The organism is Escherichia sp. XD33, from assembly GCF_019375075.1.
Taxonomy (GTDB): domain Bacteria; phylum Pseudomonadota; class Gammaproteobacteria; order Enterobacterales; family Enterobacteriaceae; genus Enterobacter; species Enterobacter flexneri_A.
In genome coordinates this window covers 1-57,671 of the sequence record NZ_JAENDM010000003.1, presented here as the reverse complement: position 1 = coordinate 57,671, position 57,671 = coordinate 1, and the positions used below count along the sequence as shown (strand labels likewise).

56 protein-coding genes, 1 pseudogene and 1 CRISPR repeat array (1 of these 58 running past the window's edge) are annotated in these 57,671 nt (G+C 48.7%); of the genes and pseudogenes, 31 read left to right on the top strand and 26 right to left on the bottom strand.

What is annotated here, in order from left to right:
* The 6 genes from potF to rlmC all read left to right on the top strand — a co-directional run.
* A protein-coding gene (potF, locus tag K0778_RS03145) for a spermidine/putrescine ABC transporter substrate-binding protein PotF (RefSeq protein ID WP_000126073.1) crosses the window boundary here: on the top strand, positions 1-856 show its 3' portion. It extends 257 nt beyond the left edge of the window; 856 of the gene's 1,113 nt are visible here — the last part of the coding sequence; its start codon lies beyond the left edge, outside the window; its stop codon occupies positions 854-856.
* 94 nt (positions 857-950) lie between these two features.
* Positions 951-2,084: a putrescine ABC transporter ATP-binding subunit PotG gene (gene potG, locus K0778_RS03140; RefSeq protein WP_000996005.1), complete on the top strand. Its 1,134-nt coding sequence runs from the start codon at positions 951-953 to the stop codon at positions 2,082-2,084.
* Between the two features lie 9 nt (positions 2,085-2,093).
* The gene (potH, locus tag K0778_RS03135; RefSeq protein ID WP_001619263.1) at positions 2,094-3,047 is read left to right on the top strand and encodes a putrescine ABC transporter permease PotH; all 954 of its coding nucleotides are present in this window, start codon (positions 2,094-2,096) and stop codon (positions 3,045-3,047) included.
* Positions 3,044-3,889: a putrescine ABC transporter permease PotI gene (gene potI, locus K0778_RS03130; protein WP_063084854.1), complete on the top strand. Its 846-nt coding sequence runs from the start codon at positions 3,044-3,046 to the stop codon at positions 3,887-3,889. Before potH ends, potI begins: the two co-directional genes overlap by 4 nt.
* A gap of 59 nt (positions 3,890-3,948) precedes the next feature.
* The gene (locus K0778_RS03125; protein WP_000389260.1) at positions 3,949-4,437 is read left to right on the top strand and encodes a YbjO family protein; all 489 of its coding nucleotides are present in this window, start codon (positions 3,949-3,951) and stop codon (positions 4,435-4,437) included.
* 40 nt (positions 4,438-4,477) lie between these two features.
* Positions 4,478-5,605: a 23S rRNA (uracil(747)-C(5))-methyltransferase RlmC gene (rlmC, locus tag K0778_RS03120; protein WP_001149756.1), complete on the top strand. Its 1,128-nt coding sequence runs from the start codon at positions 4,478-4,480 to the stop codon at positions 5,603-5,605.
* A 198-nt stretch (positions 5,606-5,803) separates the two neighbouring features.
* Here the strand turns inward: rlmC and artJ are convergent, their stop codons facing one another.
* The 6 genes from artJ to K0778_RS03090 all read right to left on the bottom strand — a co-directional run bounded on the left by artJ (position 5,804) and on the right by K0778_RS03090 (position 10,427).
* Positions 5,804-6,535: an arginine ABC transporter substrate-binding protein ArtJ gene (artJ, locus tag K0778_RS03115; protein WP_001295339.1), complete on the bottom strand. Its 732-nt coding sequence runs from the start codon at positions 6,533-6,535 to the stop codon at positions 5,804-5,806.
* Positions 6,536-6,825: 290 nt separating this feature from the next.
* Positions 6,826-7,494: an arginine ABC transporter permease ArtM gene (gene artM / locus K0778_RS03110; protein ID WP_000464491.1), complete on the bottom strand. Its 669-nt coding sequence runs from the start codon at positions 7,492-7,494 to the stop codon at positions 6,826-6,828.
* The gene (artQ, locus tag K0778_RS03105; RefSeq protein WP_063084855.1) at positions 7,494-8,210 is read right to left on the bottom strand and encodes an arginine ABC transporter permease ArtQ; all 717 of its coding nucleotides are present in this window, start codon (positions 8,208-8,210) and stop codon (positions 7,494-7,496) included. Before artQ ends, artM begins: the two co-directional genes overlap by 1 nt.
* Positions 8,211-8,216: 6 nt before the next feature.
* Entirely contained in the window at positions 8,217-8,948 is a 732-nt protein-coding gene (gene artI / locus K0778_RS03100) for an arginine ABC transporter substrate-binding protein ArtI (RefSeq protein ID WP_000756569.1), read from the bottom strand.
* A 17-nt stretch (positions 8,949-8,965) separates the two neighbouring features.
* Positions 8,966-9,694 carry an arginine ABC transporter ATP-binding protein ArtP gene (artP, locus tag K0778_RS03095; RefSeq protein WP_000027205.1) on the bottom strand — a complete coding sequence of 243 codons (729 nt, stop codon included), beginning with the start codon at positions 9,692-9,694 and terminating at the stop codon, positions 8,966-8,968.
* Between the two features lie 217 nt (positions 9,695-9,911).
* Complete coding sequence (locus K0778_RS03090) at positions 9,912-10,427, bottom strand: lipoprotein (RefSeq protein WP_001619264.1); 516 nt, start codon at positions 10,425-10,427, stop codon at positions 9,912-9,914.
* A gap of 125 nt (positions 10,428-10,552) precedes the next feature.
* On the opposite strand from K0778_RS03090, the gene K0778_RS03085 reads away from it, so the two are divergent.
* Positions 10,553-10,876, top strand: coding sequence for a heavy metal-binding domain-containing protein (locus tag K0778_RS03085; protein WP_001160737.1), 324 nt, complete (start codon positions 10,553-10,555; stop codon positions 10,874-10,876).
* Entirely contained in the window at positions 10,873-11,703 is an 831-nt protein-coding gene (amiD, locus tag K0778_RS03080) for an N-acetylmuramoyl-L-alanine amidase AmiD (RefSeq protein WP_001255167.1), read from the top strand. Before K0778_RS03085 ends, amiD begins: the two co-directional genes overlap by 4 nt.
* On the opposite strand, the gene K0778_RS03075 is transcribed toward amiD, so the two are convergent.
* From K0778_RS03075 to aqpZ, 8 genes are all read right to left on the bottom strand, one after another.
* A complete protein-coding gene (locus K0778_RS03075) occupies positions 11,700-12,713 on the bottom strand; it encodes an NAD(P)-dependent oxidoreductase (RefSeq protein WP_001338420.1) in 1,014 nt (337 codons plus the stop codon). The genes amiD and K0778_RS03075 overlap by 4 nt on opposite strands.
* 98 nt (positions 12,714-12,811) lie before the next feature.
* On the bottom strand, positions 12,812-14,242 hold the full coding sequence (locus tag K0778_RS03070) for an SDR family oxidoreductase (RefSeq protein ID WP_001136554.1): 1,431 nt from the start codon (positions 14,240-14,242) through the stop codon (positions 12,812-12,814).
* A 10-nt stretch (positions 14,243-14,252) separates the two neighbouring features.
* Positions 14,253-15,254 (bottom strand): low-specificity L-threonine aldolase, encoded by a 1,002-nt coding sequence (gene ltaE, locus K0778_RS03065; protein WP_063084856.1) that lies wholly within the window; start codon positions 15,252-15,254, stop codon positions 14,253-14,255.
* A 36-nt stretch (positions 15,255-15,290) separates the two neighbouring features.
* The gene (gene poxB / locus K0778_RS03060; protein WP_000815337.1) at positions 15,291-17,009 is read right to left on the bottom strand and encodes a ubiquinone-dependent pyruvate dehydrogenase; all 1,719 of its coding nucleotides are present in this window, start codon (positions 17,007-17,009) and stop codon (positions 15,291-15,293) included.
* Positions 17,010-17,141: 132 nt separating this feature from the next.
* Positions 17,142-18,110 carry an NADH oxidoreductase gene (gene hcr / locus K0778_RS03055; protein ID WP_000178677.1) on the bottom strand — a complete coding sequence of 323 codons (969 nt, stop codon included), beginning with the start codon at positions 18,108-18,110 and terminating at the stop codon, positions 17,142-17,144.
* Positions 18,111-18,121: 11 nt separating this feature from the next.
* The gene (gene hcp, locus K0778_RS03050; protein WP_000458809.1) at positions 18,122-19,774 is read right to left on the bottom strand and encodes a hydroxylamine reductase; all 1,653 of its coding nucleotides are present in this window, start codon (positions 19,772-19,774) and stop codon (positions 18,122-18,124) included.
* A gap of 143 nt (positions 19,775-19,917) precedes the next feature.
* Positions 19,918-20,817: an L-lysine exporter LysO gene (gene lysO / locus K0778_RS03045; RefSeq protein ID WP_000491142.1), complete on the bottom strand. Its 900-nt coding sequence runs from the start codon at positions 20,815-20,817 to the stop codon at positions 19,918-19,920.
* Positions 20,818-21,311: 494 nt separating this feature from the next.
* Positions 21,312-22,007: an aquaporin Z gene (aqpZ, locus tag K0778_RS03040; protein ID WP_001298299.1), complete on the bottom strand. Its 696-nt coding sequence runs from the start codon at positions 22,005-22,007 to the stop codon at positions 21,312-21,314.
* Positions 22,008-22,432: 425 nt separating this feature from the next.
* On the opposite strand from aqpZ, the gene K0778_RS03035 reads away from it, so the two are divergent.
* A complete protein-coding gene (locus K0778_RS03035) occupies positions 22,433-24,091 on the top strand; it encodes an ATP-dependent endonuclease (RefSeq protein ID WP_000599802.1) in 1,659 nt (552 codons plus the stop codon).
* Here K0778_RS03035 and K0778_RS03030 read toward each other — a convergent pair.
* On the bottom strand, positions 24,088-25,044 hold the full coding sequence (locus K0778_RS03030; RefSeq protein WP_001380339.1) for a VirK/YbjX family protein: 957 nt from the start codon (positions 25,042-25,044) through the stop codon (positions 24,088-24,090). The genes K0778_RS03035 and K0778_RS03030 overlap by 4 nt on opposite strands.
* Positions 25,045-25,194: 150 nt before the next feature.
* On the opposite strand from K0778_RS03030, the gene macA reads away from it, so the two are divergent.
* Positions 25,195-26,310 (top strand): macrolide transporter subunit MacA, encoded by a 1,116-nt coding sequence (macA, locus tag K0778_RS03025; protein ID WP_000746443.1) that lies wholly within the window; start codon positions 25,195-25,197, stop codon positions 26,308-26,310.
* Positions 26,307-28,253 carry a macrolide ABC transporter ATP-binding protein/permease MacB gene (gene macB / locus K0778_RS03020; protein WP_000188144.1) on the top strand — a complete coding sequence of 649 codons (1,947 nt, stop codon included), beginning with the start codon at positions 26,307-26,309 and terminating at the stop codon, positions 28,251-28,253. Before macA ends, macB begins: the two co-directional genes overlap by 4 nt.
* A gap of 72 nt (positions 28,254-28,325) precedes the next feature.
* On the opposite strand, the gene cspD is transcribed toward macB, so the two are convergent.
* Positions 28,326-28,550: a cold shock-like protein CspD gene (gene cspD / locus K0778_RS03015; RefSeq protein WP_000410785.1), complete on the bottom strand. Its 225-nt coding sequence runs from the start codon at positions 28,548-28,550 to the stop codon at positions 28,326-28,328.
* A 149-nt stretch (positions 28,551-28,699) separates the two neighbouring features.
* On the opposite strand from cspD, the gene yljB reads away from it, so the two are divergent.
* The 3 genes from yljB to K0778_RS03000 all read left to right on the top strand — a co-directional run bounded on the left by yljB (position 28,700) and on the right by K0778_RS03000 (position 30,822).
* Positions 28,700-28,774, top strand: a complete 75-nt coding sequence (yljB, locus tag K0778_RS03010) for a protein YljB (protein ID WP_001406719.1) — start codon at positions 28,700-28,702, stop codon at positions 28,772-28,774.
* A gap of 180 nt (positions 28,775-28,954) precedes the next feature.
* Complete coding sequence (locus K0778_RS03005) at positions 28,955-30,193, top strand: site-specific integrase (RefSeq protein ID WP_072652362.1); 1,239 nt, start codon at positions 28,955-28,957, stop codon at positions 30,191-30,193.
* 419 nt (positions 30,194-30,612) lie between these two features.
* Entirely contained in the window at positions 30,613-30,822 is a 210-nt protein-coding gene (locus K0778_RS03000; RefSeq protein ID WP_001206971.1) for an AlpA family transcriptional regulator, read from the top strand.
* A gap of 114 nt (positions 30,823-30,936) precedes the next feature.
* Here the strand turns inward: K0778_RS03000 and K0778_RS27640 are convergent, their stop codons facing one another.
* Positions 30,937-31,146, bottom strand: a complete 210-nt coding sequence (locus tag K0778_RS27640; RefSeq protein WP_000039771.1) for a hypothetical protein — start codon at positions 31,144-31,146, stop codon at positions 30,937-30,939.
* Positions 31,147-31,203: 57 nt separating this feature from the next.
* On the bottom strand, positions 31,204-31,383 hold the full coding sequence (locus K0778_RS27635) for a YlcI/YnfO family protein (RefSeq protein ID WP_000201462.1): 180 nt from the start codon (positions 31,381-31,383) through the stop codon (positions 31,204-31,206).
* On the opposite strand from K0778_RS27635, the gene K0778_RS28280 reads away from it, so the two are divergent.
* From K0778_RS28280 to K0778_RS02930, 14 genes are all read left to right on the top strand, one after another.
* Entirely contained in the window at positions 31,382-32,122 is a 741-nt protein-coding gene (locus tag K0778_RS28280; protein WP_369759995.1) for a host cell division inhibitor Icd-like protein, read from the top strand. The genes K0778_RS27635 and K0778_RS28280 overlap by 2 nt on opposite strands.
* A complete protein-coding gene (locus tag K0778_RS02990) occupies positions 32,115-32,435 on the top strand; it encodes a hypothetical protein (protein ID WP_085693332.1) in 321 nt (106 codons plus the stop codon). The genes K0778_RS28280 and K0778_RS02990 overlap by 8 nt, the downstream gene beginning before the upstream one ends.
* 6 nt (positions 32,436-32,441) lie before the next feature.
* Positions 32,442-32,735, top strand: a complete 294-nt coding sequence (locus K0778_RS02985; RefSeq protein WP_085693330.1) for a DUF4222 domain-containing protein — start codon at positions 32,442-32,444, stop codon at positions 32,733-32,735.
* Positions 32,732-34,549 carry a primase-like DNA-binding domain-containing protein gene (locus K0778_RS02980; RefSeq protein ID WP_085693328.1) on the top strand — a complete coding sequence of 606 codons (1,818 nt, stop codon included), beginning with the start codon at positions 32,732-32,734 and terminating at the stop codon, positions 34,547-34,549. The genes K0778_RS02985 and K0778_RS02980 overlap by 4 nt, the downstream gene beginning before the upstream one ends.
* A gap of 287 nt (positions 34,550-34,836) precedes the next feature.
* Positions 34,837-35,082 (top strand): hypothetical protein, encoded by a 246-nt coding sequence (locus K0778_RS02975; RefSeq protein ID WP_000125509.1) that lies wholly within the window; start codon positions 34,837-34,839, stop codon positions 35,080-35,082.
* Entirely contained in the window at positions 35,079-35,501 is a 423-nt protein-coding gene (locus tag K0778_RS02970; RefSeq protein WP_153449054.1) for a single-stranded DNA-binding protein, read from the top strand. The genes K0778_RS02975 and K0778_RS02970 overlap by 4 nt, the downstream gene beginning before the upstream one ends.
* 217 nt (positions 35,502-35,718) lie before the next feature.
* Positions 35,719-36,759 (top strand): major capsid protein, encoded by a 1,041-nt coding sequence (locus tag K0778_RS02965; protein WP_000228106.1) that lies wholly within the window; start codon positions 35,719-35,721, stop codon positions 36,757-36,759.
* A gap of 9 nt (positions 36,760-36,768) precedes the next feature.
* On the top strand, positions 36,769-37,110 hold the full coding sequence (locus tag K0778_RS02960; protein WP_000190771.1) for a head decoration protein: 342 nt from the start codon (positions 36,769-36,771) through the stop codon (positions 37,108-37,110).
* A gap of 11 nt (positions 37,111-37,121) precedes the next feature.
* A complete protein-coding gene (locus tag K0778_RS02955) occupies positions 37,122-37,505 on the top strand; it encodes an AlpA family transcriptional regulator (RefSeq protein ID WP_085693326.1) in 384 nt (127 codons plus the stop codon).
* A gap of 201 nt (positions 37,506-37,706) precedes the next feature.
* On the top strand, positions 37,707-38,249 hold the full coding sequence (locus K0778_RS02950; RefSeq protein WP_000835287.1) for a terminase small subunit: 543 nt from the start codon (positions 37,707-37,709) through the stop codon (positions 38,247-38,249).
* Between the two features lie 263 nt (positions 38,250-38,512).
* Positions 38,513-38,797: a hypothetical protein gene (locus tag K0778_RS02945; RefSeq protein ID WP_024187550.1), complete on the top strand. Its 285-nt coding sequence runs from the start codon at positions 38,513-38,515 to the stop codon at positions 38,795-38,797.
* Between the two features lie 786 nt (positions 38,798-39,583).
* Complete coding sequence (gene clpS / locus K0778_RS02940; protein ID WP_000520781.1) at positions 39,584-39,904, top strand: ATP-dependent Clp protease adapter ClpS; 321 nt, start codon at positions 39,584-39,586, stop codon at positions 39,902-39,904.
* Positions 39,905-39,934: 30 nt separating this feature from the next.
* Positions 39,935-42,211: an ATP-dependent Clp protease ATP-binding subunit ClpA gene (gene clpA, locus K0778_RS02935; RefSeq protein ID WP_000934040.1), complete on the top strand. Its 2,277-nt coding sequence runs from the start codon at positions 39,935-39,937 to the stop codon at positions 42,209-42,211.
* Positions 42,212-42,421: 210 nt separating this feature from the next.
* A CRISPR array of direct repeats spans positions 42,422-42,627; the repeat unit is 28 nt; unit sequence GTTCACTGCCGTACAGGCAGCTTAGAAA.
* A 217-nt stretch (positions 42,628-42,844) separates the two neighbouring features.
* On the top strand, positions 42,845-44,053 hold the full coding sequence (locus tag K0778_RS02930) for a tyrosine-type recombinase/integrase (protein WP_000279862.1): 1,209 nt from the start codon (positions 42,845-42,847) through the stop codon (positions 44,051-44,053).
* 223 nt (positions 44,054-44,276) lie between these two features.
* On the opposite strand, the gene K0778_RS02925 is transcribed toward K0778_RS02930, so the two are convergent.
* Both K0778_RS02925 and K0778_RS02920 read right to left on the bottom strand, forming a co-directional pair.
* Positions 44,277-45,842, bottom strand: a complete 1,566-nt coding sequence (locus tag K0778_RS02925; protein WP_063084857.1) for a DUF3987 domain-containing protein — start codon at positions 45,840-45,842, stop codon at positions 44,277-44,279.
* Positions 45,843-45,857: 15 nt separating this feature from the next.
* Positions 45,858-46,106 (bottom strand): AlpA family transcriptional regulator, encoded by a 249-nt coding sequence (locus K0778_RS02920; protein WP_001349431.1) that lies wholly within the window; start codon positions 46,104-46,106, stop codon positions 45,858-45,860.
* A 100-nt stretch (positions 46,107-46,206) separates the two neighbouring features.
* On the opposite strand from K0778_RS02920, the gene K0778_RS02915 reads away from it, so the two are divergent.
* The 3 genes and pseudogenes from K0778_RS02915 to K0778_RS02905 all read left to right on the top strand — a co-directional run.
* A complete protein-coding gene (locus K0778_RS02915) occupies positions 46,207-48,030 on the top strand; it encodes a hypothetical protein (RefSeq protein ID WP_001242276.1) in 1,824 nt (607 codons plus the stop codon).
* Between the two features lie 1,207 nt (positions 48,031-49,237).
* Positions 49,238-49,801, top strand: coding sequence for an inovirus-type Gp2 protein (locus K0778_RS02910; protein ID WP_063084858.1), 564 nt, complete (start codon positions 49,238-49,240; stop codon positions 49,799-49,801).
* Positions 49,802-50,040: 239 nt separating this feature from the next.
* Positions 50,041-50,207 (top strand): annotated as a pseudogene (locus tag K0778_RS02905) (transposase domain-containing protein); the annotation flags it as partial.
* Positions 50,208-50,394: 187 nt separating this feature from the next.
* On the opposite strand, the gene K0778_RS02900 reads toward K0778_RS02905, so the two are convergent.
* The 6 genes from K0778_RS02900 to K0778_RS02875 form a co-directional block, all read right to left on the bottom strand.
* The gene (locus tag K0778_RS02900) at positions 50,395-51,363 is read right to left on the bottom strand and encodes an IS5-like element IS903B family transposase (RefSeq protein WP_153520312.1); all 969 of its coding nucleotides are present in this window, start codon (positions 51,361-51,363) and stop codon (positions 50,395-50,397) included.
* 186 nt (positions 51,364-51,549) lie between these two features.
* Positions 51,550-52,974 carry a M48 family metallopeptidase gene (locus K0778_RS02895; RefSeq protein WP_023285886.1) on the bottom strand — a complete coding sequence of 475 codons (1,425 nt, stop codon included), beginning with the start codon at positions 52,972-52,974 and terminating at the stop codon, positions 51,550-51,552.
* Complete coding sequence (locus K0778_RS02890) at positions 52,971-55,910, bottom strand: AAA family ATPase (RefSeq protein ID WP_049100257.1); 2,940 nt, start codon at positions 55,908-55,910, stop codon at positions 52,971-52,973. Before K0778_RS02890 ends, K0778_RS02895 begins: the two co-directional genes overlap by 4 nt.
* A 77-nt stretch (positions 55,911-55,987) precedes the next feature.
* A complete protein-coding gene (locus K0778_RS02885; protein ID WP_000861580.1) occupies positions 55,988-56,179 on the bottom strand; it encodes a hypothetical protein in 192 nt (63 codons plus the stop codon).
* Between the two features lie 8 nt (positions 56,180-56,187).
* The gene (gene stbA / locus K0778_RS02880) at positions 56,188-56,574 is read right to left on the bottom strand and encodes a plasmid stabilization protein StbA (protein WP_001039463.1); all 387 of its coding nucleotides are present in this window, start codon (positions 56,572-56,574) and stop codon (positions 56,188-56,190) included.
* Between the two features lie 788 nt (positions 56,575-57,362).
* Positions 57,363-57,671, bottom strand: a 309-nt coding sequence (locus K0778_RS02875) for an IS1 family transposase (RefSeq protein WP_214290693.1), incomplete at its 5' end; no start/stop codon positions are given.

The following is a 57,671-nucleotide window of genomic DNA, read 5'->3' as shown; positions in this document are numbered from 1 at the left end:
CAGCTTTCTGGAGCGCCAGTTGACTGCGGGAGTTTTCCAGCCGCTGGACAAAAGCAAATTGCCGGAGTGGAAGAATCTCGACCCGGAACTGCTGAAGCTGGTCGCCAAACACGATCCCGACAATAAATTTGCTATGCCCTATATGTGGGCGACGACCGGGATTGGCTATAACGTTGATAAAGTTAAAGCGGTGCTGGGCGAAAACGCGCCCGTCGATAGCTGGGACTTGATCCTCAAACCTGAAAATCTGGAAAAACTGAAAAGCTGCGGTGTCTCTTTCCTGGATGCGCCAGAAGAAGTTTTTGCTACCGTGTTGAATTATCTCGGCAAAGATCCCAACAGCACTAAAGCGGATGATTACACCGGACCGGCAACAGATCTGCTGTTAAAGCTGCGCCCGAACATTCGTTATTTCCATTCATCTCAATACATTAACGACCTGGCAAACGGCGATATTTGCGTCGCTATCGGCTGGGCAGGTGATGTCTGGCAGGCGTCAAACCGCGCGAAGGAAGCGAAGAATGGAGTGAATGTCTCGTTCTCGATTCCAAAAGAAGGGGCGATGGCGTTCTTTGATGTATTCGCCATGCCTGCGGATGCCAAAAACAAAGACGAAGCCTATCAGTTCCTGAATTACCTGCTGCGCCCGGATGTAGTAGCGCATATTTCCGACCATGTGTTCTATGCCAACGCCAATAAAGCAGCCACGCCGCTGGTGAGTGCGGAAGTCCGTGAGAACCCGGGTATTTATCCGCCTGCGGATGTTCGTGCGAATCTGTTCACTCTGAAAGTGCAGGACCCGAAAATCGACCGTGTGCGCACCCGCGCGTGGACCAAAGTGAAGAGCGGAAAATAATCCGCAGCCTTAGATGCCGGGCGGGCGCACCACACCCGCCGGCAATTCGCACCATCATGGTGCGCTTGCACACATTCAATGCCGGAGAGCAGCCGTGAATGACGCTATCCCTCGCCCGCAGGCGAAAACCCGTAAGGCGCTGACGCCGCTATTAGAAATCCGCAACCTCACCAAATCCTACGATGGTCAACATGCGGTGGATGATGTCAGCCTGACTATCTACAAAGGTGAAATCTTCGCGCTGCTGGGCGCTTCCGGCTGTGGTAAATCCACGCTGCTGCGTATGCTGGCAGGTTTTGAACAACCCTCTGCCGGACAGATTATGCTTGATGGCGTCGATTTGTCACAGGTGCCACCTTATCTACGCCCCATCAATATGATGTTTCAGTCTTACGCATTGTTTCCCCATATGACTGTGGAGCAGAACATCGCCTTTGGCCTGAAACAGGACAAACTACCGAAAGCGGAAATTGCCAGCCGGGTCAACGAGATGCTTGGGCTGGTGCATATGCAGGAGTTCGCCAAACGCAAACCGCATCAGCTTTCCGGCGGTCAGAGACAGCGTGTGGCGCTGGCCCGAAGCCTTGCCAAGCGCCCAAAACTTCTGCTGCTCGACGAACCGATGGGCGCGCTGGATAAAAAATTGCGTGACCGGATGCAGCTTGAAGTGGTGGATATTCTGGAGCGCGTCGGTGTGACCTGCGTGATGGTTACTCACGATCAGGAAGAGGCGATGACCATGGCGGGGCGCATCGCCATTATGAATCGTGGGAAATTTGTCCAGATTGGCGAACCGGAAGAGATCTACGAGCATCCGACTACCCGCTATAGCGCCGAATTTATTGGCTCGGTAAACGTCTTTGAAGGCGTACTCAAAGAGCGTCAGGAAGATGGCCTGGTGCTTGATTCGCCGGGGCTGGTGCATCCACTGAAAGTCGACGCGGATGCCTCGGTGGTCGATAACGTGCCGGTACATGTGGCTCTGCGCCCGGAAAAAATCATGCTTTGCGAAGAGCCGCCCGCCAATGGTTGTAACTTCGCGGTGGGGGAGGTGATACATATTGCCTATCTCGGCGATCTTTCGGTGTATCACGTTCGTCTGAAAAGTGGGCAGATGATTAGCGCCCAGCTACAAAACGCCCATCGTCATCGTAAAGGGTTACCGACCTGGGGCGACGAAGTGCGTTTGTGCTGGGAAGTGGACAGCTGTGTGGTGCTGACGGTTTAAGGAGCAAAGATGAATACACTTGAACCTGCTGCCCAGTCGAAACCGCCGGGCGGATTTAAGCTGTGGTTGTCGCAGCTGCAAATGAAGCATGGGCGCAAACTGGTCATTGCGTTGCCATATATCTGGTTGATCTTGCTGTTTCTGCTGCCATTTCTGATCGTCTTTAAAATAAGTCTGGCGGAGATGGCGCGCGCCATTCCGCCTTATACCGAACTGATGGAGTGGGCTGACGGGCAACTGTCCATCACTCTTAATCTCGGTAATTTCCTGCAACTGACCGACGATCCGCTCTATTTCGATGCTTATCTCCAGTCGCTACAGGTGGCTGCGAATTCGACATTTTGCTGTTTACTGATCGGCTATCCGCTGGCGTGGGCAGTGGCGCACAGTAAGCCTTCGACCCGTAATATCTTATTACTACTGGTGATCCTGCCGTCGTGGACCTCGTTTCTGATTCGTGTCTACGCCTGGATGGGAATATTAAAAAACAACGGTGTGCTGAATAATTTTCTGCTGTGGCTGGGGGTTATCGATCAACCGCTGACCATTCTGCATACCAATCTGGCCGTTTATATCGGCATTGTTTACGCTTACGTGCCGTTTATGGTACTGCCGATTTATACCGCGTTGATTCGTATTGATTATTCGCTGGTGGAAGCAGCGCTGGATCTCGGTGCACGACCGCTGAAAACGTTCTTTAATGTGATCGTGCCGCTGACTAAAGGTGGGATTATTGCCGGATCGATGCTGGTGTTTATCCCGGCTGTGGGCGAGTTTGTGATCCCGGAACTGCTCGGTGGCCCGGACAGCATCATGATCGGGCGCGTGCTGTGGCAGGAGTTCTTTAACAACCGCGACTGGCCGGTGGCCTCGGCGGTAGCGATCATCATGTTGCTGCTGCTAATTGTGCCGATAATGTGGTTTCACAAACACCAGCAAAAAAGCGTGGGAGAACACGGATGAATAATTTACCGGTAGTTCGTTCGCCCTGGCGGATTGTGATTTTGCTGTTGGGCTTCACCTTTCTCTACGCGCCAATGCTGATGCTGGTGATCTATTCATTCAACAGCTCGAAACTGGTGACGGTGTGGGCCGGCTGGTCAACGCGCTGGTATGGTGAGTTATTGCGCGATGACGCGATGATGAGTGCGGTTGGTTTAAGCCTGACAATTGCTGCCTGTGCGGCAACGGCGGCGGCGATCCTCGGGACTATTGCGGCGGTGGTGCTGGTGCGCTTTGGCAGGTTTCGCGGATCAAATGGCTTTGCCTTTATGATCACCGCGCCGCTGGTGATGCCAGATGTCATCACGGGCTTGTCGCTGTTGTTGTTATTCGTCGCGCTTGCTCATGCCATTGGCTGGCCTGCGGACCGCGGGATGCTTACCATCTGGCTGGCGCATGTCACGTTCTGTACGGCTTATGTGGCAGTCGTTATTTCGTCGCGTCTGCGGGAACTGGATAGCTCGATAGAAGAAGCAGCGATGGATCTCGGTGCGACGCCGCTGAAAGTATTTTTCATCATTACGCTACCGATGATCATGCCCGCGATCATTTCTGGCTGGTTACTGGCTTTTACTTTGTCGCTTGATGATCTGGTGATCGCCAGCTTTGTTTCTGGGCCGGGAGCCACCACGTTACCGATGCTGGTCTTTTCCAGCGTGCGGATGGGGGTGAATCCGGAAATCAACGCCCTTGCAACGTTAATTCTCGGTGCGGTCGGAATTGTCGGATTTATCGCCTGGTATCTGATGGCTCGCGCAGAAAAACAGCGGATACGCGATATCCAGCGTGCAAGACGTGGCTGAAGACACTAAAATTTGCCAACCTGGCTACATAATGCCGCGCATGCCGCGGCATTATTTTCATGGAAGACGAAACGTTGGGATTTTTTAAGAAAACATCTTCATCTCATGCTCGCCTGAATGTGCCTGCGCTGGTGCAGGTAGCGGCGCTCGCCATTATTATGATCCGTGGCCTCGACGTGCTGATGATTTTCAATACGCTGGGCGTGCGCGGTATTGGCGAGTTCATTCATCGCAGCGTACAAACCTGGAGCTTAACGCTGGTCTTTTTAAGCAGTCTGGTGCTGGTTTTTATCGAGATCTGGTGTGCGTTTTCACTGGTGAAAGGGCGTCGCTGGGCGCGCTGGCTATATCTGCTGACACAAATCACCGCCGCAAGTTACTTGTGGGCGGCTTCGCTGGGGTATGGTTATCCGGAGCTGTTCAGCATTCCCGGTGAATCAAAACGTGAAATCTTCCATAGCCTGATGCTGCAGAAGCTGCCGGATATGCTCATCCTGATGCTGCTGTTCGTTCCCTCGACCAGTCGGCGGTTCTTCCAGTTGCAATAATGTGTATAATCGTCGGCCCTGATGATGTGAAGGTCAATGTATGCAGTGCGCACTTTACGACGCGGGTCGCTGTCGTTCCTGTCAGTGGATAACGCAGCCGATTCCAGAGCAACTCTCCGCTAAAACCGCCGATCTTAAAAATCTGCTCGCCGATTTTCCGGTCGTGGAATGGTGCGCGCCGGTGTCAGGCCCGGAACAAGGGTTTCGTAATAAAGCCAAAATGGTGGTGAGTGGTAGCGTTGAAAAACCACTGCTCGGTATGCTGCATCGCGACGGCACACCGGAAGACCTTTGTGACTGCCCGCTTTATCCTGCCTCATTTGCGCCCGTTTTTGCGGCGCTAAAACCGTTTATCGCCCGAGCGGGGCTAACGCCTTATAACGTGGCGCGTAAGCGTGGCGAACTGAAATACATTCTGCTGACTGAAAGCCAGAGTGATGGCGGCATGATGCTGCGCTTTGTACTGCGTTCTGATACCAAGCTGGCGCAACTGCGTAAGGCGCTGCCGTGGTTACACGAACAACTACCGCAGCTGAAAGTTATTACCGTCAATATTCAGCCGGTACATATGGCGATTATGGAAGGGGAGACGGAGATCTACCTGACCGAACAACAGGCACTGGCGGAGCGTTTTAATGACGTACCGCTGTGGATCCGTCCGCAAAGTTTCTTCCAGACTAATCCGGCGGTCGCCAGCCAGTTGTACGCCACCGCGCGCGACTGGGTACGACAGCTGCCGGTTAAACATATGTGGGATCTGTTCTGCGGTGTGGGGGGCTTTGGTTTACACTGCGCGACGCCTGACATGCAGTTAACCGGGATCGAAATTGCATCAGAGGCCATTGCCTGTGCAAAGCAGTCAGCCGCTGAACTGGGCTTAACGCGTTTGCAATTTCAGGCGCTGGACTCCACTCAGTTTGCCACCGCTCAGGGGGATGTGCCGGAGCTGGTGCTGGTTAACCCGCCGCGCCGCGGCATTGGTAAACCGCTGTGTGATTATCTCTCAACGATGGCACCGCGTTTTATCATCTACTCCAGCTGTAACGCCCAAACTATGGCGAAAGATATCCGCGAACTGCCTGGGTTTCGTATTGAACGGGTGCAGCTTTTCGATATGTTCCCGCATACCGCGCACTATGAAGTGCTGACGCTGCTGGTGAAGCAATAAAAAAGCCGCATGTGCGGCTTCAGATTGCTGACAAAGTGCGCGTTGTTTATGCCGGATGCGGCGTAAACGCCTTATCCGGCCTACAAAAGCGTGCAAATTCAATACATTGCATGGGCCATGTAGGCCTGATAAGCGTAGCGCATCAGGCAATTTTACCTTTGTCATCAGTCTCAAGCCGCGGTTGCGGCTTTCTGAATCTTACTGTGGGAACCACTGGTCACTGATTTTTTGATAAGTACCGTCAGCTTTAATTGCTGCCAGCGCGTTATTCAGTTTTTCCAGCAGGGCTTTGTTATCCGGACGTACAGCGATGCCCAGGCCGGTGCCAAAATATTGCGGATCGGTCACTTTCTCAGTAGCAACACCAAGTTGTGGATTGGTTTTCAGCCATTCGTTTACCACCGCTGTGTCACCAAATACCCCATCAATACGACCATTTTTCAGATCGATAAAGGCATTCTGATAACTGTCATAAGAGACAGTTTTCACTTCCGGGTGCTGATCCTGAATATATTTCTGGTGCGTAGTACCGTTTTCCATCCCAATACGTTTGCCTTTCAGATCGGCAAACGTTTTGTAGGTATCTTTTTTGGCAATCACGACGGCTGAGTTTTCATAGTAGGGCGTGGTAAACGATACCTGTTTGCTACGCTCCGGGGTGATATCCATACCGGAGATTACGGCGTCATATTTTCTGAATTTCAGGGACGGGATCAGGCTGTCGAACGCGTGATTAGTAAAAGTACATTCTGCCTGCATTTGTTTGCACAAGGCTTTTGCCAGATCGATATCAAAGCCGACAATCTCATTATTAGCACCTATAGATTCAAAGGGTGGATAGGTGGCTGAAACGCCAAAATTGATTTTCTCTGCGGCAGAAGCACCGAAAGTAAAGGAAGCAAGTAAAGCGGCAAGAACTAACTTTTTCATGATGGAACTCCCGTCTGTCAATCTTATGATTTTTGGCCGTGTCTGCGGCATGGGATAACAATGCCATCAAGTGAATTTATATGCAATAAACATGATTAAATAATTTAAATGAAATAAAAAAGACGGACAACTTAGTGGGTTGTCCGTCTTCATTATAAGAATTTATGCACTATGTAGGCCGGATAAGGCGTCCCCGCCGCATCCGGCACAGGCACCGTGCTGATGTCTGATGCGACGCTGGCGCGTCTTATCAGACCTACAAAACCCCCCGGCGAATGTACGCAGCCACATTAATTTCGCCGTTCGAATGCCAGCGCTTTGCGCTCGATCAGACGCATCATCAGCGTCAGCAGGCCGTTAACGACCAGGTAAATAATCCCTGCCGCACCGAACACCATTACATCGTAGGTGCGTCCGTACAACAACTGGCTGTATCCCATCACTTCCATCAGCGTAATGGTGTATGCCAGAGAGGTACTTTTGAATACCAGCACCACTTCGTTGGAATAAGAAGAGAGCGAGCGTTTAAAGGCATACGGCAGCAGGATCGCCAGCGTATCTTTTTTGCTCATTCCCAGGGCGCTACAGGACTGCCACTGACCTTCCGGGATCGCACGAATTGCACCGTAAAACAGCTGCGTGGTATACGCCGCACTATTCAGCGACAACGCAATCAGCGCACATAACCACGGTTCTGACAACAAATGCCACAGTGCCGGATACTCCTGCAAAGTCGGAAACTGGCCCGGCCCGTAATAAATCAGGAAGATCTGCACCAGCAGCGGCGTACCGGTAAACAGCGTGATATAACCCCGCACCAGCCACACCAGCACCGGCGTTTTCAGCGTCAGGATGATGGTAAAAATCAATGCCAGAATCAGTGCCACAATCAGCGAGGCAACGGTTAGCGTCAGGCTGGTGTGTAGCCCTTTCATCAGTTCGGGTAAATACTCAAACATTAGCTGGGCCTCCGCTCAAAACGTGTCGCGCGCAGGTCAATGCGTTTGAGAATGTACTGACTGAGCAGGGTGATCACCAGGTAAATCGCCGCCGCCACAATGTACCAGGTAAATGGTTCCTGGGTACGAGTAGCGATGCTTTTTGTTTGCAGCATTAAATCATTCACACTAATCAAACTGACCAGCGCGGTATCTTTCAGCAGCACCAGCCACTGGTTACCGAGGCCAGGCAGCGCATGACGCCACATCTGCGGCATCACCAGACGGAAAAAGATAGCCGATTTCGACAGCCCCAGCGCCTGACCAGACTCCCACTGACCCACCGGCACCGCTTTCAACGCGCCCCGAAGCGTTTGCGAGGCATAGGCGGCATACAGCAGTGACAGAGCGATGACACCACAAAGGAACGGGCTAACGTCGAAGTTCTCAATGTCCATCTGCACTGGGATCTGCACGAACCCAAGATTGATAGTGAAGCCATCCGAAAGCGTCAGCAGCAGCTGCGAGGAGCCAAAATAGATAAACAGCACCACCAGAATTTCTGGCAGGCCACGCAGAATGGTTACCAGCGCTGAACCTGCCCACGCGACAGGACGCCATTTTGCCGACTCCCATACCGCAAAGAACATCGCCAGCGCCAGCCCGACAATCAATGCACAAACGGCAAGGCCGACGGTCATCCTGGCGGCGCTTGCTAAAGGAAAAAATTCATTCATCAGGAATTACTTCTGGAACCATTTGTTGTAGATGGTTTCGTAAGTGCCATCTTTCTTCACTTTTTCCAGCGCAGTGTTGAGTTTCTGCTGCAGCTCAGTGTTGCCCTGACGTACCGCGATGCCGAGGCCAGTGCCGAAGTAATCTTTATCGGTCACTTTGTCGCCCACCGCCGCCAGTTTCGGGTTATCTTTCAGCCACTCAGTGACCACTGCGGTGTCACCGAAGACGCCGTCGATACGCCCGTTTTGCAGATCCAGTTTTGCGTTCTGGTAGCTGTCATACGGAACGGTAGTGATTTCCGGGTGCTTATCCATAATGAATTTCTGGTGTGTCGTCCCGTTCTGTACGCCGACTTTTTTGCCTTTCAGCTGATCAACACTGGTGTATTTGCCTTGCTGACCCACAAACAGGGCAGAGTTGTCATAGTACGGGGTGGTAAACAGCACCTGCTTTTCACGCTCCGGAGTGATATCCATGCCCGCCATCACGGCTTCTACGCGACGGAATTTCAGGCTTGGGATCAGGCTGTCAAACGCCTGGTTAGAGAAAGTGCAGGTTGCATCAATCTCTTTACACAGCGCTTGTGCCAGGTCGACGTCAAAACCAACGATCTGGTTGTTTGCATCAATCGATTCAAACGGAGGATAGGAGGCTTCGGTAGCAAAACGAATGGTTTCGGCAGCTGTGGCGGAAAGACTAAAACCTGCAATTAACGCGGCAATCAGAACTTTTTTCATTGTTGTTATCCCGAATCTTAGTGAGAGAGATAGTTTTTAAATGCTTCGGTTTGCGGCTCGGTAAAGCAGCTCGCGTCGCCTTGTTCTACGATATGACCATTTTCCATATACACCACTCGGCTGGCGGTTTTACGCGCCACTTCAACTTCGTGGGTGACGATCACCTGGGTAATATTCGTTTCTGCCAGCTCACGAATGATGCTGACGATTTGTGCCGTAATTTCCGGGTCCAGTGCGGCGGTCGGTTCATCGAACAGCAGTACCTGCGGTTCCATCATCAACGCACGGGCAATAGCAACACGCTGCTGCTGACCACCAGAAAGATGCAGCGGGTAACGATCGCTATAAGGTTTGAGACGCAGACGTTCCAGCAGTTTTTCTGCACGGGCCAGCGCCTGATCTTTACTCAACCCCAGTACACGGCAGGGCGCTTCAATCAGGTTTTGCTGCACGGTCAGATGCGGCCACAGGTTGTATTGCTGAAACACCATGCCAACGTTACGACGCAAATCGCGAATCGCTTTGTCAGAGGGTGTTTTGGTGAAATCGAAATGGTTGCCTGCAATGTTGAGCGTACCGGAGCGCGGCATCTCAAGCAGATTGAGTACACGCAGCAGCGAGCTTTTACCCGCGCCGCTGGGGCCAAGTAACACCAGCGTTTCGCCCTGTGGGCAATCCAGCGTGATATCGAACAGCGCCTGATGCGCGCCGTAGAAGCAATTAATGCCGTTTAATTGAATACTCATTGACACTCGTATACTGGCAGTCTGATAGCTATTGAGGTCGAAGATAGTACCTTTGACAGAATAATTATGCAATATTTCTGCTTTAAAAGTTAAAAGCAAAGCGCATTATTCAATAAACATAGCACAAAATAACGGGGGCGGTGGTCGGCGAGCATAAATGTCGGCATTCCTCACGAAATGCCGGACAATTTACGGGGTTTATTGGTTGATCAAGGCGTTAGCGATTCTCGATGGACTGACGGAGCGTACCCGCCGTGGCATGAACGCTACCGCCTAAGTAACGCACATCGTCGATGACCCAACACTGGCCTTCCTGAATCATTAACACTTCATCCTGCCAACCCTGGTCACCCTGTTTGAGATCCACGCGCAATGGAATGTTACGGGCATCACGATTAGGGATAGCCGATGCACTGGCAACGTGGGCGCTATCTGGCAAGGTGGTTCGACTGGAGAATGGATCGTTGGTCAGTAGTTCCCGATGGTTATTATCCCGGGAGGCATCGCTAAGCAGTGTCGCCAGTTTGTCGCTCAGATAAGGGCGCAAGGCGGTGATGTCGTTGCTGCGGTGCAAAATGCGGTAGTCATAAAATTGCTGGGCCACGTTATCCGGGCCTCCTTCAACGCAAGGACCACTGCGTGTGCCGTTATCTTTATAAGCTGGAGTGACTGTGGTGCAGGCACTGAGGAGCAGTGCGCAGGGGATAAGCATTGTCAATTTGCTGTAGCGCATAATGATTTCCTTATAAGCGATCGCTCTGAAAGCGTTCTACGATAATAATGATATCCTTTCAATAATAGCGTATCAGTCTGATAATGCTTTTGAGATCGAAGGCTTAGCAAACAAGGAGATCGATCATGCAATTTTCTACAACCCCAACTCTGGAAGGCCAGACCATCGTTGAATATTGCGGTGTGGTGACCGGCGAAGCGATTTTAGGTGCCAATATTTTCCGTGATTTCTTTGCCGGTATCCGCGATATCGTTGGCGGACGTTCCGGTGCGTATGAAAAAGAACTGCGTAAAGCACGGGAGATCGCCTTTGAGGAATTAGGCTCCCAGGCGCGGGCGCTGGGGGCCGATGCCGTCGTCGGTATTGATATCGACTACGAAACGGTCGGGCAAAACGGCAGTATGCTGATGGTTAGCGTCAGCGGTACGGCGGTGAAAACGCGTCGATGAGAAGAGTCTTCTGGCTGGTCGCTGCCGCTCTGTTATTGGCAGGGTGTGCAGGCGAAAAAGGCATTGTCGAGAAAGAGGGATATCAGCTTGATACCCGACGCCAGGCGCAGGCGGCGTATCCGCGCATTAAAGTGCTGGTGATCCACTACACCGCAGATGATTTTGATAGCTCGCTGGCGACACTGACCGATAAGCAGGTCAGCTCGCATTATCTGGTCCCTGCGGTACCACCGCGATACAACGGTAAACCGCGCATCTGGCAACTGGTGCCGGAACAAGAACTGGCCTGGCATGCGGGGATTAGCGCCTGGCGCGGGGCAACGCGCCTTAACGACACCTCTATTGGCATTGAGCTGGAAAACCGTGGCTGGCAAAAATCGGCCGGAGTGAAATATTTTGCCCCGTTTGAACCGGCACAGATTCAGGCGCTTATTCCACTGGCGAAAGATATTATTGCCCGTTATCACATCAAGCCGGAAAACGTAGTGGCACATGCGGATATCGCACCGCAGCGCAAAGACGATCCGGGGCCATTATTTCCCTGGCAGCAACTGGCGCAGCAGGGGATTGGTGCCTGGCCGGATGCGCAGCGGGTTAACTTTTACCTTGCCGGGCGCGCGCCGCACACACCGGTAGATACCGCGTCATTGCTGGAGCTTTTGGCGCGCTACGGTTATGACGTTAAACCTGATATGACACCGCGCGAGCAGCGGCGCGTGATTATGGCATTCCAGATGCATTTCCGCCCGACGTTATATAACGGCGAAGCGGATGCAGAAACTCAGGCGATTGCCGAAGCATTGCTGGAGAAATACGGGCAGGATTAGCGCGGCAGTTTTCCGTGGTCGCGTAGCCAGGCGGCAGTTTTCTCGATACCTTCATCCAGGGTGATGACCGGCTGATAACCTAACTCTTCCTGCGCACGCGTAATATCCAGCGTAAAGTCAAAATTCAACTTGGAGACGCCGTAGTGGGTCAGCGGCGGCTCTTTTGCTGACTTGCGGCCTAAACGCTCCATGCTGCGGGCGATCATATCCAGCATCGGGTAGGGGACGGAACGAATACGACAGTCAATATTCAACTCGTCGATCAGCTTCTGCACGATGCTGCGCAGTGTGCGATGCTCGCCGTTGGTGATGTTGTACACACGCCCGGAAGGTAGCTTATCGCAGGCTTCCTGGCTTGCCAGCCACATTGCGTGCACGGCATTTTCATAGTAGGTCATATCGACCAGCGCACTGCCGCCATGCGGTAACAGAATACTGCCGTAGTGGTGCATCATATGCGCCAGACGGGGAATAAAGACTTTATCGTGCGGTCCGAACAGACTTTGTGGGCGCAGAATAGTAAAGCGCGTTTGTGGATTCGCCTGCGAAAGCATATTGATCACTTCTTCGCTGGCTGCTTTGCTGCGGGCAAACTCGTTGGCGAAGCGGTGAGGGCGAAAATCTTCTTTAATATCGCGATGGTGGTGATAATCGAAGTACAGGGAGGGGGAAGAGATATGAATAAAGTTACGCACACCCCAGGCGACAGCCCATTCACCCAGGCGGCGAGTGGCGCGAACGTTAGCCAGATCGAAAGCCTGTTGTGTCCCCCAGGGTGAGGTAAAGCTGGAGCAGTGCCACAGCGTATCAATGCCCGCGAGCATCACTTTAGCTTGTGATGAAACCAGCTCGGTCAGATCCGCCGGAACAAACTCTGCGCCCATTTTTTCCAGCAATTTGCCCATTGCCTCGTTGCGACCGGTCGCTCGCACGCTGATGCCTTTCTGGCATAAAAACTCTACCGCGTTTCGACCTAAGCCGCTGGTGGCGCCGGTAACCAGTACCTTCATATCAATCCACTGTTGTTGAGAAAATAACGTGCGCATTCTTCCGTGATTTCCCCCATGATGCAATGGGAAACATGAAAGAATAACGCAGGTTTTGTCGATTAATCTGTGCTTTGTTCTGCCAGTCTGGCGATTTGTTTTGCCATTCCGCGAAAAATAAACAGATGCGCGGGGATCATCAATAACCAGTAAAACAGCCCCGGCATACCGTGCGGATGCCAGAAAGCGCGGACATCGATAGTACGATAGTCGCCTTTATCTTCCAGGCTAAAACACAGTCGTCCCAGCCCCGGCGCTTTCATGCCAAATAACAACGTAAGTTGTTTTTCCGGTTCAACGACAATCACTTTCCAGCTATCCACCGCATCGCCAGTCTGTAAATATTCGCGCTCCGGGCGGCCTTTCGCCAGCTTATGACCGATCGCGCGGTCCATCAACGCCCGTGTCTGCCACAAAATATTGCCAAAGAAATAACGCTCTTTACCGCCGATTTGGTTCACTACCTGCCATAAAGCAGCAAGGCTGGCGGACGTTTTAACGGTAAACCCCGCCTGTTTGGCAAAATAACCGTACTCCGGTCGCCAGCGGGCAAAGGCCTGAGCGTCGTAGCCCCAGTCGCTGGAGTTGACCAGTTTTTCCTCCTCTTTCAACGTGCTACGTACCGCGTCATCGAAAGCGATCAGCCGTTGTGGGATGAGTGCACGTAGCGCGGTATCATCCGCCAGCAGATCGTGTTTCAGCCCCTGAATCAACGCCCTGGCGGTGGTGGGCGGTACGGAAGTAATCACATTGAGAAACCACACCGAAATCCAGCGGGTGGGGAGGGGGATGGGGATCAACCAGCGGCGCTTACCGCTCACCGCCATAAAATGTTCAAACTGTTGCTGATAACTGAGCACCTCTGGTCCGGCGGCTTCGAAGATGCGGTGTTCGCTGGCCGGATGATCTAACAACGCAACCAGATAGTGCAGCAAGTTTTCCAGCGCAATGGGCGTGGTGCGTGAACGAACCCAGCGCGGAGGCGTTAAGACTGGCAGGTTGTAGACCATATCGCGCATGACTTCGAACGCCGCGGAACCTGCGCCAACGATAATTCCGGCCCGCAGTTCGGTCACGGGTACATTCGCTTCACGCAGAATGTCCGCCGTAGCCTGACGAGCACGCAGATGATCCGACTGCTCATGTGGCGGGGCCTGCAACGAACTAAGAAAGATTAATTGCTTAACTGGTACTTCACGTAGCGCATCGCGGACGTTGAGAGCCACCTGGCGCTCCTGAGCGATAAAATCGCCGCCTTCGCCCATGCTGTGCACCAGAAAATAGACCGTATCGATATCCTGCAACAGGGCCGGTAGGTTATCCGGCCAGCTGAGATCGACTTTATGGCAACTGACGTTTGCCAGTTGCAGCTTTGCAAGCCTGTCGACATGACGTGCCGCCGCCAGGATCTGATGCCCTTGCTGGCTGAGTGTGCGCACCAGATGCTGACCAATGTAGCCACTGGCACCGAGAACTAAAATGCGTTGCGGCACGTCTCTCTCCTTAACGCGCCAGGAATGCACGCCAGTGGGCGGCGACTTCCGCCAGTTGTTCGCGCGAGACGTCAAGATGCGTCACCAGGCGGACAATCGGCGAGGCGTTAATCAGCACGTTTCTCGCTTTCATGTATTCGCCTAACGCGGCAGCATTTTCTTCCCCGACGCGAACAAACAGCATATTGGTGTCCTGACGCATCACATCCGCGCCTGCTTCACGCAGCTGCTCCGCCATCCAGGCAGCGTTGTCGTGGTCTTCCTGCAAGCGCGCAACGTTATTTTTCAGGGCATATATCCCGGCGGCAGCCAGAGTGCCGGACTGGCGCATCCCGCCACCTGTCATTTTCCGCCAGCGAATGGCACGTTTAATGTAATCACGATTACCGACGAGTAATGAACCGACTGGCGTCCCAAGACCTTTCGACAGGCAAATGGTGAACGAATCACAATATTGCGTGATCTCTTTCAGTTCGCAGCCGTAAGCCACCACGGCATTAAAGATGCGCGCACCGTCAACATGCAGCGCCAGATTGCGCTCGCGGGTAAATTCCCATGCTTCTTTCAGGTATTCACGCGGCAGCACTTTGCCGTTGTGGGTGTTTTCCAGACTGAGTAATTTGGTGCGGGCGAAATGGATATCGTCGGGTTTGATTTTCATCGCCACTTTATCCAGCGGTAGCGTGCCGTCGGCAGCCGCGTCGATGGGTTGCGGCTGAATACTGCCCAGCACCGCTGCGCCACCGGCTTCAAACAGATAGTTATGCGCGGCCTGACCGACAATATACTCTTCGCCACGTTCGCAGTGACTGAGCAGAGCGACCAGGTTGGCCTGAGTGCCGGTAGGCAGAAAAATGGCGGCTTCTTTACCGGAAAGCTCTGCTGCATAGTCCTGCAGAGCATTAACGGTAGGGTCGTCTCCGTAAACGTCGTCCCCAACCGGGGCGGCCATCATCGCTTCGAGCATGGCGCGGCTCGGTCGGGTAACGGTATCACTGCGTAAATCAATCATGGCATGTCCTTATTATGACGGGAAATGCCACCCTTTTTACCTTAGCCAGTTCGTTTTCGCCAGTTCGATCACTTCATCGCCGCGTCCGCTGATGATTGCGCGCAACATATACAAGCTAAATCCTTTGGCCTGTTCGAGTTTGATCTGCGGTGGAATGGCTAACTCTTCTTTGGCGACCACCACATCCACCAGCACCGGACCGTCGATGGAGAAGGCGCGTTGCAGGGCTTCATCAACTTCAGACGCTTTTTCTACACGGATACCCGTAATGCCGCACGCTTCGGCAATGCGGGCAAAGTTTGTGTCGTGTAGTTCGGTGCCGTCAGTCAAATAGCCACCAGCTTTCATCTCCATCGCCACAAAGCCCAGCACGCTGTTGTTAAAGACGACAATTTTCACTGGCAGTTTCATCTGCACTACTGAGAGGAAATCGCCCATCAACATGCTAAAACCGCCATCGCCGCACATGGCGACCACCTGACGTTCTGGCTCTGTCGCCTGCGCACCCAGCGCCTGCGGCATGGCGTTAGCCATCGAACCGTGGTTAAACGAACCTAACAGGCGACGCTTGCCGTTCATTTTTAGATAACGTGCCGCCCACACCGTTGGCGTACCAACGTCACAGGTGAAAATAGCGTCATCGGCGGCAAAATGACTAATTTGCTGCGCCAGATATTGCGGGTGAATGGCTTTCTCGCTCGGTTTAGCTAAATCGTCCAGCCCTTTGCGGGCGTCGCGGTAATCTTCCAGCGCTTTATCCAGAAACTTGCGATCGGCTTTTTCTTCCACCAATGGAAGCAATGCACGCAGAGTCGACTTGATATCGCCGACCAGTGCCATATCCACCTTGCTGTGAGCGCCGATGCTGGCTGGGTTGATATCAATCTGAATGATTTTGGCATCGGTCGGGTAGAAGGCGCGGTAGGGAAATTGCGTGCCGAGTAGCACTAACGTGTCGGCGTTCATCATGGTATGGAAACCTGACGAGAAGCCGATTAACCCGGTCATTCCAACATCATACGGATTATCGTATTCGACATGTTCTTTACCGCGCAGGGCATGAACAATAGGCGCTTTAATTTTCCCGGCAAACTCAACTAACTCTTTATGCGCCCCCGCGCAGCCGCTGCCACACATCAGGGCGATATTGCTGGAATAACGCAGCAGTTGCGCCAGTTTGCGTAACTCTTCTTCTTCCGGCGTCACGACTGGCTGTGGCGCATGATACCAGTGCATGGTTGCCCCTTCTGGCGCAGGTTTTAACGCCACGTCGCCTGGTAACACGACAACCGAAACGCCACGGTTAAGCACCGCTTTGCGCATGGCAATCGCCAGTACTTGTGGGATCTGCTCCGGGCTGGAAACCAGCTCGCAATAGTGACTACATTCGCGGAATAGCTCTTGTGGGTGGGTTTCCTGGAAATAGCCGCTGCCAATTTCGCTGGAGGGAATATGAGCGGCAATCGCCAGTACCGGAACGTGATTGCGGTGGCAATCGAACAGGCCGTTGATTAAGTGCAGGTTGCCGGGGCCGCACGATCCGGCGCAGACCGCCAGTTCTCCGCTAAGTTGTGCTTCAGCGCCAGCGGCAAAGGCCGCCACTTCTTCGTGGCGGGTGGACATCCACTCGATGGTGCCCATGCGATTAAGACTGTCACTAAGACCGTTCAGAGAGTCGCCTGTGACTCCCCAGATGCGTTTCACCCCTGCCGATTCGAGTGTTTTGGCGATATAAGCTGCAACCGTTTGTTTCATGGTTCTCCATCTCCTGAATGTGATAACGGTAACAAGTTTAGTTCATCTGACGGAGGGGGAAGGGATGGGAGAGAAAGGAGGCACTAACGGTTAAATAGCCCGATGAAAGGAATATCATCGGGCATAAGGCGATTATGCGAGAACCAAATCCCCCTGCGGATGGCAGGAGCAGGCCAGTACGTAACCTTCAGCGATTTCGGCGTCGGTCAGCGTCATTGTGCTGCTCACCGTATATTCACCGGAAACCACTTTTGTCTTACAGCAGCCGCAAACACCCGCACGGCAGGCGGCGACAACCGGAACGTTATTGCTTTCCAGCGCCTCCAGTAGCGTGGTGCCAACCGGGGCGTAAAATTCTCGTGCCGGTTGCAGTTTGGTGAATTTCAGACCGCTGGTCGCTGCTTCCGCTACTGGGGTGAAGAATTTCTCTTTAAAGAAACGCGTCACGCCGAGCGCTTTCACTTCCTGCTCTACCCAATCCATATACGGAGCCGGGCCGCAGGTCATCACGGTACGTGAAGCTAAGTCAGGTACACCTGCCAGCAGTTCGCGAGTGAGACGACCAGCGATAAAGCCTTCGGTAACGTTATTTTCTGCCACCAGCGTTACCGGATAGTTACGCCACTCATCGGCGAAAATAACATCCTGCGGCGTACGCACGTTGTAGATCACCCGCACATCGGCCTGTGGACGGTTCTTCGCAAGCCAGCGACGCATCGACATAATCGGCGTGACGCCGCAGCCTGCCGCCAGCAACAGGAATTTATCTTCTGCTTTATCGTCGCAGGTAAATTCCCCCATCGCGTCCGAAAGCCAGAGATAATCACCGCGTTTTACATCGCGCGTCAGCCACTGGGAGCCGACACCGTCATCAATCCGCCGCACGGTCAGGGTGATATATTCACTCACGCCTGGCGTGGAGGAAATGGTGTAAGCACGCAGCGTTTCCGCTGAGTTTCGCACGCTGACCAGTGCATATTGCCCGGCGCGATATGGGTAGTAATCGTGGCAAATCAGGGAAATCGTCCACACATCCGGCGTTTCTTGCGTAATGTGATGAACCTGCATCCGCCACGGGCATTGATTCGTTGGCATCGTCATCGACAAACTCCTTACGCGCTCAACAGTTGCTTCATGTCTTCTTCAACAGTGGTGATAGAACGCAGGCCGAATTTCTCGTTCAGCACCGCCAGCAGGTCTGGTGTCAGGAAACCAGGTGCAGTCGGGCCGGTGACGATATTTTTCACGCCCAGAGAAAGCAGCGTCAGCAGAATGACGATCGCTTTCTGTTCAAACCAGGAGAGCACCAGCGACAGCGGCAGATCGTTGACACCGCAGCCCAGTTTCTCTGCCAGAGTGACAGCCAGAATAATCGCTGAGTAAGCATCGTTACATTGACCTGCATCTACCAGACGCGGCAGACCTTCGATATCGCCAAACTCAAGTTTGTTAAAGCGATATTTACCACAGGCGAGGGTCAGGATCAGGCAGTCATCCGGCACGCTGGTGGCGAAATCGGTGAAGTAGTGGCGCTCGCCGCGTGCGCCGTCACAGCCACCAAGCAGGAAGATATGACGCAGTTTTTCACGGCTCACCAGATCAATCAGCGTATCAGCAGCGCCAAGCAGCGTCTGGCGACCAAAACCCACGGTGATAAGGTGCGGAATTTCGCTGTACGGGAAGCCTGCCATCTGTTGCGCCTGGGTGATAACCGCAGAGAAATCATCACCGTCCAGATGACGCACGCCAGGCCAGCCAACAATGCTGCGGGTCCAGATACGATCGTCATAAGCGCCTACGGTTGGGTCGATGATGCAGTTCGAGGTCATCACGATGGGGCCAGGGAAACGAGCGAACTCCACTTGCTGATTCTGCCAGCCGCTGCCGTAGTTACCGACCAGATGCTTGAATTTACGCAGCTCCGGGTAGCCATGCGCAGGCAGCATTTCGCCGTGGGTGTAGACATTAACGCCCGTGCCTTCGGTCTGTTCCAGCAGGTTGTAGAGATCTTTGAGATCGTGACCGGAAATCAGAATGCATTTACCCGCCGTCGCTTTGACGTTGACCTGGGTTGGCGTCGGGTGACCGTATTTACCGGTTTCGCCTGCATCCAGAATGCTCATCACTTTGAAGTTCATCTGGCCGATTTCCATTGAACACTCAAGAAGCGCGTTCATATCGGCAGGCCAGGTCCCCAGCCACGCCATGATTTTATGGTACTGGGCATAAATATCGTTGTCGTATTGACCGAGAACATGCGCGTGTTCCATATAGGCCGCCGCACCTTTCAGGCCATACAGGCACAGCAGACGCAGGCCGAGAATGTTTTCGCCAATCGCCGCTTTATCTTTGTTAGGGGTAAATTCTGCTGCCTGACGTTGCAGCTCGCCGAGATCGTCGCTCACCAGTTGCAGGTCAGCCATCGGGTTATCGACGCGCGCGTTGGCATCTACAGCCAGGCATTGCGCTTTCAGCGCCTCGCGCAGGGCAATCGCTTCACGAGCGTAGCCGACAATACGCGGAGAATCGAAGTTAACGTTGGTCAGGGTTGAGAAAAAGGCACGTGGCGCGAAGCTGTCAACATCGTGGTTGATGATGCCGTATTCACGCGCTTTTACCGCCCAGGCAGAAAGCCCTTGCAGCGCCGCGATGAGTAAATCCTGAAGGTCAGAAGTTTCCGCCGTTTTACCACACATCCCCTGCGCGTATGAGCAGCCGTTTCCTGCCGGAGTACGGATAGTTTGTTCACATTGCACACAAAACATGATCACACCTTTTAAAGTTATATTTAATATACATGTTTAAGGTTAAGACGCTTAACGCGGGGATAAAAGGGATTTTTCATGCAACTTTAAGGGAGATTGATTTAGCGCAATTTTGGCGGCAGGGATCTACCGCCAGAGAGGTATTACGCAGAGAAAAAGGCGATGAGGATCGGCACTAACAGGCTAAGAATAAAACCGTGAACAATTGCCGCCGGGACCATATCCAGCCCGCCAGTACGTTGAAGAACGGGCAGGGTGAAATCCATTGATGTGGCACCGCATAAGCCCAGTGCAGTAGAGCGGCTGCGGCGAATCAGCCCAGGGATCAACATAATAGCAATCAGTTCACGGGCCAGATCATTAAAAAACGCCGCGCTCCCGATTACCGGACCAAAAGATTCGGTCAATAAAATACCGGAAAGAGAATACCAGCCGAAACCGGAGGCCATTGCCAGCGCGGTATTGATGGGGAGATCAAGAATAAAGGCGTTAATTAAACCACCAATTAATGAACTGACAACCACCACCACGGCGACAATCATTCCCCGGCGATTAAGGACAATCTGCTTTAAGGTCATGCCATTATTGCGCAACTGAATACCAACGAGGAAAAGTAGCAAAATTAACGTGTATTCACTGGCTTCGGTCGCGTGTTGTAAGAAAGCCAGTCCACTTAGACCAATGGCAAAACCAATCACTACTACGCCGCACAGTTTTAGCGACTCCAGCGCCATCGCAATACGCGACGGGAGTTTTTCTTGCTGATGGTGGTTGCGCCACGGCAGGCCTCGCTCCAGCCACATCAGGGCGGCAATATTACACAGTAAAATAACGGTAATACTGACGGCAGAATAATGCAGAATCGCCAACAGGTTACTGGCGAGGTTATCGAGAAACGCCAGACTGATACCCATAAAAAAGAGAATAAGGTAAACCATCCAGCTTAATAGCTGATTAATAACTTTTAACGCAGCTTGTTGGCGAAGCGGAATGAGGTAACCCACAATCAGGGGAACCAGAATGATTAACAGCCCAGAAAACATGAAAACCCAGTCCTTGCAAAGATGAAGTCGAAATGCGCGATGACACACTACTGAAAGCGGAAGGACGAGTAAAGTTGCAATTAAAAGGAAATGTTATGCATAAGGAGCAGTAGAGTATTCGTTTTCATTTAAAGATATTCTTGCGCTTTAATTACAAACTGCACCGATGTTGGTGGCGTCAAAATCGCCGAGGCGTTCCCTGAAGGCCGGGGCAGCCCACATGGATGTGGGCTGAGGGCGCGTTTTACAGGGATGTTACCTCGCGCCCGACCCGGTAGCCGTAAGGGATAAGTCGAGGGCACCGCGCAGCGGCGATTTTGTTCGCCAGAGCCCGGGGGTGCAGGGGGCGGCGGCGATTGGCCGCCCCCTGCGCGCTCCTTGCGCCAGTGGCAATATGTTGCTTAGCTCATGAAAGGAGCGCAACAAGATGATGAATCAACATATAACAACATCTTAAAAAAAGGCCTGACATTACGCCAGGCCTTCTGCGTTAATTAATCACGCTTTTCCAGCAGGGTCCGGTAAATCAGACCACCGATAATGCCGCCGACAATTGGCACCACCCAGAAGAACCACAGTTGTTCTAATGCCCAGCCGCCCTGGAAGATAGCAACCGCGGTGCTGCGCGCCGGGTTAACAGAAGTGTTAGTCACCGGAATACTAATTAAGTGAATCAGGGTTAAGGCCAGACCAATAGCGATCGGCGCAAAACCTGCCGGCGCGAATTTGTCGGTTGCGCCGTGGATCACCAACAGGAAACCTGCACTCAATACCAGTTCAACTACCAGCGCGGAAAGCATGGAATAACCGCCTGGTGAATGCTCGCCATAACCGTTAGAAGCAAAACCGCTGGCTGCCGCGTCAAAACCCGTTTTACCACTGGCAATTAAATACAGCAGCGCCGCTGCAACAATACCGCCGACAACCTGGGCAATTACGTAGCCAACGACTTCTTTTGCCGGAAAACGTCCGCCAGCCCATAAACCAATAGTGACCGCCGGGTTAAAATGACCACCAGAAATATGACCAACAGCAAAGGCCATCGTCAGAACGGTCAGACCGAACGCCAACGCCACGCCGGCAAAACCAATGCCTAATTCCGGGAAGCCTGCGGCCAGTACAGCACTACCACAGCCACCAAAAACAAGCCAGAAAGTACCAAAACATTCAGCTGCTAATTTTCTGAACATATCCACCTCAATTAAAAATTGACCCTGTGAAAAATATGGTCGTTTTATAGGGTCGTCGTAAAAAAGTGACGACGGAAATAATGCGCGGCTATTTTAAAAACGAAGGCGAGTCATTCACCAGATAAATAAATCCAGTAAATTTGATTTAGGGCAACAGCGGGTTGCCCCATATAGTCATTTGTCTGATTGACAGTGTAGTGCACGCAAAAGATTTAATCCTTTAGGCGTAATAAAAAATAATTTATCATGCTAATTATTTGATTTTGTTGTTTTTGCAGACTTATCAGCAAGAGGGAGTATAACGCGATTATTCGCTCATTTTTCAGACATTTGCCATGCTTAAATGTGATGTCATCACGTATTAGCAAGGCCTTTCCCGTTATACTGCCAGCGTAAAGGATAAGTCACATATTTCTGGAGGGGATATGATTCTTGAGCGCGTTGAAATTGTGGGTTTTCGCGGTATCAACCGTTTGTCGTTGATGCTGGAACAAAACAACGTCCTGATTGGGGAGAACGCGTGGGGTAAATCCAGCTTGCTGGACGCCTTAACTCTGCTGCTATCGCCAGAATCAGATCTCTACCATTTTGAGCGCGACGATTTCTGGTTCCCGCCGGGAGATATCAACGGGCGAGAACATCATCTGCATATTATTTTGACCTTCCGCGAATCGCTGCCAGGCCGACATCGGGTTCGCCGTTATCGGCCGCTGGAAGCGTGCTGGACGCCATGCACCGATGGCTATCACCGTATTTTTTATCGTCTGGAAGGGGAGAGTGCGGAAGACGGCAGCGTGATGACACTGCGCAGTTTTCTCGATAAAGACGGACATCCGATTGATGTCGAGGATATTAACGATCAGGCACGCCATCTGGTGCGTTTAATGCCGGTGCTGCGCTTGCGTGATGCCCGTTTTATGCGCCGTATTCGTAACGGCACGGTGCCAAATGTCCCTAATGTGGAAGTCACCGCGCGCCAGCTCGATTTCCTCGCCCGTGAGTTATCCTCACATCCGCAAAATCTCTCTGATGGGCAGATTCGTCAGGGACTTTCCGCAATGGTACAGCTGCTTGAGCATTATTTCTCTGAGCAGGGGGCCGGACAGGCGCGATATCGTTTAATGCGGCGGCGAGCCAGCAATGAGCAACGAAGCTGGCGCTATCTGGATATCATCAACCGGATGATTGACCGACCTGGTGGGCGCTCGTATCGGGTTATTTTGCTCGGCCTATTTGCTACTTTGTTGCAGGCAAAAGGCACATTGCGACTGGATAAAGACGCCCGTCCATTGTTGCTGATCGAAGATCCAGAAACCCGTTTACACCCCATTATGCTTTCAGTTGCCTGGCATCTGTTGAATCTTCTGCCATTGCAGCGCATTGCCACCACCAACTCGGGTGAGTTGCTTTCGTTAACGCCGGTAGAGCATGTTTGCCGACTGGTACGTGAGTCCTCGCGCGTTGCCGCCTGGCGTCTGGGGCCGAGTGGCTTGAGTACCGAAGATAGCCGACGCATATCCTTTCACATTCGTTTTAACCGTCCGTCATCGCTGTTTGCACGCTGCTGGTTGCTGGTGGAAGGGGAAACGGAAACCTGGGTTATCAATGAACTGGCGCGTCAGTGCGGACATCATTTTGATGCCGAAGGGATCAAGGTCATTGAGTTTGCCCAGTCCGGGCTAAAGCCACTGGTTAAATTTGCCCGCCGAATGGGGATTGAATGGCATGTACTGGTCGATGGCGATGAAGCAGGGAAGAAATATGCCGCTACGGTACGCAGCCTGTTGAATAACGATCGGGAAGCCGAACGAGAACATTTAACGGCGTTACCGGCGCTGGATATGGAACATTTTATGTATCGCCAGGGATTTTCCGATGTGTTCCACCGCATGGCGCAAATCCCGGAAAATGTACCGATGAATCTACGCAAAATTATCTCGAAAGCGATCCATCGCTCTTCCAAACCCGATCTTGCCATTGAAGTGGCAATGGAGGCAGGACGTCGTGGTGTGGACTCCGTACCGACGCTGCTGAAAAAAATGTTCTCACGCGTGCTGTGGCTGGCGCGCGGTCGCGCGGATTAACCGCGAAACATCGTGGCCATTTGTGGCTGAATAGCGTCGAGCATCTCATAGCGCCGACGGTATTCAGCCCGTTTTTTACTGGCGATTTCGGCAATCTCTTTTCGTGCTATCTGTGCTGGAAGGCGGTAATGGCGTTCAGCATCACATACGCCGCCAACCGATTCCCAGAAAGCGTTGTAATCAGCGTGGATCTTGCCTTCTTTATCGCGATAACGCAGGCTGCGGTAAATATGCGTTTCATTGCTGACGGCAATAATCTGCTCTACCTGCAAACGTTGGGCAAACAGACAGGCCGCTTCCATCACGAGGCGTTTGGGAAATAGCCCGTGGCAGGCTTTCGTCGCATTCTGGATTTCCTGATGTGGAATTTCCCATTTTGCGCCTTGCAGTCCGCCAATAAACATCGTTCTTTTCCCCTGATATTCACACAGGGTAAACGTGATCTCTGCCAGAGGAATACCTTCGCTGTTGCGGAACAGGATTGTGCTGTCACCTTCTTTATCCATTGAGATCATCATGGTCAGCTCAAGCGTGAACTGCTCGCCGTTTTTGCCTTCCAGCTTCGCCAGTTGCAGCCCGGGGGTATTCAAATATAAGCTGAATTCTTCCGCCGACATACATTCGCGGAGTAACGCATAATGGTAACGTAACGCCTCCAGCAATTGCTTACGGCTAAGATTCGCCGCAAGGTAAGGGCGATGCAGACGCACAGGCAGTCGCGGCTGGCGCGTTAACAATACATTGAGATTAGGCCAGTGGGAAAGTTCGTTCATCCACTCAACGCTTAAACGCGGCATAATCAACGAGCGCAGCAAAAATTTCTGGCGAAAACTACGGCGATGCCAGAATTTACCCGGCCGACACTGTCCACGTGCCAGACTAAGAAAAAGTGACAGGCTGCTGAGAGATTCAGATGGCGTAAAGGTCCGTTCAGTTAGCTGCGACATATTCATGAAATCAATGGTTATACATGGCGTCGATTTCACCATTGCGTATCTTAACCAAACATCAATAGTGTGATTACTAACGTAAATTTTAGGGTTTTGTTGATATTTCGTTGAAGTTAATGACCCGGATTGGCATATGGAGTATTCAGAAAATTTATGAAAAAGCGGAAAACCGTGAAGAAGCGTTACGTTATTGCGCTGGTGATAGTCATCGCCGGACTGATTACGTTATGGAGAATTCTTAACGCACCCGTGCCGACTTATCAGACGCTGATTGTGCGCCCCGGTGATTTACAGCAAAGCGTGCTGGCGACCGGAAAGCTGGACGCGCTGCGTAAGGTTGATGTGGGCGCGCAGGTCAGCGGTCAGTTGAAAACTCTGTCGGTGGCGATTGGCGATAAAGTAAAAAAAGACCAGCTTTTAGGGGTTATTGATCCTGAACAGGCTGAAAACCAGATTAAGGAGGTCGAAGCAACGCTGATGGAGCTACGTGCGCAGCGGCAGCAGGCGGAAGCGGAGCTGAAACTGGCGCGGGTGACGTATTCCCGTCAGCAACGTCTGGCACAAACGAAGGCTGTTTCACAGCAGGATCTCGACACCGCCGCGACGGAGATGGCTGTGAAACAGGCGCAAATTGGCACCATTGACGCGCAAATCAAGCGCAATCAGGCTTCTCTCGATACGGCTAAAACCAATCTCGATTACACTCGCATCGTTGCCCCGATGGCCGGGGAAGTCACGCAAATCACCACTCTGCAAGGCCAGACGGTGATTGCCGCACAACAAGCACCGAACATTCTGACGCTGGCAGATATGAGCACCATGCTGGTAAAAGCGCAGGTTTCTGAAGCGGATGTAATCCACCTGAAGCCGGGGCAAAAAGCCTGGTTTACGGTGCTTGGCGATCCACTGACGCGCTACGAGGGGCAAATCAAGGATGTACTACCGACGCCGGAAAAGGTTAACGACGCTATTTTCTATTACGCCCGTTTTGAAGTCCCCAACCCCAATGGTTTGCTGCGGCTGGATATGACTGCGCAAGTGCATATTCAGCTCACCGATGTGAAAAATGTGCTGACGATCCCTCTGTCGGCGTTAGGCGATCCGGTTGGCGATAATCGTTATAAAGTCAAATTGTTGCGTAATGGTGAAACACGCGAGCGTGAAGTGACGATTGGCGCACGTAACGATACCGATGTTGAGATTGTCAAAGGGCTTGAAGCGGGCGATGAAGTGGTGATTGGTGAGGCCAAACCAGGAGCTGCACAATGACGCCTTTGCTCGAATTAAAGGATATTCGTCGCAGCTATCCTGCCGGTGATGAGCAGGTTGAGGTGCTGAAGGGCATCAGCCTCGATATTTATGCGGGTGAGATGGTCGCGATTGTTGGCGCTTCGGGTTCCGGTAAATCGACCCTGATGAATATTCTCGGCTGTCTGGATAAGGCCACCAGCGGCACCTATCGCGTCGCCGGTCAGGATGTTGCCACGCTGGACGCCGATGCGCTGGCGCAACTGCGCCGCGAGCATTTCGGCTTTATTTTCCAGCGTTACCATTTGCTTTCGCATTTAACCGCCGAGCAGAACGTTGAAGTACCCGCCGTCTATGCTGGTCTTGAGCGGAAACAGCGACTGCTTCGTGCCCAGGAGTTGCTGCAACGGCTGGGGCTGGAAGACCGTACAGAGTATTATCCGGCACAGCTTTCGGGTGGTCAGCAACAGCGCGTCAGCATCGCGCGGGCATTGATGAACGGTGGTCAGGTAATTCTTGCCGATGAACCAACCGGCGCACTGGACAGCCATTCTGGCGAAGAGGTGATGGCGATCCTGCATCAGCTGCGCGATCGTGGGCATACGGTGATTATCGTCACCCACGATCCGCAGGTCGCTGCTCAGGCCGAGCGGGTGATCGAAATTCGCGACGGCGAAATTGTGCGCAATCCTCCCGCCATTGAAAAAGTGAATGTTACTGGCGGGACGGAACCTGTTGTCAACACGGTGTCTGGCTGGCGGCAGTTTGTCAGCGGTTTTAACGAGGCGCTGACGATGGCATGGCGGGCGCTGGCAGCGAATAAAATGCGTACTTTACTGACCATGCTGGGGATTATTATCGGTATTGCGTCGGTGGTTTCCATTGTCGTGGTGGGTGACGCCGCCAAACAAATGGTGCTGGCGGATATTCGTTCTATTGGTACGAATACTATTGATGTCTATCCCGGGAAAGATTTTGGCGATGACGATCCGCAATATCAGCAGGCGCTGAAGTACGACGACTTAATCGCCATCCAAAAACAACCGTGGGTCGCCTCAGCCACACCTGCCGTCTCGCAAAACCTGCGCCTGCGTTATAACAATGTTGATGTTGCTGCCAGTGCCAATGGCGTGAGCGGCGATTATTTTAATGTCTATGGCATGACCTTCAGTGAAGGAAACACCTTTAATCAGGAGCAGCTGAACGGTCGTGCGCAGGTCGTGGTTCTCGACAGTAATACTCGCCGCCAGCTTTTCCCCCATAAAGCAGATGTGGTTGGCGAGGTGATTCTGGTCGGCAATATGCCCGCCAGAGTCATTGGTGTGGCGGAAGAAAAACAGTCGATGTTTGGTAGCAGTAAAGTGCTGCGTGTCTGGCTACCTTACAGCACGATGTCCGGGCGAGTTATGGGCCAGTCGTGGCTTAACTCCATTACTGTCAGGGTGAAAGAAGGATTTGACAGCGCCGAGGCGGAACAGCAACTCACGCGTTTACTTTCACTGCGCCACGGAAAGAAGGATTTCTTTACCTGGAACATGGACGGCGTCTTGAAAACTGTTGAAAAGACCACACGTACTTTACAACTGTTTCTGACGCTGGTGGCGGTGATTTCGCTGGTGGTGGGCGGTATTGGTGTAATGAATATTATGCTGGTGTCAGTGACCGAGCGGACGCGGGAAATTGGCATTCGCATGGCTGTAGGTGCGCGAGCAAGCGATGTTTTGCAACAGTTCCTGATCGAAGCCGTACTGGTTTGCCTGGTCGGTGGCGCGTTGGGAATAACACTGTCACTGTTAATTGCTTTCACCTTGCAGCTTTTCTTACCCGGCTGGGAGATTGGTTTTTCACCGTTGGCGCTGCTGCTGGCGTTTCTCTGCTCGACGGTCACCGGGATTTTATTTGGCTGGTTACCCGCACGAAATGCGGCACGACTGGATCCAGTAGATGCTCTGGCACGAGAGTAATTTTTGAGATAAAAATGCCAGCCGATCGGGCTGGCATTTTGCCTTTAGGATGTACACAATGAGACAGAAGAGCTATGCGACTGCCGCTTCTACTTCGACGGGCACAATAACACTGGCGTGATTGCCTTTTGGCCCCTGGTGGACATCAAACTGAACGGATTGTCCAGCTTTTAGCGTTCTGTAACCATCCATCTGAATGGTGGAATAATGAGCGAAAATATCTTCGCCGCCGCCTTCAGGGCAGATGAAACCAAACCCTTTGGCATTGTTGAACCACTTAACAGTACCCTTTTCCATGCTTCGACATCCTTCGCAAATCTTATACAAGTAAGATGGAATAAACCGGGGTCAGAGAGGGGGCTGTTCAAAACCTCGCCAACTCTAGAAATACAATTTAGAGAATTAGGGCGAGCCGTCAAGCATTTGACAGGGGACAAGGGGCAGGTATGAATCAAAAATTTGAAGCAGTTAACGCTATTGACAGGAATGTGACAGATGTCGCTGATGCCAACGATAGATGATAGTTATTTATCATCTAGTGTTCGCGGGTGTTCGTGGTAGTGTTTTGTGTGCATTCATCGCTATGATTATAAAGGAAAATTTTGTTTTCCTTGTTCGCTCTTGTTCGTCACGGTTTGCCCTTGTACGATGCACGGTGTAGTCAATGGTGTAGTTAATTTTGATGACCGGAAACGCGAAACATGAGCAGCGCAATTCATAGACTTAGCGACACTCTTTTACGAAAATTAAGCGGATCACCAACCACAAAAAACGCCTTTTTTAATGACGGTGGCAATCTTAGCGTAAGACATTCCACCAGCGGCCTGTTAACCTGGTATTTCACTTACAGGGCCGGAACTGGCAGGCAGGTATCACCGGAACGCCTGAGACTGGGCAACTATCCCGATCTGAGCCTGAAAGCAGCCAGGGAAAAAGCGGCACAGTGTCGCGCCTGGCTGGCGGAGGGGAAAAATCCACGCCATGAGCTTAATCACACAGTGCAGGAAGCGTTAGCCCCTGTGACGGTTAAGGACGCGCTCACTTACTGGCTTGAGTCGTATGCGAAGGAAAAGCGCACTGACCACGAATCACTGAAAAGCCGTATCAATAAGCACATAATCAGCCAGATTGGTGCTATGCCGCTGGATAAATGCGAGCTACGCCACTGGCTGGCCTGTTTTGACCAGCTTGCTAAGCGTAATCCGGTATCAGCCGGCTTTTTGTTGCAGGTATGCAAGCAGGCGCTTAAGTACTGCCGTAAACGTCGCTACGCCGTCAGTAACGTTCTTGATGATATGGTCGTAGGTGATGTGGGAAAAAAAGCAGAAATAAGCGAGCGAGTGCTAACAAACAAGGAGCTTGGCGAGCTACTCCGCGCACTGGATGAAAAAATTTTCCCGCCGTACTACAGCGCCTTAATTCGCCTTCTGATTGTCTTTGGATGCCGTACCACTGAGCTAAGACGCTCCGAGGTTCAGGAATGGGATTTTAAAGAAATGCTCTGGACTGTGCCGAAAGAACACAGCAAAACGAAGGTAGCAATATTCAGGCCAATACCGGAAGCGATCTTGCCGTTTGTCATGAAGCTGGTGGAGAAGAACAGGCACACGGGCTTATTGCTTGGAGAACTGAAAGGGCAATCATCCGTAGCAGAGTACGGAAGAACGGCACACAGACGCATTAATCAAGCCCCCTGGTCGTTGCATGACATCCGGCACACATTTACAACCATGCTGAACGATTTAGGCGTGGATCCGCATATTGTCGAGCAGCTTACCGCCCACCAGATGCCGGGGATGCAACGAGTCTATAACCACTCCCGTTATCTTGATGCAAAACGTGATGCTCTTAATCTATGGGTAGACCGTCTCGAGCTTCTCCAGAACAATGATGAAAAAATCGTTGTTATGACCCCGCGAATTTACACCCAAAATTCTTGACAAATTACGGCTGTTTTTTCTTTAAGAGATTACAGCCGTGAATAAATCGTAGAATATCGGAAAATATCTGCAAATATCTTCGCTTTATATATGTCAACCATCAAAAAATTGGAATGTCTTCTTCTGAACTTTTATTCTCTGTTTCTTGATTGTTCCAACACTTGATGGTTTATCTATTTGTTTTTAATGAGATAATTCAAGCGTAATGCCAAATAACGACATTTTTTGTTGCATCGCTTAAAAACTCGTGACACGATTTTAAACACTAACGAGCTTCTACGAACCTTAGCGAACAAAGCCTTTAGCAAGGTTGTGTTTTTAATTTAAGAGGTGAAAAAAGAATCTAAGTAATATCCGATCTCATATATCTACAGCTAAGAGAAAAGTTTATATACGTAATTTTTTATGTAGGTTTTTGTATGCGTGAAATAAATGAAGATCGCGTAATCCGTGAGGATGAATGTCGTAAGTTAACTGGAGTGTGTCGCACTACACGCTATGAACTGGAGAAAAAAGGGAATTTCCCGTCACGCCGTAATCTGGGCGGTCGTTCTGTAGGTTGGCTGCTGTCCGAGGTTATGGAATGGGTTAAAAGCCGGGATCGCATTAATTCAGGCAAGGCAGCGTAAAGGGGGGCATATGACACATAAAACAAAGGCGACCCGGATCAGAGGTCGCCAGTGGGAATACACTAAACATAAGCCCAGCCATCATAGCGATTTGCTGGCTGGTGGGCAATGTGATCAGCCTGGTGGGCGGTTCCTGTTAGCTTTCATTACCCGGGGCTGTTTATTGAGAAACTCATCAAGCGCAAATTTTGTAGGCGCTGGTTCTGTATTTGGTGGCATTTGTTTAGCGTGTGCCTTTTCTTTCTGGCGTGCAACAATGCTCTGTAAAAGCAATCTTCGTTGTTCTGCGAAAATCTCTTCAGTGGATAGGTATTTTTTGCTCATAGTGCCGACCTGTAAAGCAATGCGCCGGAGTACCTCACACCACAGCGCTGATAGTGATTATTCTTGCTCTTTAGCCTTGCGTCGCTGGCGGTATTCAACTTCTCGCTTTAATGCTGCTGTTACAAATTGCCCTGTACTTTCACCAGGCATTTTTACCGCCTCAACATTGTTCATAACTTCATGCGGAACCCTTGCCGCAACTGTTTGTGATTTTGCGTTTACTGCTTTTGTCGCCATGTTGTGTACCCCTCACAAAAAACAAATGCAGTATGCAGGAAAAAAAACAAGTGTTCAACACTTGACGTGTTCAACACCTGAGTTTACATTGGTGTTCAACACCTTGTTGATGCAAGGTGCAGAAACGACGAAACCCCGCACTGTTGGAGCAGTAACGGGGCTTCTAACCACCAACGATAACGATAGTATCGAGGTCGCTATGAGAAATCATACCACACACCCGCAAGGGCGGGACTCGCACAACCTGAATAAAGCGGGTGTAAAAAACCAGTTGATCGCCACTGCAAGCCAGGGCTATGATTTATCCGCACCAGCAAAATCTGGTGCCGGGATTGGCGTCCTGGAAATGTCAAAGGCGATATATGACGCGCCAGCGTCTTTTTTATCGTCCGCATTCGCTCACATCAAAGTTATGGTGGGCTGGGCGGGGGCTTCTTCGGAAGCGCCGGTTCCCTTTGACGCCGGTTACGCCAACCCCGTTCAGTCCACCGCCAGCGAAATTGGCGTTTCCTGCGGTGGAAATTCTTCACTGTCAAAGGAGGCTGCCAACATGGCTACTATCCCTACCCTTGTACATTCTCAAACCGCCTTTCTCTGGCGCTTTATCATCTTTGGCGCGTCAGACCATCAAATCATCCACGTCACCGCCTGGACGGAACGTGAAGCGCGTAACCGCTGCCCGTCCGGTTGTGTTGCTGTATTCGCCGCCCGTATTCGCCAGGGGGTGTGCCATGCCTGATATGTCAAATTACCAGTACCTGATTAATCCGCATTTTAACTGTGAGCATGATATTGCTAAAAAGGTTTATTCCGCTGCGGATGGGGCTACTGACAATATATCAATGGCTGTTGCGTCAATTGGTAGCCTGATGTGGCATGCGTCAGAAAATGAGGAATATGACGAAAAGGCTATGCGCATTGACATGGGGAATATTGGCTTGTTACTGGCAATGCTTGGGCAGTTTGATATTTCGTTACGGTGCACCATTGAAAATGCCACAGATGCATTAAATGCCATAAAGAAAGCGAATACTGATTCAAATCGGGGATAAATAATCATGAGAACATATTTATCTGGCTTGACTGCCAGCGGTTATGCACACCCAAAAATTATCCCCGGCGCTATTTATCTGGATAAGAACGGTAACAGAGTAACGGTAAAAGAACTGATGTTTGACCGTGTTTATTTTATTCGTGATGGCTATTCATTTCATAGTTCGCTGAACGTGGAGATCTTTATTAGCAGATTCAGGCGGGAAATCCCGCTTTCCAGAAATAACCATGTGTCACGTGTGGATAAAAAACTACAGGAACTGAAAAACATGATTGCCGCGTGGAGAGAGCAGAAATGAAAAAAGCGCCAAATTTAAAACACCAGCCGCGTGACAAAATGACGGAAGTCATCATTTTTGCGGGTAGTGATGCGTGGGCACATGCGACGCAGTGGCAGGAACAGGACGGGCGACTGGCTGGCGATAACGTGCCACCTGTCTGGCTTGGAGAGCAACAACTTGCCGAACTGGACAACCTGCAAATCGTACCGGACGGACGCTATCGCGTGCGTCTCTACCAGGCGGGGTTATTGCGTCCGGGGCTTGTTAATACCATCGGGCAGAAACTGGCAGCGGCAGGTGTCAGGGATGCTGATTATTACCCTGAAGGAATGCACAGCCAGAAACGGGAGAACTGGCGCGAATATCTGGAACGTGAGCGGGGAGAGCTGGCGGAAAAGAAAAAGGTAGTTGAACTGCCTGTAAAGAAAAAAGAGCGGGTAAAAGACGATAACGCTTCATCACTGGCGCTTAACCAGATGGGAGCAAGTCAACGCGGCGAAGTTCTCCTGGCACATTATGGCGGTGAACTGGCGATTCATGCTGACTCTGACACTGTTCACCATTACAACGGCGTTGTATGGGAGCCAGTACAGGATAAAGAATTACAGCGAGCTATGGCACAGATTTTCATTGATGCGGAGATCAGCTATTCGCAGAACGCCATTAAATCGGCGGTCGATACCATGAAGTTAAGTTTGCCTGTAATGGGGAATACAGCCCGTAACCTGATTGGATTCAGTAACGGGGTATTTGATACCAGAACAGGTAATTTTCGGGAGCATAACAAAAACGACTGGTTGTTAATTGCCAGTGAATTACCTTTCAGCCCACCAGCAGAGGGGGAAACGCTGGCAACACATGCGCCGAATTTCTGGAAGTGGTTACGCCGTTCGGTGGCTGAGAATGACCGCAAGGCGGATCGCGTACTGGCTGCATTATTCATGGTGCTGGCGAACCGGTACGACTGGCAGTTATTCATTGAGGTAACAGGTCCAGGGGGAAGTGGTAAAAGCGTGATGGCGGAGATTTGCACCATGCTGGCGGGTAAGGCTAATACAGTATCAGCGAGCATGAAGGCGCTGGAAGATGCAAGGGAACGCGCGTTAGTGGTTGGCTTTTCGCTGATTATCATGCCGGATATGACCCGCTACGCTGGTGATGGGGCGGGAATTAAGGCTATTACAGGCGGTGACAAGGTGGCAATCGACCCAAAACATAAAGCCCCATATTCAACGCGTATCCCGGCAGTAGTGCTGGCGGTTAACAATAACGCTATGTCATTCAGTGACCGCAGTGGGGGGATCTCGCGCCGTCGGGTGATATTCAATTTTTCGGAAGTTGTACCGGAGAACGAACGCGATTCAATGCTGGCGGAAAAAATAGAAGGTGAGCTGGCGGTAGTGATTCGTCATCTGCTTACACGGTTTGCTGACCAGGACGAAGCCAGACGCCTTTTATATGAGCAGCAGAAATCAGAAGAAGCACTCGCGATAAAGCGTGAAGGTGATTCGCTGGTGGACTTCTGCGGCTATCTCATGGCGTCGGTAATGTGTGATGGCCTGTTAGTGGGTAATGCTGAAATTGTGCCATTCAGCCCGCGCAGGTATCTCTATCATGCCTATCTGGCTTATATGAAGGCACATGGGTTTGGTAAACCTGTAACACTGACGCGCTTCGGTAAAGATATGCCGGGGGCAATGGCGGAATATGGCAGGGAGTATATGAAACGGAAAACGAAGCACGGTTTGCGTTCAAACGTGACACTGACGGAGGAATCAGAAGACTGGATGCCATCATGTGTATCGGTCACTAATGACGATAGCAAAAATTAAACTTATGGAATAACTGTTCACCACTGTTCACCCTGTCATAAATATCTTTTGTATCAGTATGTTATAGGGTGAACAGTTATTTATGAACTGTTCACCAAACTATTCACTGTTCACCTTTTTGATTGTTTATTGAGCTTCAAGGGTGAACAGTGGTGAACAGTTGGTGAATAGTTTTTGTGAAACTGTTCACCCCTTAACATTATGAATTAAAAGATAAAATATCAAAAGGTGAACAGGTGAAGGGTTAAAACGCAAAAATTTTAATTTACTGCTGTGAGATAAAGCCTATGACAGCGAAGCACACAAAAAAATCACAATCGCACGCCCTTGATTTGACGGAACACTGGTTAAGGGTGTCGATAAAAATCATCGACCGCAACGCCGGGGAAGGATATGCGAAAGCACATCCCGAACTGATTAGCTCATTCATGACAACGGCAGCTGCAAACTTTGCCACGCTGACAGAACGGGAGATTGCCGAAGCGGAACAGGTGACAACCATCAACGTTAAAACCGGAGAGCAGACAGCATGACAGCACAGATAGCGGCTTACGGGCGGCTGGTGGCTGACCCGCAGTTAAAGACCACCAGCAAAGGGACACAAATGGCGATGGCGAGTATGGCGGTTCCCCTGCCGTGCAGCCAGGCAGATGACGGAACGGCGACGATGTGGTTATCCGTCCTGGCGTTTGGCAGACAGGCCGACGCACTGGCAAAACACCACAAAGGCGAATTGGTGAGCGTGGCGGGTAACATGCAGGTAAGCCAGTGGACAGGCCAGAACGGCGAAACGCGGCAGGGCTGGCAGGTTATCTCAGACAGTGTAATCAGTGCGCGAACGGCGCGACCGGGCGGCAAAAAAGGCCAGCAGGGGCAGGCCACTGACGCACTGAACAGGGCAAAACAACAGTCGGGGAATGATGATCCGTACGGCGATAATATACCGTTTTAAATTCTGCAAACAAAAAGATGCCGGAAAAAAATAGATTTTCCGGCATGCTACATAAATCCCGACCAAAGGAAGTAAATACATTAACACGAATTATCAGCACTGAAGTTGTTACGGCATATTTTATACAACATTGCACTTGGTTGCATGTATTCGCATAGCAGACATCGGTAATAGAATATATTCACAATTATTTGTAATGAATGTAAAGAGGATGAGTATGGTTGATTTATATTCGCCTACACAGCTTGTGCAGGTGGCTAATGCTGAAGATGTGCAAAAAAAATTAAATGCGTTGTTTACCAGTTTGTTTTTCACTCGCTCGGTAATGTTTGAATCGAGAGACATTATTCTTGATACGATCGACGATCCAAATATCCCGATCGCGGCGTTTTGCTCTCCTATGGTGGGCAGTAAAGTTTCACGAGATGAGGGATACGAATCAAAAACAATTCGTCCAGGTTATATGAAGCCGAAAAGCAGCATTGATCCAAATAAGTTAGCTGTGCGCCCTGCTGGTGTGTCACCTGAGCAATACAATGCTTTTGGGGCGCGTAATATTAAAGTTAAACAGGCGATTGTAAATCAGGCTAAAGCTATTCGTGCACGTATTGAATGGCTTGCTGTTCAGGCAATCACAACGGGGAAAAATATCATTGAGGGCGATGGTATTGAACGTTATGAGCTGGACTGGAATATAAAACCACAAAATATCATCACTCAGTCTGGCGGTACTGAGTGGTCAGGTAAGGATAAAGAAACTTTTGATCCAAATGATGATATTGAGAGCTACGCAGAATTTAGTGAGGGCGTCACTAATATCATCATTATGGGTGGTAATGTATGGAAGAAATACCGTTCATTCAGAGCGATAAAAGAGGCTTTGGATACCCGTCGTGGTTCTAATTCCGAACTGGAAACGGCCCTTAAAGACCTTGGTGATTCGGTGAGTTTTAAAGGGTATATGGGCGATGTTGCGATTGTTGTTTACAGCGGGCGTTATACCGACGAGGACGGAACAGAAAAACATTTCCTTGATCCTGATTTGATGGTGCTTGGCAATACGGCTCTTCAGGGGATTGTCGCCTATGGCGGTATTCAGGATCCGGAGCTAATCCGAATGGGGCTGACTAAAGCCGAACTTGCACCGAAAAACTATATTGTGCCTGGTGATCCGGCTATTGAATATGTGCAGACACATTCAGCACCACAGCCAATACCGGCCCGCATCAATCGTTTTGTTACCGTTCGCATTGGCTAAGGGGGAGCAATGGCTACTCATTACACTGAACTCATGGCTGGCACTGAAGCACTGGTGACTACGCTGGGGATATTTTCAGCTAATAAAGGGGTAATTCCTGCATTTACGCCACTGATGCAGGAAGATGCAACAGGTGCACTGGTGGTATGGGATGGTTCGAGCGTAGGTAAAGCGGTTTATGTTTCCGCTGTACAAATCGACACAGCGAAAAAAACACAGGCACAGGTTTATAAGACAGGTGTTTTAAATGTTGATGCTCTGAACTGGCCTGAGTCTGTAAAAGAACTGTCGGCAAAGGTTGCCGCGTTTGTTGGCTCAGGTATTTCTGTTCAGCCGCTGGCTCGTGTGTAAAGGGGGATACAATGCAGAATCATTACAATGACCTTAAGCCAATTGCCGAAATGATGTATCCGGATCCAGCAGTAGAAGAATTAAAGGCTATTGCTGACAAAATGCGTTTAAGTGAACGCCTTGTTGATATGAATCAGGTGATGGAACTTACTACCCTTAGCCGTCGCACATTGCTAAACCTTGAGGCTCGCGGAGAGTTCCCCGAACGCGTACAGGTTACGAAAGGGCGTAAGGCCTGGTATTTAAGTGAAGTGATCGACTGGATAAACAATATTCCTCGAGCTTCTGAATATTGCCGCGTACCTGTCCCAAAAAAGCCAGATGCGGCGCTATGCCTCAAGATTGAGCGTGTACGTCGCAATGCACGGGATGGTCGCTATAAGTTGATTGGTTGATGAAATTAGGGCCCGTTCTGGCTGGCGGGTCCTTTCCGGCGATCCGGTAGGCTACGGGGCGGCGACCTCGCGGTTTTTCGCTATTTATGAGCTTTTTCAGGGTGGTGGTGGTGGTTTTGTTGTTTGCTCTATCTCCATGAATAAAAAGGGAAAGATAACACCAACACACCAACCTGAAACCTTGACCAAGTTGGGATATTGATGAAATCGCACCTGATGAACAAAAAAACCATGGCGCAAAGCTGCCGGGTAAGTGCTACAGCATTCGACAAGTGGGGAGTGACTCCCGTTGAACGTAAAGGCCGTGAGGCGTTTTATGATGTTGCCAGCGTGATAGACAATAGGGTTAACAATGCAATTAGCCAGCTTACAAACGACAAAGGCGAGATTGATGATGATGAACTCTTACGAGTCAGGATCAGATTACTGACAGCACAGGCGGAGGCGCAGGAACTTAAAAACGAGCGCGATCGCGGTGACGTGATTGATACAGAGTTTTGCATGTACGCGCTTTCAAAACTGGCGAGTCAGATTTCATCAATCATGGACAGCCTCCCGCTTACTATGCAAAGGAGCTTCCCACAGATGACCCCCGTCATGCTGGATGGCCTGAAAAAAGAAGTTGTCAGAGCCTGTAACGCATGCACAAAACTTGATGAAAACATCCCGCGAATGCTGTCCGATTATCTGATGGAAACTACCGGAAATGTGCCTGATAAGTTTCAGCCGGATAAAGACAAGTAACGTAGTGCACAATGACCGAAGCCAGTTTACTGACTGGCTTTCAGCGTTGCGCTGGTGGGCGTTATGCGTCAGTGATGAACAAAAAACAATCGAAATCGACACCGAAAAATAAAACATCAAGTCATATCAATATATTGCATTGGTGGTGATGACGAATAAAAATGCAAAAACTAGCCTTTTTCCGCGATGCTCCCGCCCCGTGGCAGGGCACCCCACAAGGAGGACCCGCCATCACTATGGAGGCCATGACCATGACCATGACCATGACCGAGACCGAAGCGCTCGGGATAATCCGCAGTATTACCGGAATCAGCCAGCAGGCTGGCGAACAGGAGGCCACGCAGCCGGACAGCGTGATAGCCGAAAATTACGCGCGTGTTGTTGCTGAGGTGATGCGCCGTGATGGTATTGAGCTTAACGGCGTGGATATGCGCAACATACGAACCAGAGTCCTTGAGTTGCTGGCATACCGTCGCCGTTCTCAACAACGGAGGGAGAGCGCGAAAAGTACTTACCAGTGGAAGAAGCCGGAACGACTGCGGCGGTAACTTGCTGATATTCCCGATAACGCAAAATTGCGTTGGCTGGTGGGTGAGTTGCAGATTTGCAACTCGACCATGAAACTACGGAAACTACCCGTAGTTTGGGTAGTAAGAGTAACACCCAGATTTTGGGGCTTACTCGCGATACCCAAATAAAGGGTATCGGTGGAAGAAATATCGTTTCTCATATGTAAGTACCGAGGGCGGAATTCCGCCTTCGGTTACTTATTGTGCTCATGCACAGGGAGGGGCGGGTCAAATCTCTGTACCCTGACGTCTTCAGGACTGCCCGCCCCATCGATTTTTTATACCCGCGAAAAATGAAAAACGCTTCACGCTGGTGGGCCTGATGCCGATATGGGGAGCCGCATACCGGAGAATATCCACCAGCACGGCAACAGCAGAATAGCCCCGACACAGAAAAACCACGAATATGGGGTTTTTGTTATGGCATGGTCATGATGACCGCCCCTGCTCTGAATGGTGGAAATCACCACGCAGATCATCCACCAGCTTCATGACGGATAGCCGGAAAATGATAATGATTAAAGCGTGTTGATCTTTGTTCGCGGTTGTTCGATATTGTTCGTGAAGCGGTGTAGTTAATGGTGTAGTTAATATCACTGTTTTTGACGGGCTTGTTATTTGCAACATAATGAAAAATAAAGACTAATTAACTAAATGATATAAATGATAGTTATCTATCATGTGGAGTAGATTGGTCAGGCAAATAAGCTCTTGTCAGCGGCAGGGCGTTCTGCCGATAACCGTAACCGAAGATGATAACTGACAATGGGTAAAACGAACGACTGGCTGGACTTTGATCAACTGGCGGAAGAAAAAGTTCGCGACGCGCTAAAACCGCCATCTATGTATAAAGTGATATTAGTCAATGATGATTACACTCCGATGGAGTTTGTTATTGACGTGTTACAAAAATTCTTTTCTTATGATGTAGAACGTGCAACGCAATTGATGCTCGCTGTTCACTACCAGGGGAAGGCCATTTGCGGAGTCTTTACCGCCGAGGTTGCAGAAACCAAAGTGGCGATGGTGAACAAGTACGCGAGGGAGAATGAGCATCCATTGCTGTGTACGCTAGAAAAAGCCTGAATGCAGGCATAAAAATTGGGGGAGGTGCCTATGCTCAATCAAGAACTGGAACTCAGTTTAAATATGGCTTTCGCCAGAGCGCGCGAGCACCGTCATGAGTTTATGACCGTCGAGCACTTGTTACTGGCGCTGCTCAGTAACCCATCTGCCCGGGAGGCGCTGGAAGCGTGTTCTGTGGATTTGGTTGCGCTCCGTCAGGAACTGGAAGCCTTTATTGAACAAACCACACCCGTTCTGCCTGCCAGTGAAGAGGAGCGCGACACACAGCCGACGCTGAGTTTTCAGCGTGTACTGCAACGTGCGGTCTTCCATGTCCAGTCCTCCGGTCGCAATGAGGTTACCGGTGCAAACGTTCTGGTCGCTATCTTTAGCGAACAGGAGTCGCAGGCGGCATATCTGTTGCGTAAACATGAAGTCAGCCGTCTCGATGTGGTGAACTTTATCTCTCATGGCACGCGTAAAGACGAGCCGACACAGTCTTCTGATCCTGGCAGCCAGCCAAACAGCGAAGAACAAGCTGGTGGGGAGGAACGTATGGAGAATTTCACGACGAACCTGAATCAGCTTGCGCGCGTGGGCGGAATCGACCCACTGATTGGTCGTGAGAAGGAGCTGGAGCGTGCTATTCAGGTTCTCTGCCGTCGCCGTAAAAACAACCCGCTGCTGGTGGGGGAATCTGGTGTCGGTAAAACCGCGATTGCGGAAGGTCTTGCCTGGCGAATTGTTCAGGGCGATGTGCCGGAAGTGATGGCTGACTGTACGATTTACTCTCTCGATATCGGTTCTCTGTTAGCGGGCACAAAATATCGCGGCGACTTTGAAAAACGTTTTAAAGCGTTGCTCAAGCAGCTGGAGCAGGACACTAACAGCATCCTGTTTATTGATGAGATCCACACCATTATCGGTGCGGGTGCAGCGTCTGGTGGTCAGGTCGATGCGGCTAACCTAATCAAACCGTTGCTCTCCAGCGGTAAAATTCGTGTAATTGGTTCGACAACCTATCAGGAGTTCAGCAACATTTTCGAGAAAGACCGTGCTCTGGCGCGTCGCTTCCAGAAAATTGATATTACTGAACCGTCGATCGAAGAAACTGTTCAAATCATCAATGGCCTGAAACCGAAGTATGAAGCGCACCACGACGTGCGTTATACCGCAAAAGCGGTGCGTGCGGCGGTAGAGCTGGCGGTGAAATACATTAACGATCGTCATCTGCCGGATAAAGCCATTGATGTTATCGACGAAGCGGGCGCTCGCGCACGCCTGATGCCGGTAAGCAAACGCAAGAAAACCGTTAATGTGGCGGATATTGAGTCCGTGGTGGCCCGTATTGCACGCATTCCAGAGAAGAGTGTTTCTCAGAGTGATCGTGATACCCTGAAAAACCTCGGCGATCGCTTGAAAATGCTGGTCTTCGGTCAGGATAAAGCCATTGAGGCGCTGACTGAAGCCATTAAGATGGCGCGTGCAGGTTTAGGTCACGAACATAAACCGGTTGGTTCGTTCCTGTTTGCCGGCCCTACCGGGGTCGGGAAAACAGAGGTGACGGTACAGCTTTCGAAAGCTTTGGGCATTGAGCTTCTGCGCTTTGATATGTCCGAGTATATGGAACGCCATACCGTCAGCCGTCTTATTGGTGCGCCTCCGGGATACGTTGGTTTTGATCAGGGCGGTTTGCTGACTGATGCGGTCATCAAGCATCCACATGCGGTGCTGCTGCTGGACGAAATCGAGAAAGCGCACCCGGACGTGTTCAATATTCTGTTGCAGGTGATGGATAACGGTACGCTGACCGATAACAACGGACGCAAAGCAGACTTCCGTAACGTGGTGCTGGTGATGACCACCAACGCCGGGGTACGGGAAACTGAGCGCAAATCCATTGGTCTTATCCACCAGGATAACAGCACCGATGCGATGGAAGAGATCAAGAAGATCTTTACACCGGAATTCCGTAACCGTCTCGACAACATTATCTGGTTTGATCATCTGTCAACCGACGTGATCCATCAGGTGGTGGATAAATTCATCGTCGAGTTGCAGGTTCAGCTGGATCAGAAAGGTGTTTCTCTGGAAGTGAGCCAGGAAGCGCGTAACTGGCTGGCCGAGAAAGGTTACGACCGGGCAATGGGCGCTCGTCCGATGGCGCGTGTCATCCAGGACAACCTGAAAAAACCGCTCGCCAACGAACTGCTGTTTGGTTCGCTGGTGGACGGCGGTCAGGTCACCGTCGCACTGGATAAAGCGAAAAATGAGCTGACTTACGGATTCCAGAGTGCACAAAAGCACAAGGCGGAAGCAGCGCATTAATCTGATTGTCAGGTAGGTTGGTCAAGTCCGTAATCTCGAAAGAGGTTACGGACTTTTTATTTATGGGGTGGAACGGTGAAAACCCTATTTTTGGAGGTGAAGGTAAGTTGTTGATAATTAGTGCTGCTGGAAGGTAAGGATAAAAAAGGGTGCTGCAGGAGAATGGGATGGTTTTGCTTTATTAACAACGGGCTAAACGTGTAGTATTTGAGTTCACTGCCGTACAGGCAGCTTAGAAAAACCTACCGTCTTGGCTAGCGGTTGCAGCGAACGTTCACTGCCGTACAGGCAGCTTAGAAAGGAACAATCTTGCAAAGGCTGTGAAAGTTGGCGTTCACTGCCGTACAGGCAGCTTAGAAATTCACAGGTAACATACTCCACCCACCATGTTCACTGCCGTACAGACAGATAAAATGCGAAAAAAAAGCTCGCACTTTCGTACGAGCTCTTCTTTAAATATGGCGGTGAGGGGGACCGCCTGAAATAAATCTGACTTAATCCGGGAGTGTTATATAACCTCATTATAAACAATGCATTACAATTTTTGCTGTCCGATGTTATCTAATGTATTCTTAGTGAAGTGAGAGACTAATGGCATACTGGATGGCATACCAGAGTAACAGGAATTAGCGTATGGCAGTATTGACGGATACTAAAGCAAGGCATATCAAACCTGATGACAAACCATTGCCCCATGGGGGAATTACAGGACTGACTCTTCATCCTTCTTCAGTAAAGGGGCGGGGTAAATGGGTTTTTCGTTATGTAAGTCCGGTGACACAAAAAAGGCGTAATGCTGGATTGGGAACTTACCCTGAGGTCAGTATTGCTGAAGCTGCACGTACTGCCCGGATAATGCGAGAGCAACTTGCTGCAGGTGATGATCCTCTGGAGATTAAAAAGGCTGAAGCTGAAAAAGTTGTTATCCCAACATTTGCCGATGCAGCCCGGCGTGTACATGCAGAACTGTCTCCTGGATGGGAAAATCCAAAGCATGTAAGGCAGTGGTTATCGACGCTTGAGAATTACGCGTTTCCTCAACTGGGAGCAAAAACGCTGGATTCGATTACGGCTGCGGACGTGGCAGAAACACTGCGTCCAGTCTGGTTAACCTTGTCAGAAACGGCAAGCCGGGTTAAACAGCGCATTCATGTTGTTATGCAGTGGGGCTGGGCGCATGGTTTTTGTGTGGCGAATCCTGTTGATGTGGTTGATCATTTGCTTCCACAGCAATCAAGAGGACGTGATGAACACCAGCCGGCAATGCCCTGGAGGCAGTTACCGCTTTTTGTGGCGACCAGTGTGTATACAGATGAACCTTATAATGTTACCCGGGCACTGTTATTAATGGTGATACTGACAGCAACCCGCTCGGGCGAAGCAAGGGGAATGCGCTGGGCTGAAATTGATTTTCATAAGCGGATATGGACGATACCCGCAGAAAGAATGAAAGCCAGGATACAGCATCGTGTTCCTTTATCCCGACAGGCCATTCACGTTCTGGAAAATATACGTGGTCTGCATGACGAACTGGTGTTTCCTTCTCCCAGAAAGCAGCAGATCCTTTCAGATATGGTGTTGACGAGTTTTCTGCGTAAAAAGAAGGCCATCAGTGATATACCCGGACGAGTGGCTACAGCACATGGTTTTCGTTCAACATTCAGGGACTGGTGTAGCGAACAGGGATATTCGCGGGATTTGGCGGAAAGGGCGCTTGCCCATACGCTGAAAAATAAGGTTGAGGCGGCATATCACCGGACTGATCTGCTGGATCAGCGTATACCGATGATGCAGGCATGGGCGGATTATGTGATGTCTCAGATTATGGAAAACCAGCGATGAAATCACATCTCACAGATTTGCAGATGTCGTCTGTAATCACGAAAAATATACTTATTGAGTTATAATGCTTGTTTGTCTGATATTTGCAATGACATAAATGTAAAAATAATACGTAATATTGTAGTTTATAAATTGAATGATAAAAACAATGCCAGTCTGTAACCGATGTCTGGCATTGTTTCAGATATTCAGGTTGGTAACTGAATGATAAAAGACGGGAACTTTAATTTTTTGTAGTTATGTTCCATATTTTAGTCTGTTCTTCATTTCTGTACTTATTCAGCTTATGGTCCCAACAGACTATAAACATTCCACGCTCCATTATCGGGATGTTTGCCTCATTTGCTAATTCACAAGGTGTAATCGCGTCACCGATATAAATGATTTTTTGGCCGATTGAATAATCAATTACGATTTTTTTCTGTTCTGCAAGTATCTCAAGTGCTTCATCAAGAACACATTTATTCCTGAGAGCATATGGACCATATTGTAGTATATGGCTTTTTTGATATTCGTATCCTTTTACCCGGATGATATTTTCTCTGAGCCATTTATCCAGTTTTTCTGCAGGAGATATTTCCCGAAGTGATTCCAGTTTGGATATAAGATGCTGAAAATAAAAATCAACGAGATAAATAGCACTATTGATACTTTCTCGTGTTATTACTGTACCATGTGGATTGTTCTCCAGCTCCAGAAGTGCGGCTATTCGAACAGCCTGTTCTCTTTTCCTGACGATAATGTCTTCGAAAGTGGTCATACGTGGGTTCTGCCTGACAGCACTCATATTTTCTTCGTGAAAGATTTCCAGATCGTGGGATGCTGCGTGTGATAATGTCATGCGGATGCGTTGCTCACCTTTTGCACGCCTTTCCCGGGACGCTCTCAGAGAGTCTCTGATCTGACTGCCAAAACTTTTCTCATGAAAACAGGTTGCACATTGCTGCGTTACAACAGGAGTGGCAGTATGCGGTTCTGTCGTCATTATTTTATTTGCTCCGGGTTCGCAAAATAGCACCCGGGCCAGAAAGCCATTGCCCCGGATCTGGTCGCCAGTGAGAGTAAAAAACTTATCAAATATTACCGGTTGAGTCAGTATAAGCATAGTGAGACGGGAATCCTTTACCCGGAACCCGGGTCTGGATGCCCGTTCTACGGTGACTGGTTGCCCACTCCATAATGTGTTGTACAGCGCCGATTTGCGTTCGAAACGCTTATCCAGAATAGTTCCTCCTTCATCAGACAGCAACAGAAGAGAAGGTGACTGGCTGAGTTTCAAAGCTATCCCTTCTGGTGTCGCGTCATTCACGATGAGAACCTGTTGTACGGGAGGTACGGGTTTATTTGCTATACACTTTTCAAGCGCTGCTCGTGCAGCAGCAGCATTTTCCGGGGATCTTTCCATTTCCTTTTTATATCTCCGCTCCAGGATTTTTTTATCTGTTGTCCACATTTCCATCATGCGATCATAGTTTTTTTTATCGTCGATATATGCCTGATGTAGTTCTTCTTCTGTTTCATGAACAGGGGCGATTAATTTTGCGCAGGCAGAGGTTTTTCCACTGCCTGATGCTGATGAAAGACACATATATATCTGAAGACTGGTACGCTGCCCTCCAGAAAGTTCAACTTCATGCGTATCCTGGACCGAGGCAGCCTTGACCGTCAGCATAACAGACAGCAGTATTTCACGGCTTATTCCCGTTTCTTCATGCATTTCATCAAGTAATGCCTGGCACCTGTCAGGCAGTTTAGTTATGTCAAGTTCAGGGGGGGATAATTTTGTCATGGCGTACAGTTTTCCTTATTTATCCTTAGTTACGGATCTGGTTGGTGTTGTATGTAAAGTTAACCACTCATCAATGGCAGATGCCCGCCAGCCTACAGCCGAACTCCCAAGCCGGACAGGCCGGGGAAAGGTGGCATCGTAGTATTTTGATGCCGGATTCATTTTTTCGTAGATGGTCGATCTTGATATACCAAGGAGTCGGGTAAGTTCAGCCATACGCAGGATGCGTGAGGGGGTATAAAAATGTCCGGTCTGGGTTGACATATTGTTCTCCATGTGAGTTGAAGGCTATGTCATTAATTTGCTACGTTAAGGCCAGAATGTCCCCTGTGATAAAACGGAAACCAACCGGAGATCAGAGCAGATGCGCATGTTTACAAATCTTTTGTATGATATTTGTACAGTTTTTGAGTTGTTTAAGGAAGGAGAGAGTCCGAGAGATAAGCGGAAGAGTACTGATTTTGGAGCGCATCAAAGATTCTGGGATCAACGTTATAATGAGCTCAGTCACATTATTGATGCTGAAGGGGTGTATAGTCTGGAACAACGGCGAATTATATTTTCCCGGTATGAATATTTTTATTACATGATGAATTCTTACCCTGTGTATTCAACATTAAAGTCCGAATATATCCGTAACTATTTTCTGAAAAGCTTTGGAGTTGTTTTTATTGTGCTGGATATATATAACACATATCGTCCGGAGAATGAAACAGGGTTTTATTATCATATCTATAATTTTTTGCAAAAATCATATTGTCCCTGCCTGGATTACTCTGGTACAGAAAGCGATGAGGCTGCCGTTAAACGTTATCTCCGGGAGTATCTTGCTGAACTGGGATTTAACAGAGAAGATTTTCGGGAAAACGGAAAAATGTATGAGCTGGGAAAATACCAGGGAACTATTCGAAAAGGGTACGGTAAAAGGAAGAGCCTTATGAAACAATATATAAAGGCCTGTAAGAATGAATACAAGAAGGATTACAGAGAGAAGAAGCTTGATAAGAGTGAGCTGGACAGAATACTCAACAACATTGACAAGTTCTATTATGCATTTTATTCATTAAGTATTTTGCTTGATATGCAACGGAAGGTAAAGATACTTGACAGTATTGCATATTATCTCAGAGTGCTGATAAGAGAAGGGCTTTGGGTACATGGGTTGTATGGCTACGCTGCACGCTATCTTTATGATTTTAATATTTTTGACACAACGCCTTATGCAAGAGCATTACTTGAACGGTTTCATGAGTTTGAGAGTGGCCCCAAAGGAGCATTAACTCGTTATATTGTGTCACTTGATGATAAATCACAAGAATATATCGAATCTTTAAAAGATATGGTGTTTAATCTTTCTGATAAGAAAAGTTATGATGATGTATATCTGGAAAACATTATTAATTATTTTGAACAGTTGCAGAATGCCCGTGGTTATGTGACCAGGTGCTACATGTTACTGGCCGTCCTTATTTATCTGATTCGGCGGAACAAACTCCACAAAGCTCTTCGGTTTTATGATGAATCCCCAAAATACGAGTTACCTTCTGGGTATCTTCCCGGCGCTTTTTCAGTTCTCAGGATAGCGCTGGAGATCAAATTAAACAGGGAGAAAATAAAGCATGGTTCACTGTTCGAATTACTTGATTATGTAAAAGCTTATCAGGATGCATTTATGGACTTAAGGGTCGTGACGGATCCTGCGTATAATGAAGATGAAATACAATATGATGCGAATAATTTTACTCTGATGCGTGTCATTAAAATGTATAATTCGATGCTTGCAAATATTAGTACAAAGTCAGATATTCAGCCTCCGTATATTACAGGTCTTCTTGATAATGTAGAGAGGGCGTTAGATAAGATAAATATTCTGATAGATAAAGAACGTGTTTACGATGGTGAAACGTTGGCTGAATTAATTACAGAGAACAAAATATTATCCAGTCGTGAAAGTAAAGAAAACCTGATAGGATTATTTACGGGCAGACACAAATATACTTTACTGCAATGTATTGAGAAGCTTGGCGTATTGGTTGATTATGTAATATCACCGGTTGATGATATTAAAAACGTCATGATGTTGTATGGAAATAATGCTGAAAACAAGAACAGACGCAGACTGATCTACAACGCATTAACCATCATTTGTGGTGATGATACTAAAAACAACCAGTCAGATCCTCGATGATATTATCGGAACGTGTTTTTGGCATCCGATGTTTGTATATCCCTGCTATTGTTGCTAGCCGGCTAGCAACAATAGCAGAGGGGGCATGCATGTCTGAAAAAATAAAAAATCGCAACGCATTGATTTTTATGTTGTTTATATTTCGCAAATACTATCTCTCGTTTTTGTGATTAGTGTCATGTTTTATCGTCTCGCGGATAACCGAGAGGAGTGAACAGTAACCCTGATTATATGATGAATTGTTTCTGTATTGTATGTGTGAAATATGCTTCTGGTGATATGAAAACATATCCATAACGTGGTGTTTCACGCTGTATTTTTGGGGCTGATATTTTATTTTGCGGGTTTTATTTTTTTGTTTGTGCAGAAGTACACATTGAACATCCAATACAAAAGTGTATGACCTGAAGAGGTCTGGAGCAATGTTGATTTCCTGTTCAAAAAAGAATTAAGGTTAATTAGTATTATTAGTGGGAGTTTTGTTATGTTCTTATTATGCTATCTTATGTCTTTATGTTGTAATGTCTGCTCGCCACTGTATGCTAACTGTACACTTTACTCTGTAAGTATGTGTACAGCATTATCTCCATACTACTGGTGTGAGAGTTTACCTGTGTGGTGAATTATACTCTTTGAGAGTACCATAAGTGTTGGGAATGTTAATCCTGAGTGTGTGTCTGGTGCATAGTTAGTGTTAAGTGTGTGCCAAAACGCTATTAGTTTGTTATTACTCTATTGAGGTTCGGTGGTATTAATAAATATTATCTTTTTGTATGGGGTAATCATCTCTGGTGTGGGCGTATCTCTCATATCGTTATTCTTTATGCTACTGGTCAAATATTGGTGAGACTTCCTCACAGAGTTTCTGTTTTTACTTAATGGCAGGATAATATTAATAGCGATGTTACCTGAGGCCACCTGGTACTGACTTTTGTGAATGTCAGGTTGAGTGAATGGTGCTTCCTTAAACTCAATTCTATGAGGTGTGTTTTTACCATTGTAATTCTTACTGGTCCTCTGTTTAAGAGAGCCTCACTGAATTCTGAAGTATTACCTTGTTACAGCGATGCGGTAATACAAAACAGTTTTAACAGGTTGTCTGCATACTGGTTACCCAGTTTATTAATGCAGTGGTACGGCGTTTCTGTACTCTCAGCATTTACATAATTTCCTCTTCCTGTGAGTTTTATAAAGTAAGGACTATAAAATGTATAATGCTAACCCCAATTACGAAATGAATTTCGCGATTCTGAAAGATGTGAATGAACACATGGAAGGTCTGTTTCAACGTTTTTCTAAACTGTTACCTTTCAGAATTGATTTTGCCTACAGGAAAGACACGCCCAGTTTCGGGCATTCCTGTAAGCACAGTATGTGTATGGAAATATACCGTTTACTTAGCGAAACCCAATCGATGTTGGCGGGATATTACTGGGTAATGGAATATACACAAAACAAGGGACTTCATATTCATTTTATCGGTTACCTAGATGGGCAACGTCACAAGAAATCTTATCGGATATCCAGGCAACTGGGAGATATCTGGAGGCGGATCACGGAAGGGGAGGGTTATTTTCACCTGTGCCGGGCTAAAGATAAATACCCGGTGCGTATCGATCACGTGATTCACTATAGTGATAAGTCTGCGGTAGACGACTTACGTTACGCCCTCAGCTACCTGGCTAAACAAGATCAGAAAGAACACGGTATTATTCTGGGCCGTAGCAGGCTTCCCGAAAAAAGTAACCGCGGCCGACCACGACATAACTGAATTACGGGGGCTTATGCCCGAACCATCGTAAGTTATCGCGTGGATTTGTCGTTAATGCGTAGTTTTGTCCTCAGCGCAGGGGACTATGACACTTTGAACGTCATCTTGGGTGTAGTGACTTTTAACGTCAGGTGATGCATAAGGGCCTTTCTCTGAGAGACCCTGTTTACACAATTAAATAAATCGAGCCCGACCAACAATTTTGATGTTAACAGCAGGATTATTGAGGGGCAATCAATGTGTTCTTCGGTAGCGATTACGGTAGTGAACGGCGCTCTACTGTACGGGCTGAGCGGGACCTGCTGTCTGAATGGTATCTGCGCCATATACTGAGAGTTTTGCCGGAATGGCCTTCCAACCTGTTGATGAACTCTTGCCATGGAACGTAGCACTTACCAATAAATAACCGTTAATACGGCGTTCGGGTAATGCTAACGATAATAGTACTCCTCTGGGAATTTTTAATTTATGTTTTCCGAAGCTATCGATAGGTAATAGCGAATCATCACAGCTAAGTGTTATTTCAGGTTTGGCAACGGCTTTGTTGAATAAATCAGATTTCGGGTAAGTCTCCCCCGTAGCGGGTTGTGTTTTCAGGCAATACGCACGCTTTCAGGTATACCTGCTTTCGTCATTTTGTTCAGCGCTCGTACCAGGGCCATAGCCTCCGCAACCTGACCATCGTAGTCACGCAGCGTCAGTGCCCCCCCGAACAGCTGTTTTACCCGGTACATCGCCGTTTCCGCTATCGAGCGACGGTTGTAATCTGTTGTCCATTTCCACCGCGCATTACTCCCGGTCATTCGCTGATTAGCCACTGCACGGTTACGGTCTGCATATTCACCGGGCCAGTAACCCGCACCTTTTCGGGGAGGGATAAGCGCGCTGATTTTCTTACGCCGCAGTTCATCGTGACATAGCCGGGTATCGTAAGCGCCATCGGCGGCGGCTGACCTGATTTTCCGGTGGGTTTGCCGGATTAACCCGGGGAAGGCATCTGAGTCCGTAACGTTGTTCAGCGACAGGTCTGCACAGATGATTTCATGTGTTTTACTGTCAACGGCGAGATGCAGCTTACGCCAGATACGGCGGCGTTCCTGGCCATGCTTTTTGACTTTCCACTCGCCTTCACCGAAGACCTTCAGCCCGGTGGAATCAATTACCAGGTGTGCGATTTCACCCCGGGTGGGCGTTTTGAAACTGATATTAACCGACTTTGCCCGCCTGCTGACACAGCTGTAATCCGGGCAGCGTAGCGGAACGTTCATCAGAGAAAAAATGGAATCAATAAAGCCCTGCGCAGCGCGCAGGGTCAGCCTGAATACGCGTTTAATGACCAGCACAGTCGTGATGGCAAGGTCAGAATAGCGCTGAGGTCTGCCTCGTGAAGAAGGTGTTGCTGACTCATACCAGGCCTGAATAGCTTCATCATCCAGCCAGAAAGTTATGGAGCCACGGTTGATGAGGGCTTTATTGTAGGTGGGCCAGTTGGTGATTTTGAACTTTTGCTTTGCCACGGAACGGTCTGCGTTGTCGGGAAGATGCGTGATCTGATCCTTCAACTCAGCAAAAGTTCGATTTATTCAACAAAGCCATCGAAGCACAAATTCTTTGGCTAAATCCCGAGCAGTAAACTTCTTGTCGGGGTTCGCCTTGAGCGTTTCGATAATCATTTCTACTCGGGTTGCCATTATTCGACCTCGGCTAATTCTTGAGCCTGTCCTAACTCGATTTCGCCGGAAAGTGACTTAGTATTCATTAAAATTTAGTTCCGTTAACTTAATCGCTTTCCAGTTGTGGCGAGCTTTAGATTTGTCCCAACTCATGATACGGAGTGCTCTGACTTTTGTTTCATTTTTTAAATTACCTATAACAAAGGGAGGAACAAAAGTATCCTCGACAAATCCGAAGCCTTTGGGTGCTATTCGAAGCGTACCCTCTACATACGAAACATCAGCCATATCTACTTGCTTGGACGATGAGGAAGCTACTACTTCTTTGTTTCCATCAACACTCGCTACGGATAGCTCGACATAGTCACCAGCCTGAGGTTTCTGCTTACCTTTATGAACCCCCATGCGAACTGATAGTGATGTCGACTTATTTACGAATACTTGAAAGCCTTTACCGGATTTATGGATATTCTCTACGATAGCAACAACCTTCTCCATCGGCCCATGCAAGTAATTTAAAGCGTCGTGAGAAATAGAGTTTAAAAAAGGACTCAGTTGCTTCTCATCGACACCAGAATCATACCAAGCCTGCATAGATAGCTGTTCTAGCTCTTGCTTTAGCTTCCACCCATGGGCTTGATAAGCCGCAATAGCCGTTTTTAGGCACATTGAGGCTTCAGCTTGCTGTTGATTTGCAAGTAATAAAGGAATAATTCCCTGTAATAAACGTAAACTAAAAGTAACGTCATGTGCGGATACTATTCCCCTAGCAAAAAACTTCATTGCTAAACGCTGATCTTGTTTTGAATAAGTAGCAGCCAACGCTCCCCAAGCCCAAGACTCTTTTTGCTTCTTTCTTAAAATGGGTAGAATGAGTTCGCGAGCCTGATCGTATTGGCCCGCAACAACAAGGCACTTCGCTTGGTCGTAATCAAGCCACATCATATGTTTAGTGTCAGAGGCTTGCTCGCGTGTTTGGTTAATAAATGCCATCACTTGGTTAAGATCTAGATGCCAATACTCTCGTGCTCTAAGCCATGCACTCGCCACTTGGCGTGCTGTTGAGAGCATCAAACTTGGCACTTCACCTTTTTCAGCTTGAAAAGGTGTTTTAGCCTCATCATCAAATAGTACAGTTTGATGTCGAAGCACAAGGTGAATCAAGGTTGGAAACCATTCCAAACTCTTCTTAAACTGAACCAGCAGCATTTTGTACTCTAGGCCGCCAGTAGCAATATCTAAATTTACTATGGTTTGCAGCAAGTTCTCTATTTGCTCAAATTCAAAATCAGTAGGACGATAGTTGTTTGAAGAACTCGCTCGCTTATTTAGATTTTCAAGCTGGTGCTTAAGAAACTCATAACACACCCAAAATAAAGCACCTTTCAAGTAAGTATCTTGGGGAGCTGCCTGCAACGCTTGAAAACCAAACTCCCAAGCCCCTTGCAGGTCTCCGCTCTTTCTCAAATTATTTACTGTACGATTAGCTGGCTCATTCATAGAAGCACACCTATTTGACATATTATTTCGTCAATGAGCCTTGTGGAATTACTAAGCTGAGGCATAGGTTGAACTTTAGTAAACTGGCTAGACTTGTTGTACCAAAACTCAATTACCGCCAACTCATTGCCTTTAACAAATGCATATCTTTCACAAAATGAACGAGATTCAATTTTGCTTATATCAGCTCCAACACTGTTGATTTGATCCATTACATTTAGATAAAACTCTTCTAAGAATGGCTCTGAAAAATGGAACTGAGTATCCTTTGAAGGCTCAGGTACATCGAGCAAAGTACCTTCTAATTGACCAAGCAAAGCCATGAGTTCAACATCGAACCCATCTTGAGTAATGCTCTTTACGCCAGACACTTTCCAGTTACCCTTGTAATTGAAACTTATCGAAGCCTGCTCATTCCCGCGCTGCAAGATGTAACGATCTTGATAGTTATAATGAAGGACATCCACTACAGTAATCCCTGTACCTTCAATACATGCATCAACAAGTTGGTATAGCTTTTTAAGTTGCGGGATGTCAGTCTGAAAATCAAACTTCGCTGTGGCTACTGAGTTCGTTGCTTCGGTACTTGGTCGCACAACCTCAACGCCTTCAGGAGCAGAATTGTCTAGGTTTACTGCTTTGGGTTGGTACGCTCCTGCTATTTTCATTCCATCTCCTAAGCGCAACTGAGGTGGATTCATTACATACAGGATGCCAGAAGTTCTCGTTATAGCGGTGTATAACCAGCGGAAGTAATCTTTAGTTAAGGCTTTTTGGTGTGTTTGACACTGTAAGAAAACAGTTTTCCATTCGCTACCCTGTGCTTTGTGTCCAGTAATGGAATAACCAAACTTAAGTTTGAAAGCATTGAAATAAGGATCTTGCAATAATGCAATTCTAAGCTTTTGTTCATTACCTTTACGTCTCAGTTCTGGGTGTCGATTTAAAAAGTGAACATAGAGTGCTTTGTGCTCATCTGACGATAAGGTCGGCTGATCATTGTAAAGTAGGTTTTCTACAATTTTGGCTTCAAAGAAGAATGGTTCACCGTAGTCGTTGCGAAAGCCTAGAATCACATCCCTAAAACTCAGATTTACTTTTCGCTTAACCATGTCACCAGTGTCACCTTTGACGCTAATGTCAACACTAATCAACTCAGAATGAGGAGATAGTACTTCCTTGATCATTCCAAATTCACCATTGGTAATACAAGCGTCTGCTCGATAGTGATTTGCTACCGAAATGACTTTATCTCCCGCGACCATTTGCTGTTGACCAGTAAAGAAGTACTCTCTAACCAAACGGTTATACTCAGCTACTTGTCGGTTTGAAGAAGCAATAATAATACTTTCTCCTGTACGGCTAACTTTTCTATCACATGAGTCTAGATAAGTGCTAAGTAGATTTTCCGAGGACAAATTAAATACATCATGATCATTAACTTCAAATTTCAGTTTATTGAAAAGATTTTGCTCTAAACCGTCACGCAACATGGCAGCATTGTTCAAAACACCACTATCACCTTTTTGACGAACAACTTCAGTCAAGTACCCTGAAGCCACAGCGACTTGATAATTTTCTTTAAGGTAACTGGCATCTAGCGCTGGTGACGTATTCATTCCAACAGGTGGCAACTGTGCATTATCACCAATAAAAATAACTTTCTTATTATGATCGTTGTGGTCAATATTTATGTACTTGAGCAAGTCTTTTAATAAATATCCGCTCCCAAAACGAAAAAACTCACCATCGGAATATCTGTCAGAAACCATTGACGCTTCATCAATTATATAAACAGCTTCGGCAGTATCTACATTGACTTTAAGGTCAGCATAGCAACGATAAGTTTCAGACCCTTCCACACCGTCAACTTTGTACTCTTTCACGTTGTCGTAATTGTATATCACGCGGTGAATAGTGCTGGCAGGTTGCATTGTTTTGTCTGATATCACTTTCGCGGCTTTCCCCGTCGGGGCCATAATAGCGAATTCACGACCAATTCTTTCTAGGTACTGAGTAATTCCTTTAGTTATAAATGTTTTACCTGTACCTGCATAACCATTAAGTAAAAATACGTTTTGTTTGGTATCGGTTAGAAACTCATTTATTTGCTTAACTATTTGGTTTTGACCTTTAGTTAAACTTACTCCTTCAAAGCAATCAAATATATCAATATTTCGGCGCGTCACTTCCATATCAAGATCAAAGCTTGAAGCTGATGAAATACTAGCTTGTTTAAACTCTTCACGCGTCCTGTAATCAAAGAAGGCTTGTTGTGAAGCGACTAGATCTTTTTGTTTTTGTTCAAGTTCAATCTGTAATAGTGCTTGCTCTTTTTTTACATTGGAAAGTGTGTCGTTTTTTTCGTCTAGTTGAGCTATTAGCTCACTCGTCTGTTGTTGATATTTATCACTATTATCAGCAAGCTGGGTCTTTAATTCAGCCTCTCGTTTATTGAGTTCTTGACGTTGCCGTTCTAACTCTGCTTCTAAGCGAGATGTATGATCGATAGGTTTTACCGGATCAACAAACTCTGGCGGAGTGATAGGCTTATTGAGAATAGCTTGAGCATACCAACGGGCGACTAAATAAGCTTCTTTGATTAACCAGAGTGTTTCATTGAGGGAAATCTCGTCTGAACCATTGCTAGAGTGGGCGGCTTTGTTACCTTTATGTCGCAATACATCTAATTTGGCCCAGATTCCCTTATCACTGACAACGTCCTTGAATTCGTAGCTGCGCAGTCGATTATATAAATCATCACGAACAGGTGGGGTTAGCGATAAACGTGAATAAATTTCCCCAACGACTACTTCAGTAAAACACCTAAGTTTCACTAGTGCTACCTGCTTATCATCATGGCAATACAGCTCGGCACTTTTACCAAATTGAGCGAGTTCAGGGCTGATGTCTGTTAGAAAATTAAAATTACTCATAACTCTTCATTAATTCCTCCAGATTAAACTATTGTGTCACTTAACTTCGCTAAAACACTACCAGTAAGTTGGAGTCATTACCCCTCAATCAAACGTGAGAAGTCGTCACCTTTAAAACTGGTCACATTTTCAATACCCAGATCGGAAGCAGACTGGTTGATAGTCTCTACCGCATAGAACTTTGCACCAGTCAGGCGCGGAGCTAACAGGTAAGATGAAATTAAGGTTTTACGAACACTGCCACTGTAATTAATTACCGCTACTTTCATAAATCACCTCAGAATTTTTTGTTGAACTTCTTAGGGTCGAAATTCTCACCGATTTTATTGAAGAATTCTTTATCAATAATGCCGGGACTCTCTGCTTTTTCACTTTCCTGCGCTTCAGGCTCAGACGGTTGTGTATTGTGCAATACACTTTCCGCTGCACCCTTCGCGCTACTCTTATCATGTGTATTGTGCAATACATTTTTTCGGTTTTGCCGCGTTCTATACAGTGCCATCTCAAGCCCTTTGGCTGTTACCGAAAAGCTGTATTCGCTGTCGAGGATTTCAGCAATTTCATGCCGCGTTAGCCCTCTGTCCAGCCAGTTCTCGATTTCATTTAGGCGCAATCTGACAGCAGCCGATAAGTTGCGGGGTTTCAGATCTGCTGGTTTATTCATAACCCCCTCCGTTGTATGAAAATGACTCTACAACACTCGTAAGAAGGGGTCAATCGAGTTTTGTAGTTTATCTGTAGTATTCTTGTAGTCTATTTGTAGTCTGTTATGTTTTTTGTAGTTTCTTTGTAGTTTTATTGTAGTCTATTTGTAGTCTTCCAATACTAAGGCAAAACGTTTTTTGTAGTTTATCTGTAGTTTATCTGTAGTTTTTGGTTGCTCAGATGGTCATGCAAGCATGACCATCAAAGAATAGGACGCTTTTTAGCCAAATGACCCTTAACCTACGGAGATCGCCCTACCAAAAAAAGATGATTTTTTATCCCTTAACCTGCTATACACCTAACGCAGCGTGATAAATCACGCTATCCAACTGATTTAAAAGAAAAAAAACCAAATTTAGCCATGCTGCGGTATTACCCAGGTATTACAAATCTAATCTAACCTACTGATTTAAAACAATTTTTATTTATTACTTTGGTAATACTATGATTTCACCGTATTAGACACCCTTTTTTCGTTTAAAAAATGCACAAAGTGAGGACTGGATGCCAACAATAACCGCAAAAGTATCAGATGAACTTTTGGCCTATATAGACCTGGTTTCAGGTGGTAATCGGTCAGAGTATCTGCGGCGCTGCCTTGAAGCTGGCCCAGGTGATCTGGAGTCCGGGTTGAAAATAGTTACCAACCAGCTGAGCGACGTAAATCGCAAACTGGATTACCTTTTTGACCGTGCTTCAGATGCGGATTTTGGCTCACTGCGCGATGAGCTGGGTAATGACTCCAACTTACTGATAGTGTTTTATGTTCAGATAATGCCTGATGACTTTGTCATGCAGCTCCACCGATTTTGAGAACGACAGTGACTTCCTGCCCAGCCTTGCCAGATGCTGCCTCAGATTCAGGTTATGCTGCTCAATGCGCTGCGTAAATCGCTTGCTGATAACGTGCAGTTCTCCCTTCAGGCGTGATTCATAAAGCGGCCAGCCATCCGTCATCCATACCACGACCTCAAAGGCCGACAGCAGGCTCAGAAGACGCTCCAGTGTGGCCAGAGTGCGTTCACCGAAGACGTGCGCCACAACCGTCCTCCGTAT

Excerpts from the sequence above, each read along its gene's own strand:
- K0778_RS02945 (WP_024187550.1), top strand. The coding sequence starts at position 38,513 with ATGACCGAGACCGAAGCGCTCGGGATAATCCGCAGTATTACCGGAATC.
- artM (WP_000464491.1), bottom strand. The coding sequence starts at position 7,494 with ATGTTTGAGTATTTACCCGAACTGATGAAAGGGCTACACACCAGCCTG.
- K0778_RS02885 (WP_000861580.1), bottom strand. The coding sequence starts at position 56,179 with ATGAAAGTAGCGGTAATTAATTACAGTGGCAGTGTTCGTAAAACCTTA.
- K0778_RS27640 (WP_000039771.1), bottom strand. The coding sequence starts at position 31,146 with ATGAGCAAAAAATACCTATCCACTGAAGAGATTTTCGCAGAACAACGA.
- clpS (WP_000520781.1), top strand. The coding sequence starts at position 39,584 with ATGGGTAAAACGAACGACTGGCTGGACTTTGATCAACTGGCGGAAGAA.
- rlmC (WP_001149756.1), top strand. The coding sequence starts at position 4,478 with ATGCAGTGCGCACTTTACGACGCGGGTCGCTGTCGTTCCTGTCAGTGG.
- K0778_RS02985 (WP_085693330.1), top strand. The coding sequence starts at position 32,442 with ATGAGAACATATTTATCTGGCTTGACTGCCAGCGGTTATGCACACCCA.
- K0778_RS03030 (WP_001380339.1), bottom strand. The coding sequence starts at position 25,044 with ATGAATATGTCGCAGCTAACTGAACGGACCTTTACGCCATCTGAATCT.
- K0778_RS03075 (WP_001338420.1), bottom strand. The coding sequence starts at position 12,713 with ATGAAGGTACTGGTTACCGGCGCCACCAGCGGCTTAGGTCGAAACGCG.
- ltaE (WP_063084856.1), bottom strand. The coding sequence starts at position 15,254 with ATGATTGATTTACGCAGTGATACCGTTACCCGACCGAGCCGCGCCATG.
- K0778_RS02950 (WP_000835287.1), top strand. The coding sequence starts at position 37,707 with ATGAAATCGCACCTGATGAACAAAAAAACCATGGCGCAAAGCTGCCGG.
- artJ (WP_001295339.1), bottom strand. The coding sequence starts at position 6,535 with ATGAAAAAGTTAGTTCTTGCCGCTTTACTTGCTTCCTTTACTTTCGGT.
- K0778_RS02990 (WP_085693332.1), top strand. The coding sequence starts at position 32,115 with ATGCCTGATATGTCAAATTACCAGTACCTGATTAATCCGCATTTTAAC.
- artI (WP_000756569.1), bottom strand. The coding sequence starts at position 8,948 with ATGAAAAAAGTTCTGATTGCCGCGTTAATTGCAGGTTTTAGTCTTTCC.
- aqpZ (WP_001298299.1), bottom strand. The coding sequence starts at position 22,007 with ATGTTCAGAAAATTAGCAGCTGAATGTTTTGGTACTTTCTGGCTTGTT.
- macA (WP_000746443.1), top strand. The coding sequence starts at position 25,195 with ATGAAAAAGCGGAAAACCGTGAAGAAGCGTTACGTTATTGCGCTGGTG.
- K0778_RS02970 (WP_153449054.1), top strand. The coding sequence starts at position 35,079 with ATGACAGCACAGATAGCGGCTTACGGGCGGCTGGTGGCTGACCCGCAG.
- K0778_RS03125 (WP_000389260.1), top strand. The coding sequence starts at position 3,949 with ATGGAAGACGAAACGTTGGGATTTTTTAAGAAAACATCTTCATCTCAT.
- potH (WP_001619263.1), top strand. The coding sequence starts at position 2,094 with ATGAATACACTTGAACCTGCTGCCCAGTCGAAACCGCCGGGCGGATTT.
- K0778_RS02895 (WP_023285886.1), bottom strand. The coding sequence starts at position 52,974 with ATGAATGAGCCAGCTAATCGTACAGTAAATAATTTGAGAAAGAGCGGA.
- K0778_RS02920 (WP_001349431.1), bottom strand. The coding sequence starts at position 46,106 with ATGTCAACCCAGACCGGACATTTTTATACCCCCTCACGCATCCTGCGT.
- artQ (WP_063084855.1), bottom strand. The coding sequence starts at position 8,210 with ATGAATGAATTTTTTCCTTTAGCAAGCGCCGCCAGGATGACCGTCGGC.
- poxB (WP_000815337.1), bottom strand. The coding sequence starts at position 17,009 with ATGAAACAAACGGTTGCAGCTTATATCGCCAAAACACTCGAATCGGCA.
- hcr (WP_000178677.1), bottom strand. The coding sequence starts at position 18,110 with ATGACGATGCCAACGAATCAATGCCCGTGGCGGATGCAGGTTCATCAC.
- K0778_RS03085 (WP_001160737.1), top strand. The coding sequence starts at position 10,553 with ATGCAATTTTCTACAACCCCAACTCTGGAAGGCCAGACCATCGTTGAA.
- hcp (WP_000458809.1), bottom strand. The coding sequence starts at position 19,774 with ATGTTTTGTGTGCAATGTGAACAAACTATCCGTACTCCGGCAGGAAAC.
- K0778_RS02980 (WP_085693328.1), top strand. The coding sequence starts at position 32,732 with ATGAAAAAAGCGCCAAATTTAAAACACCAGCCGCGTGACAAAATGACG.
- K0778_RS03035 (WP_000599802.1), top strand. The coding sequence starts at position 22,433 with ATGATTCTTGAGCGCGTTGAAATTGTGGGTTTTCGCGGTATCAACCGT.
- K0778_RS02975 (WP_000125509.1), top strand. The coding sequence starts at position 34,837 with ATGACAGCGAAGCACACAAAAAAATCACAATCGCACGCCCTTGATTTG.
- macB (WP_000188144.1), top strand. The coding sequence starts at position 26,307 with ATGACGCCTTTGCTCGAATTAAAGGATATTCGTCGCAGCTATCCTGCC.
- K0778_RS28280 (WP_369759995.1), top strand. The coding sequence starts at position 31,382 with ATGTTGTGTACCCCTCACAAAAAACAAATGCAGTATGCAGGAAAAAAA.
- K0778_RS03005 (WP_072652362.1), top strand. The coding sequence starts at position 28,955 with ATGAGCAGCGCAATTCATAGACTTAGCGACACTCTTTTACGAAAATTA.
- K0778_RS27635 (WP_000201462.1), bottom strand. The coding sequence starts at position 31,383 with ATGGCGACAAAAGCAGTAAACGCAAAATCACAAACAGTTGCGGCAAGG.
- K0778_RS02955 (WP_085693326.1), top strand. The coding sequence starts at position 37,122 with ATGCAGAATCATTACAATGACCTTAAGCCAATTGCCGAAATGATGTAT.
- artP (WP_000027205.1), bottom strand. The coding sequence starts at position 9,694 with ATGAGTATTCAATTAAACGGCATTAATTGCTTCTACGGCGCGCATCAG.
- K0778_RS02910 (WP_063084858.1), top strand. The coding sequence starts at position 49,238 with ATGTATAATGCTAACCCCAATTACGAAATGAATTTCGCGATTCTGAAA.
- cspD (WP_000410785.1), bottom strand. The coding sequence starts at position 28,550 with ATGGAAAAGGGTACTGTTAAGTGGTTCAACAATGCCAAAGGGTTTGGT.
- amiD (WP_001255167.1), top strand. The coding sequence starts at position 10,873 with ATGAGAAGAGTCTTCTGGCTGGTCGCTGCCGCTCTGTTATTGGCAGGG.
- K0778_RS02925 (WP_063084857.1), bottom strand. The coding sequence starts at position 45,842 with ATGACAAAATTATCCCCCCCTGAACTTGACATAACTAAACTGCCTGAC.
- potI (WP_063084854.1), top strand. The coding sequence starts at position 3,044 with ATGAATAATTTACCGGTAGTTCGTTCGCCCTGGCGGATTGTGATTTTG.
- K0778_RS02915 (WP_001242276.1), top strand. The coding sequence starts at position 46,207 with ATGCGCATGTTTACAAATCTTTTGTATGATATTTGTACAGTTTTTGAG.
- clpA (WP_000934040.1), top strand. The coding sequence starts at position 39,935 with ATGCTCAATCAAGAACTGGAACTCAGTTTAAATATGGCTTTCGCCAGA.
- K0778_RS03090 (WP_001619264.1), bottom strand. The coding sequence starts at position 10,427 with ATGCGCTACAGCAAATTGACAATGCTTATCCCCTGCGCACTGCTCCTC.
- lysO (WP_000491142.1), bottom strand. The coding sequence starts at position 20,817 with ATGTTTTCTGGGCTGTTAATCATTCTGGTTCCCCTGATTGTGGGTTAC.
- K0778_RS02965 (WP_000228106.1), top strand. The coding sequence starts at position 35,719 with ATGGTTGATTTATATTCGCCTACACAGCTTGTGCAGGTGGCTAATGCT.
- K0778_RS02960 (WP_000190771.1), top strand. The coding sequence starts at position 36,769 with ATGGCTACTCATTACACTGAACTCATGGCTGGCACTGAAGCACTGGTG.
- K0778_RS02890 (WP_049100257.1), bottom strand. The coding sequence starts at position 55,910 with ATGAGTAATTTTAATTTTCTAACAGACATCAGCCCTGAACTCGCTCAA.
- K0778_RS03000 (WP_001206971.1), top strand. The coding sequence starts at position 30,613 with ATGCGTGAAATAAATGAAGATCGCGTAATCCGTGAGGATGAATGTCGT.
- K0778_RS02930 (WP_000279862.1), top strand. The coding sequence starts at position 42,845 with ATGGCAGTATTGACGGATACTAAAGCAAGGCATATCAAACCTGATGAC.
- stbA (WP_001039463.1), bottom strand. The coding sequence starts at position 56,574 with ATGAATAAACCAGCAGATCTGAAACCCCGCAACTTATCGGCTGCTGTC.